We start from the raw sequence: 44,914 nt of genomic DNA, 5'->3' as shown, positions 1-44,914 counted from the left end.
CCTTTGTACAGTCTCTCCTTACTCAGCAAGTGACCATACATGCTGTAATAAACTCGGTGCCTCTCCTCTTGGGTTGTGCGCTGTGTGGGGACAAAATGTTWCTTCTTCATGTTGGTCTATTTCGCTCTGAGGTTTAGCCTTCTAGCTCAATGGCAATTTACTAAAACGGTGTCAGATCTACTCCCTCGTACGGTTTCCAACTCCAGTTTTCTGCTTCCACAGATCACCACGCTGGAAGACCCCGATTATTCGTCAGTTCGTGTACCACTAAAAAAAAACATCTGCTCATCACAGACTTAAAGCTTACTTCCTCCCTTCGCAACACCGATTAGCTTTTGACTAAACGATGCCCCAACAAACGTCATGCTGTTGGTCAGCTCAGTTTTCTCCTCCACACCATTACTGGGTTTCATTGGCTGAGCTTTACTCACTACTACGGATTCATCTGCCACCTCACACCAACACACGCCTTGGCTCACACCTCGAACGCATGCTTCCAATTCAAGACCGGATTGGATGCCAGGCTTCCCCAGTTACTGCACTGACGCCCTGTTAACAATGCCACCCTCAAACACAGCCTAGGTCTGACTGAGTATCGGGCTTTGCGCTATTTTGCACGCTTACCCACCTAAACTGCCGAAGCAGGTTCACTTGCGTTGTGTACTGTTAACTTCCTATCGCTTCCTTCAGACCCTGCCGTTGGCCAGCAACGCCCTTGCGATTCGGATTCTCTTCCCCCCAGTCGGGGTGAGACAGGTTTCTTACAACCTGACGGGTTTGCCAGCTTCGCTGGGCAAACAAAAAATGCCAGTCAGAGAACTGACTGGCATTTTCGTTAGTTGGAAGGCTTAATCGATATAGAGCAAGCCCTACTCCCACTCGATAGTAGCAGGTGGCTTAGAGGATACGTCGTAAGTCACGCGGGAGATGTGTTCGATTTCGTTGATGATACGACCAGACACTTTCTCTAGCAGTTCGTACGGTAAGTGCGCCCAACGTGCTGTCATGAAGTCGATGGTTTCAACAGCACGAAGTGCTACCACGTATTCGTAACGGCGGCCGTCGCCTACTACGCCAACAGATTTAACTGGAAGGAATACCGCGAAAGCTTGGCTTGTTTTCTCGTACCAGCCAGCGTTGCGTAGCTCTTCGATGAAGATAGCATCAGCACGACGTAGGATGTCAGCGTATTCTTTCTTCACTTCGCCAAGGATACGAACACCTAGACCTGGTCCTGGGAAAGGATGACGGTAAACCATGTCATACGGTAGGCCTAGTTCAAGACCTAGCTTACGCACTTCGTCTTTGAACAGTTCACGCAAAGGCTCAACCAGTTTGAATTGCATGTCTTCTGGCAGACCACCTACGTTGTGGTGAGATTTGATAACGTGTGCTTTGCCTGTTTTAGACGCGGCAGATTCAATCACGTCAGGGTAAATAGTGCCTTGTGCAAGGAACTCTACATCCGTCAGTTTAGTCGCTTCTGTGTCGAAAACGTCGATGAAGGTATTACCAATGATCTTACGTTTCTTCTCTGGATCTGCTTCGTTTGCTAATTTGCCAAGGAACAAGTCTTCCGCATCAACACGAATCACTTTTACGCCCATGTTGTCTGCAAACATTTTCATTACTTGATCGCCTTCATTTAGACGAAGCAAGCCGTTGTCGACAAATACACAAGTCAATTGGTCGCCAATCGCTTTATGAAGCAATGCTGCTACAACAGAAGAATCCACGCCACCAGAAAGGGCTAGAAGAACTTTTTTGTCACCTACTTGCTCTTGCATGCGTTCAATCGCATCTTGTGCGATGTTGGCAGGCGTCCACAAAGTGTCACAACCACAAATATCGACGATGAAACGAGATAGGATACGGCCACCTTGTAACGTATGAGTTACTTCTGGGTGGAATTGTACACCGTAGAATTTCTTCGCTTCGTTGGCCATAGCCGCAATTGGGCAGCTGTCCGTTGACGCCATTAAAGTAAAGTCTTCTGGCATGGTGATAACTTTATCGCCATGACTCATCCAAACATCTAACAAGGCAACGCCATTGTTAGCAATGTGGTCTTGAATGTCGTCAAACAGAGCTGGCCCTTCGTGCTTACGGATTTGCGCGTAACCAAACTCACGGATTTCAGAACCTTGAACTTTACCGCCCAATTGCTCTGCCATGGTTTGCATACCGTAACAAATACCAAATACCGGCACACCCAATGTAAATACTGCTTCTGGTGCACGAGGAGAACCTGGCTCTGGAACGGATTCAGGACCGCCAGCAAGGATGATGCCTTTTGGATCAAAGTCGATAACTTCTTGATCTTCCATATCAAAAGCACGAACTTCACAGTAAACGCCGATTTCACGAACACGACGCGCAATCAGCTGAGTGTACTGAGAACCGAAATCAAGAATAAGAATTTTATGAGCGTGGATATCTTGCGACATTATTAGCCATTCCTTTCACTCTACTTAAGCGTTAAGTCTTTTCGTAGAAGTAATCAATAAATAGTAAGAGCAATAAATAAAGATGGGGCGTGTTGTACGCCCCATCTCGGTGTCAATTATCTCGTGATTAACCAACGTGATAATTTGGCGCTTCTTTCGTAATTGTCACATCATGAACGTGACTTTCACGCATACCAGCACCCGTAATCTGGGAAAACTGAGTCTTAGTACGCATAGTTTCAATATCAGGTGATCCAGTGTAGCCCATGGAAGAACGAACACCACCCATCAACTGATGTACAACCGCTGCCATTGGGCCTTTTGACGGCACACGGCCTTCAATACCCTCTGGAACCAATTTTTCAACGCTGCTTGAATCTTGGAAGTAGCGATCACTTGAACCTTGAGACTGAGACATCGCACCTAGCGAGCCCATACCACGGTACGCTTTAAATGAACGACCTTGGAAAAGTACCACTTCACCTGGCGCTTCATCAGTACCCGCCAATAGTCCACCAACCATGATCACACTCGCACCAGCCGCAATGGCTTTCGCAATGTCACCAGAGAAGCGAACACCGCCATCGGCGATCACTGGAATACCACGAGGATTCATTACTTCAGCTACATTCGCTACCGCACTGATTTGTGGAACACCCACACCAGCAACGATACGAGTGGTACAAATAGAGCCTGGGCCGATACCCACTTTCACGCCATCAGCACCCGCGTCTGCTAGAGCAATCGCTGCTTCTGCTGTCGCGATATTACCGCCAATAACTTGAATATGAGGGAAGTTTTCTTTTACCCAACGAACACGATCAATAACGCCTTTAGAGTGACCATGAGCCGTATCAACAACAATGATATCAACACCAGCATCAGACAAAGCTTTCACTCGATCACCAGTATCCGCGCCAGTACCAACAGCGGCACCAACACGCAAACGACCTTGGTCGTCTTTACATGCATTCGGGTAAGTCGTGGCTTTATTAAAATCGGTTACAGTAACCATGCCACGTAATTCAAATTGCTCATTCACAATCAACACTTTCTCAATGCGATTTTCATGTAGCAATTTGCGAATAGAACCAGATGATGCTCCTTCAAGCGCTGTAACAAGGCGATCTTTTGGAGTCATAATGTCAGAGACTTTTTTATCGTAGTCTTTAACAAAGCGCACATCACGGCTTGTTACGATACCAACCAAGTCAGTACCTTGAACAACTGGAACACTTGAAATGCTGTTCGCGGCCGTCAAGTCCATTAGCTCTTGAACGCTGGCTTCAGGATTGATAGTAACAAGATCACGAACGATGCCGCTTTCGAATTTTTTAACACGACGCACTTCGCGAGCTTGCTCTTCAATGGTCAAGTTTTTGTGCACAATGCCTATGCCACCTTCTTGAGCCAGAGCAATCGCCATGCGATGTTCAGTAACGGTATCCATCGCTGAAGACGTAAGTGGAATATTTAACTCAATGTCTTTAGTGATTTTCGTTTTGAGGCTAACATCCTTAGGAAGAACTTCGGAATAGCCGGGGATAAGCAATACGTCGTCAAACGTTAAAGCTTCTTGCACGATTCGTAACATAATGGGGAGTTTCCAATGCCAACAAGGGTGTTAAGATGGCAAGTAATTCTACTCCAATAGTTGCATTCGGTAAATCAAAACCACGAGAGATTGATGAAAAAATTTACAACTTCTGTGTCACAAGAAACGGCTTTTACCGTATCGCAGCTAAATAGACAGATACAACAACTACTTGAAGCCAGTTTACCGTGGATTCTTGTAGAAGGAGAAATATCCAATCTAGCCAAGCCGAGTTCAGGGCATTGGTATTTTTCTCTTAAAGATGACAAGGCACAAATTCGTTGCGCCATGTTTAAAGGTAAGAACGCGGCTGTACGTTTCAAACCTAAAGATGGCGATATGGTTCGTTTGCGTGCTCGCGTCACTTTTTATGGCCCAAGAGGCGACTGCCAACTCAGCGTCGAAGGCATGGAATCCGCAGGAGAAGGCGCATTACAACAAGCATTTGAGCGATTAAAAAACACCTTGCAAGCCGAAGGTCTGTTCGCGCCTGAACACAAAAAACCTCTGCCCACCAAACCTGAGCGTGTTGCCATCATCACCTCCCCCATTGGTGCAGCAGTGCGAGACATGGTTATTGCCTTTCGTCGTCGATTTCCGTTAACCGAACTGACTATTCTGCCCTCTTTAGTACAGGGCCAAGACGCCGCCAAAAACATTCTAAGACAATTACAACGAGCCGATGGTAGTGGACACTTTGACGCTATTATCCTAGGTCGCGGTGGCGGTTCATTGGAAGATTTATGGAGCTTTAACGACGAAACTCTAGCTCGGGCAATTTTTGCCGCCCAAACTCCTATTGTTTCTGCAGTAGGTCATGAAACTGACTTTACCATTGCGGATTTTGTGGCCGACGTGCGCGCCGCCACGCCAACGGCCGCCGCGGAGCTTTTGAGCCCAGATCGCAATCATCTGGTTCGGCAAATTGAGCAGCAAGAAAAACAACTGGCTCGTCGTATGTCACGCATTCTTGAGCAAAGTCAGCAGCAGCTCGACTTTATGATCAAGCGTATTCGTCATCCGAAAGAGCGCATTGAACAGCAGCAAATCCAGCTCGATCAACTCAAGCGCCGCTTACAACAAAGCATGCAGCGCAAAGTAATAGAGCAACAAACCCAAACCGCCAATCTGGCTCATCGACTTGAAAGAAACAGCCCAAGTCGACGTATTGATCAAGATAGGCAAAAACTAAAAGACATGGATGCTCGCCTTGCTCGCGCACTGAGCAACACCCTAACCAACAAGCAAACTACCTTCGCTCGTATTATCGATAAGCTAAACCTCGTTAGCCCACTCAACACTCTGGCCAGAGGGTACGCAATCGCTTCCAAAGACGAACAGGTAATTCGTTCTGTTAAGGACGTAAAAGCAGGCGATTCAATATCGGTGAGAGTGCAAGATGGCGTACTTTCATGTGATGTAACCAAAGCGTAATAATACTTTAGAGATCAAGTCTTTGGCTTTATTCGGCTTGATCTCTTGCTTCCTCCATGTATCTGCCAAAGAGAATATTCTTAGCGAATCTCGAACGAAAACCCGGCCAACATGCAGCCATAAAATTCATTCCAAATTAATTCGCCCCAAAATGGACGCTTTAAGCTTTCTAAAAAAAGCAAAGAAGTCTTAATAAATGAATAATTGTGCAAAATCTCATCATTCCCTAGTATCGATCGGAGAGTTACTAGCAAGATAAAAAATACAACGGAGCCACATTAAATGTCGGACACTTATAAGATGGAGAGCGTTTCAGCCTCCACACAAAAACCTGCGGATAAAAAACTACTCAAACTCATTGTTGCCTCCTCCATTGGCAACGCCTTGGAATGGTTTGACCTCATCGTGTACGCCTTTTTTGCGCGTACTATTTCTAAACTGTTTTTCCCGACCGATAACGAAACGCTGTCACTCATGTTGGCACTTTTTACGTTCGCGATGTCTTATCTTATTCGCCCAATTGGCGCCATGGTGATAGGCAGTTATGCCGACAAAATTGGCCGTAAAGCCGCGATGCTGTTAACGATTTGGCTGATGATGGCCGGAACCTTTTTGATCGCCGTCATGCCAACCTATGAAACCATTGGCTTACTTGCTCCTTTAGGGATACTGCTTGCGCGATTGTTGCAAGGATTTTCTGCCGGTGGTGAGTTTGGTAGCGCAACGGCAATGTTAGTTGAGCATCATCCGGAACGTAAAGGCTTTATCTCTAGCTTCATGTTTGCCAGCCAAGGGCTTAGTGGTCTATTGGGGGCAGGATTTGGCTTGTTGTTGACCACCACATTAACCACAGATCAGTTAGAAAGCTGGGGCTGGCGAATTCCTTTCTTCTTTGGTTTATTGATTGGCCCTGTGGGGTTATACATTCGCAAACACATTGAGGAAGCAGGTGAATTTACCGAATCAAAAGAAGAGAAAGTGCCGCTAATTGAATTGTTTGCCCATAATAAGCTTGGCATCTTTTTCAATATTGGCGCCATGATACTATCTACATCAGTAACTTATGCCATCATCTTCATGCCGACTTACGCCACAAAATACTTGGGCTTAAGCAACTCCATTGGATACGGCGGCACGCTGATCAGCTATACCGTGTTGATGTTCTTAACACCTTTTGTGGGTATTTTGTCTGACCGCATTGGTCGAACTCGATTAATGATTGCCGCTGGTGTGCTGTTCTTTATTACAGTTTGGCCTGCGTTCTTCGTTTTATCTCACCACCCAACATTAATCATGCTTGCCAGCGTTCTATTTTGGTTAAGTGTCTTGAAGTCTATGTACTTTGGTGGACTGCCTGCTCTAATGTCTGAGATGTTCCCAACTCGTGTTCGAGCAACCGGCATGGCGCTGAGCTACAACATCAGCACAACCTTGTTCGGCAGCTTCACGCCCTTCTTACTAGTCTGGACCATCAGCGCCACAGGCGATCAAATGGCACCAAGTTATTACTTGTTGTTGACCAGTTTTATCAGTTTGCTTGCCTTATTTGGTATTCGCAGACACTTCAAAATCAATTAAAGCAAACCCGTGATTGATCATAAAAAAACGCCACTCGGCGTTTTTTTATGTATCGCAACTAGGATGGAATGGCGTCAGACCAGAAAATTCACGCCGACAACAAACAATAATAGAGCGAACAATCGTCTTAACATAAGCGGGTTTAATTTATGTGCCAACAGCGCCCCAAAACGAGCTGAAAACATGCTCATCAAGGCGATACCAGCTAACGCAGGTAAATATACAAAACCGAGGCTTTTAGACGGCAATAGCGTATGATTCCAACCAATCACTATAAAGGATAAAGTACCCGATAGAGCGATAGGCAAGCCGCAAGCCGCAGAGGTCGCCACAGCTTTTTTGATATCCACCCCTTTCCAAGATAAGAATGGCACCATCAAGGAACCGCCACCGATTCCAAATATGGCCGATACCCAGCCAATCACCACGCCAGCCACAGACATAACCGGTTTTGTTAAGCCCTGCCCCTGACCTTTTGGACGCCAATTTAAGGCCATTTGCAGCGACATTAAGAGCGAAAATACACCAATGATTTGCTGTAAATTCGCTCCCGGAATATAAGAAGCCGTCACGCCCCCCAATGAACTACCGAATAAAATCCCCGCCCCAAGCCAGATAACCATTCGCCACTCTACCGCGCCTTTTTTGTGGTGTGCTAATACGGAGTTTATCGAGGTGAAGAAAATAGCACTGAGTGATGTTCCAACCGCAAGGTGGGTTAATACCTCTCCAGAAAAGCCTTGCAAGGTAAAACTAAAAATCAGCACAGGAACAATGATCAAGCCACCGCCAATGCCAAACAATCCCGCTAATAATCCAGAGCAGGCCCCCAGCGCCAAATACAAAAGAAAATCCATCATAGAATTTACCAAAAAAATCAAAACATTATAGAGCAATACAAAGAAAAACGGCGGCCTCACTGGACCACCGTTTCAAACAGAAAAGTGTGTCTTTTATTCAGGCCAATGTTCGCCCAAGTCCCAAAACAAGCCAGCTGCGGCTAAAAGGCCTTGCTCCACTACGTTCTCAAGCAAATGCTCGTTCGGCGCATGTTGTTTGCAAGAAGGATAAGAGTGTGGCATCCACACCGTCGGCAATGCCAACACATCTGCGAAACAGTGATTTGGAATAGTACCACCCAAGTTAGGCAAAACCGTTACCGTTTTCTCTAACGAGGTTTCCATAGAACGCTTAACAAAGCCAACCCAAGGGTGAGTTGGATCCAAACGCGTCGCGCTGTAACCACCTTCAAAGGTCACCTTTACATCACCCAAACCTTTCTCTTCTAAAAAAGCCGATAGGTTCACCACCAAATTTTGCCAATCCGTTCCTGGCACAATCCGCAAATGACATACGGCTTCAGCTACATCTGGAATGGCTCCAATAGGCTTTTCAACATCACCAGCGCCAATGGCAATCACTTCTAGCGTGTTACAACCAAATAAACGCTCACCTACGCTCAGTTCTTTCTCCCCCCATTGATTATTCAAGGTCGGATCACCCGCGTAGCCACCCACCGTTAACTCGCGCATCATCTCAGCGGTCAGACCACTTGGCAAAGGCGCACGCAAACACTCTGCGGTAATGCGTCCATCAGCAGTTGTTAAACTAGCAAGCGCATGCTGCAAGCGTGTAACTGGGTTCGTAATTACACCGCCCCAGTTACCAGAGTGACGCGCCCCATTGCCCGTTTCGCAGCGTAAACGGAATTGACATACACCACGAGAACCCAAGAAAATCGTGGGGGTTTTGGCATTCAATCTAGGGCCATCCGACGCTAAGAAAAGATCCGCTTTTAACGCCTCTTTTTGCTCGAAGCAAAATTGCTCTAAACCTTTAGAACCCACTTCTTCGCTCATTTCAAATAGAATTTTGACGTTGTAGCCCAATTTGCCATCGCGCGCTTTCAATACGGACTCTAGAGCAAATAAGTTAATCGTATGCTGGCCTTTGTTGTCCGCAGTACCACGGCCAAAGATTTTTTCCTCAATCTGAGTCAATTCCCAAGGATGTGTGCCTTCTTGCCACAGCTCAACTTGTCCATTGGTGACATCCCCATGACCATAAGTTAATAAGGTTGGTAGGGATTCATCTTCTATGCGTTGCGCAATTAATAAGGGCGGGCAAGCGGGTATTGGGTTCGCGAAAATCTCACAATCAAAGCCCAACTTCATTAGCGTCGGTTGGATTTCATCGGTTAAATACGTCATCAATTCCGCACTGGCATTTGGGTTTTGACTCTCGCTCGCAATTGCTACGCGACGAGTTAGCGTGTCGATAAATTGACCATTTTTCATGGTTGCAGCAGCGAATTGCAAAGCGGTTTGACGGCCATGTTGGCTCGTTGTTTGGGACATGATCTCTCCAAAATACGCGAAATGATGATGGCAATTAGCTTAAGATGTAATAAGCTTTACAACAATTATCAATTGCACAATCAAACCTTCTATAAAATAGAAAGCTTATGAATGATATCTCGTTAAAATATTTCCATGCAGTTGCGAAAACTGGTTCATTGTCTGCGGCTTCAGAAGAGCTCCATGTAGCAGTGTCGGCGATCAGTCGACAAATCGCCCAATTAGAAGAAAAGCTTCAGCTGACACTGTTTGAACGCAAAGCCAGAGGCATGTTGCTCACTCCAGCTGGGGATATTCTTTATACCTATTCATTGCGTAATGCATTGGAGTTTAAGAACGTGATGTCAGAAATGAAAGGCATCAGCAATATTCAGCAACAATCTATCGCGCTGGCTTGCCCAGAAGGCATGGCTTGGGACTTTCTTCCCCACGTGATTACGACCTTCCGCTTGGAATACCCAAGTGCGCGCTTTTCATTGCAAGTAGTCGACTCAGGTAAAGCGACTCAACTGGTTAGAGAAGGCCGAGTAGATGCTGCATTTACCTTCAATTTACAGCCTGAACAAGGCGTTGAAGTCTCTCTGCAAGTACCCTCTCCGATCGTCGCCTTATTATCCAAAAATCACCCTCTAGCCAGCCAGCAAGACATTAGTATAAGAGACCTAACCGAGTACCCTGTCGCCACATCTGGTTCAGGAACAACGCTGAGTTACTTATTTGATATTGCTTGTCACATTGAAGGGATACAAATTATCCCAGCCTTATCGAGCGATTCGGCCGGTTCCATTTATACCTTTGCGAGCGAAAGTAAAAACGCTATTGCATTGTGTGGAGAGCTAACCGTGGCAAGACGAGCAAAACAAGATGGGTTAGTGATACGCCCGCTGCGCGAGCCATCATTAGCCCAACGCAGTCTTCAGGTGCAAATTATGTCGAGAAGAAAGTTACCTGCGATCGTACGTTACTTTCTCTCTCACCTCACCGCGTCACTCAAAAGCACAAGTTAACCATATTCGATGCAAAAAAAGACCAAGCCTAATGCCTTAGGCTTGGTCGGATCAGTCTTTAGCATTAGGTGACTTTAAACAGCTCGACTTTCTCTTTCAGATGACTCATTTCATCACCAATGGCGTTCGTCGCCGCTCGACTCTGATTGAATAATTCGGCTGTCTGCTCGCTTTGTGCCGCCAACATAGATAAATGTTGGTTAATATCCTCCACAGAAGCATTTTGAATACTGGCCCGCTCGGCGACCTGCTCATTCATATCGAATAATTGCTGCAAGAAGGCATCAAGTGCATTCACTTTTTCAGACACCAGCTTTTGACTGTCTAGGGTCTGAATGCTTTTCTCACAGGCGACATCCATCTGCGAAGTTACTTGAGTCGATGCTTTTCTTAGCTGGGTAATGATATTTTGAATTTCATTGGTGGATTCGCTAGTACGCTGCGAAAGTATGCGCACCTCATCCGACACTACCGCAAAACCACGACCATGTTCACCCGCCCGAGCAGCTTCAATTGCAGCATTAAGAGCAAGTAAATTAGTCTGTTCTGAAATCGAGCTGATCACATCCAAGACAGAGACAATTTTTTCTATATTTTCATTCAACTCAGTCAAGCTGGTTTTGCTTTGCAACATATCAACTTCAAGCGCTTCTAGAAAAGTCAAACTACTCTGAACTTCTTTATTCGCTTGTTGAAGCTCGACATTACTTTGATCGGACAACTCGCCCGCTTTCGTGGCTAAATCTTTTACCTGCCCACTCTGCTCGGTAATGTCTTGGGTAGAGTTAAAAATCTGCTCTACTGATTGTTTCTCAGCCTCAGAGGCCTGGGAAAGCTCATCTACCTGTTGATGCAGGCCAGCAATCGCACCATCGGTTGTCTTAACCGCATCATTCACCGTCAACAGCGAACCTTTCAATGTTAATAACAAAGAATTAACCGCATCGGCTAATGCTCCGATTTCAGCTTTGTCGGAGCTTTTAACTTGATAATTAAGATCAAGATTGTCAGACACATAACGAACGTCTTTGCCAATAGCAACGATAGGACGAGTCAGTGAACCAATCACGAAATGCAGGACCAGCAAAGAGATCGCAATAAAGCCGATGGAATAAAGAAATGCACTTTGCAGCTGAGAATAGATCGGCGCCATGATTTGCTGTTTCGGCACCGCGAGCATTATAAATCTATCTAACACTGGCACCCACAAAGAGCCAAGATAAAAGACTTGTCCATTAATGGTCACATCATCGATAACTACGTCATTCTTATTGTTCAGAAAGCTAGAAATATGGCTTTTATCAACCATATCCATAAATGAAGAATCACCTTTTGCTTGAATCACGCCATCACTAGTTACCAACATGGCACGACCCTGCTGACCGACTTGGAGCTTCTGAACCATATTAATTAGCTTATCGGCCTTAATCCCAAGCCCTGCTACGGAATAGGGTTTATTGGTATTCGGATCAAGATCATCACTACGATAGTTAATAAACAACATCTTGTATTCATATTCTAAATTCAGTTCGTAATCTTGTCCTGTCGCCAAAAAATTCGGATAGAACTCTTTGTATGGATAGTCTGATAGCGGCGTTCTGAAGAAGTTTTTTTCATAGCCAAAATATTCCAAACCATTTTGGCCATTTAACACATAAAAAACCGAATCACTTCCTGCAATGTCTTTTACAGATTTCAACTTAGCTTCAATAAAAGAAAGCTGATTATCCGCCGCCCCTTTTCGCACCCACTCTTCGACAAAGTTATCGTTTGTCATCAAGTGAGAGGCCGTAATTAAAGGCGTAATTTCGGTACTGATTTGCGAGGCTAAATTACTGAGATGGGTTGGTAAAACTTCTTTTTTTAACTGCTCCAGCTCGGTATCCAGAGTGGAAAGAGCTTGAGTACAGACAGATACTGCCGTGCTAACAACGAGCAACAAAGCGAGTACAGAGAACATACGGCTTCTGATAGATAAACTTTGCCACTTCATAATAACATCCTTATTATTCGCTACTTTGTAAAATTATCGTAAGATACTACACCTCAATTCATACCAAAAACAAAACAAATTTCGTACAACAAAGAACAAAATTCCCTATCATCAAAACCATTGATCTATATCAATAAAACAAGCCTAGACTGATAAAACTACGACAATTCATAGCGCTCGATTTTTTTAATCAGCCCTTGTCGAGAAATCCCTAACTGCTTAGCTGCTTGTGTGCGGTTACCTTGATTCTTCTCTAAGGCTTGGGTAATCAAACGAATTTCAAGGTCACGCACCTGCTCATCTAGCGAAGCGTCACTTGTTGGCAAATTAGCCGACGTTAGGCGAATTTTCTCACCTGTTGGATACAAGAGCTGAATCTCGTCCAAAGTGATCCGTCCTTGAGGACAAATAGATGCCACACTTTCCAGCGCATTTTTCAACTCACGGACGTTGCCCGGCCAAGCTTGTTCACGAAACCATTGCATGGCTTCTGGACTAAGCTGAAGCGGTATAGATTGCTGATTTTGCAAACGCTGCAAAAAGGATTGCAGCAACACAGGGACGTCTTCTAGTCGCTCCGACAACGCTTGGGTTTCAATATTGACGCCTTTAATGCGGTAATACAGATCCTCTCGGAAACTGCCTTCTCGAACCTTTTCAACTAAATCGGCATTGGTCGCTGAGATCACTCGAATATCAATGTGCTTTTGCTCTCGTCCTCCCACCGGAAAGAAAGTGCCTTCTTGCAACACCCGCAGCAACTTGACCTGCATGGCTAATGGCATTTCGCCGATTTCATCCAAAAACAAGGTGCCACCATCGGCTAAACTCAATAAACCGACTTTGTCTTTTTCCGCCCCTGTGAACGCGCCTTTCACATAACCAAACAACTCACTTTCCAACAATTCCGCTGGAATCGCACCACAGTGAACAGACACAAACGGCTTGGCCGCGCGGTGGCTCAAGTCATGCAAGGTACGAGAAATGACCTCTTTGCCAGTACCAGATGGCCCAGTCACCAAGACACGTACATCGGTCGGTGCAATCCGCTCCACCAGCGCCCTCACCTTTTGCGAACTCACCGAATGACCAATGTAGGCCGCCGCCCCTTGAGCGGATCCGCTCACTTGTTTTAACTGAGTTAACTCGCGTTCCAAGGTGGTTTTGGTGATGGCCCGACGCACCACCACGGCCAACATATCAGGATCAATCGGCTTGGCAATGAAGTCCCATGCCCCGAGTTCAATGGCTTTTAAGGCCAAGTCTCGATCGGCGTGGCCTGTGATAATAATCACTGGGCGGCCAGCGAATTCATCCATAGCCTCCAAGGTCACTTGTGGATCAAAATGCGGTGGCATAGATAAATCCAATAACACCAAGTCCGCATCAAATTCCGCTAACGCCAATTTGGCTTCGGCTAAACTCGCCGCCGTTTTCACATGGTAATCTTGGTTCGCCAACCAACGGCTTGCCAGTTCACGAAAAGCGGGTTCGTCATCAACCAATAGTATTTTATTTTGTGTCATGGAATTCTCTATTTGAAAGCGCTGCGCCAGAAAAATGGCGCGGTAAAATAAGTTCGAAGGTCACTGGCCAAGCCAAATCAGAGCGATGCCAAATCTTCCCGCCATGGGCGTCAACAATACGGCGTACAATGGCTAAGCCAAGGCCACTACCGCCAGCTCGCTTGGTCACAAAGGGTTGAAACAAGGCTTCACCTTGTAAGCTTGCATCGATTGCGGGCCCATTGTTATGGACGTGAATCACAACCTGTTGGCCCTCTTCTTTGGCTTCAATAAACAACTTGCCATCGGGCGTGGAGCGTAAAAAGGACACGGCATTATCAATCAGGTTGATAAACACTTGCTGCAATCGCTGCGAGTCTGCCTCCAGCTCCAGCGTTTCATCTATATCAAGCTCATAACTCACGCCTTCAAGCTGAGCTTGCGCCAGTATGCTAGCAATCAATGATCGCAATGGCGTGGCAACAATTTGCAATGACAATCCACCCGAATAAACCAACATATCGCTCACTAAACGGTCGGCTCGCTTAAGTTGAGTCTGAATATGCTGGCGTGTATCCACAGGCGCGTCATAAGCGGCCATGGAAATGATATTGAGCGGGTTGCGCAGCTCATGGGCCATTGCCGCGGACAAACTGCCCAGTTCTACCAAATGTTGTTCATCCATGCGTTTTCGTTCCGCCACCGCCAAGGCCAAGGATCTCTCCAACAAACCACAACTGGTGGTAAACAAAGACGCGAACACTTCCGCCGTAAGACGCATGCCAGGACTGGCATCTTCCCAACCGATTAATACAAAGTGCCAATCCGACTCAGACCGAGACACTTGTATAGCCAGCGCGTTATTCTTTTCTTCTACTGGAAAGTCGCCATGTTGCAATTGAATCGCTACGGCTTGTCTTATTTGTCTCGAAAGTAACTGCTCACCAACATTAGTTAATTCTGCCCAGTCCTGAGCCTCTTTCAACTGGGTTGACCAGGTATCTAACACAGCTTCATTTAATAAAGCACCGGGGTAAATAAGCCGAGAAACCAAACGACTTAAAGGCTGATAAATCACCGCCGCCACCACCAAAATCAGCAAGGAATACAACCAGAGTTGCCAACTGGGTACATTGGCCAGCGCTTGCAGGCCGATACGACCAGACACCACGCTGATGACCGCGATCACACAGAGAATCACCAACATCATGGCAACCCAAAGCAAAGCACGATTGGCAAAGGCATTGACCGACAAAATTTGATAGCGAACTACCGCATAAACCAGCAGCAGCAAATAGGTTGGCAGCAAGAGCATGGGGTACGGAAACCAACTAATGCCAAAGGAAGGAAATACAAAACTGGTCGCTAACAATAAGCCCCAAGCACCAACGCCAAACATCGCCAAAATCGAGCGTTTTTTATTGCCGGAATGACGATACCAGCCAAATAACAACACCCCATGCGCCAAGATACCGACCAACACTGTGTAGGCAAGGTTCCACGCCCCTGCCTCGGTGAAGATAAAAAAGGAACGCGTATCCAAGGTACTGATGGCATCACCCGCTCCTATCCACCAGCTTTGTAAAACCACCGCAAAACTGGTCAGATAAAACCAAGGTACTGCTTGATATAAGCGTTCTAACATCGGCTCTTTAACCGAGCCAGAGTTCACAAAACGAATCGCAAAGTGTAAGAAGAAGGTCGGCATCAACGGGTTTGCCAGGATGATATGAATGCCAATTTGCTCGTAGCCCTGAAACAAAACTACATGCCCGAAGCACCAAATCGCCATCATAATGGCAAAACCTGCCAAGGCTTGTAGATCACTTTGTTTTCTTGCTCGCCACAATAACCACACCGCGACCAATACGCCGCACACACTGGTCACCAACATGGCCACTTCAAACATCAGGGAAAGTGTCAAAATCGTAAACCTCGTTTACACCTAAAAGTGAGAAAATCGTAAACCTTTTTTACACCACAAGCAAAGCTAGAAAATTTCCCTTTAAAATCATCAACATAAATTTAACTAATAGTTGGCCTATCCCTTGCTATAGGTAAGACAACCTTGATCTAAATCAAACTATTCTCAAATGACAGGACAAGCATCATGAATACTGGCTTTTTAATGACCGAAATCATCGCACTTTTTAGCATTGTAGGCTTAGCGCTGCTACCTCTGGCTTTACAGCAAATGCGTACTCAACGCATTAAGAACAATTCCTAAGCCCATCTTATTTTAAACGGGAGTTGCCATGGACCTCGATGTCGCCATTTTATCTCGCATACAGTTCGCCTTTACGGTGAGCTTTCATATTATTTTCCCCAGTATCACCATTGGTTTGGCGACGCTGATTACCATTTGGGAAGGCTTATGGCTTAAAACACACAACCCTTATTACTTACAACTGGCTAAGTTTTGGATCAAACCTTTTGCCATTACCTTCGGTATGGGCGTGGTTTCTGGCATCGTTTTGTCCTATGAATTTGGCACCAACTTCTCCAAATTCTCGGAGATTACTGGCGCGGTACTTGGGCCGCTGATGGCTTACGAAGTGCTCACCGCTTTCTTCATGGAAGCCGGTTTCCTTGGCGTAATGCTATTTGGTTGGCAACGAGTTGGTCGCAAACTGCATTTCTTCGCGACGCTCACCGTTATGGTAGGTACTTGGATTTCAGCGTTTTGGATCATTGTGGCGAACTCTTGGATGCAAACACCAACAGGCTACAAGATCATCGATGGCAAGTTTGAAGTGGAAAGCTGGATGGAAGTGATTTTCAACCCATCTATGCCGTATCGCCTTACTCACATGGTAGTTGCGTCATTAATTACGGCAACCTTCGTGGTAGCGGGCATCAGCGCCTATTACTTATTGAAAAAGAAAAACATTCCTTTTGCCAAAAAAGGCTTGTCCATGTGCATGTGGTTTGCCTTGGTGCTAACACCACTGCAAGCATGGATCGGTGATATGCACGGTTTGAACGTAAGAGAACATCAGCCTACTAAATTGGCAGCAATGGAAGGCATTTGGCCTGCCGAAGAAGAAAACGTTCCGCTCTTGCTATTTGCTATGCCAAATATGGAGACCGAATCCAACGATTATCAAGTCGGTATTCCAAACCTAGGTAGCTTGATCTTGACTCACTCTTGGGATGGCGCTGTACAAGGCCTAAAAGCCGTACCACCAGAAGACAGACCAAACGTGCCGTTAGTATTTTGGTCTTTCCGTGTCATGGTTGGTATTGGGTTTGGCATGATGGGCATTGCTACGCTAGCACTCTTGTTACGTCGTAAAGGCCGCTTATATGAAAACAAAGCGTTTCTGTCTCTTGTAACATTATTTACACCTATGGGTGTCATTGCTGTACTAGCAGGTTGGTATGTGGTCGAAATCGGTCGCCAGCCTTGGATTGTCTATAACCTGGTTAGAACATCCGAGATCGTATCGCCACTGCCAGCGGAACGAGTGCTCTTTACCTTGACTATGTTTGTCATCATTTACACCCTGCTGATCGGTGTTTACCTCTACTTCATGCGTAAGTTGATTAAGAAAGGACCACCTTCAATGGAAACACTAGAGCAGCAACTGATTGGCATGAAAGCACCGGGCTATGCATTGGCTTGGGTTAAATCCCTAAAATCAAAAGATCAACCAACAATAGAACAAGGAGATAAATGATGGATTTGGCTCTTTTCTACTTCCTTGTCTTAGGCTTTGCCATCTTTATGTATGTGTTGCTCGATGGCTTCGACCTAGGGATTGGCATTCTCTACCCTTGGTTTAACCAAGAAGGCGAGCGTGACCATTTAATGCGCTCTATTTCACACGTATGGGATGGTAACGAAACTTGGTTAGTCTTTGGTGGTGTGGTGTTGTTTGCGGCGTTTCCAGCCGCTTATGCTGGCATTACTTCAACCTTTTATTTGCCCATCATGCTAATGCTGTTTGCCTTGATCTTTCGTGGCGTGGCGTTTGAGTATCGCTTTAAATCCGATACCTCTCGTCCCTATTGGGATTTCGCCTTTAGCGCAGGATCTGCCATTGCGGCGTTTTGCCAAGGCATGTTACTAGGCTCAATCGTGCAAGGTGTACCAGTTGGGGTAGACAGTTTGTCTAGCTTGCATTGGTTGACGCCGTTTTCCATCTTGACTGGTTTTGCCGTTATGGCAGGTTATGCGCTATTAGCCGCTTGTTATCTGTTTATGAAGAGCCGTGGACGCATTCAAGAACATGCCGCAAAACTCGGCAAACAGCTTTTGTTGATTACCATTTTGGCCATGGTGATCGTCAGCGTATGGACGATAGCAAGCCAAGTTGAAATTCGTCAGCGTTGGTTTTCTGGTGTGAATTTCCTATGGTTATCACCCTTACCTATCATCACCTTGGTGGTCGCGGTTTTGGCCTGGAGAGATCTAAACAGTCACGCTACAGGAACCGTTCATCATGAAGGTCGACCTTTTTGGTATGCCGCCACCCTGTTTTTATTAGGCTTCGCTGGCCTTGTGGTCGGTCTGTTCCCTTATCTGATACCAAGACAATTAACCTTTATGGAAGCAGCATCGCCAGACAGTAGCTTGCTTTTCTTGCTTCCAGGTATATGCATTTTCGTCCCACTTATTTGCACCTACACCTTATGGGGCTACCGTGTTTTTTCTGGCAAGGTGGAAGATTATCAGGAGGGCTACTAATGTCTCTAAAAAAATTAAAAGCCAAAGCCGCCAAGCTCAAATCGTGGCAATGGTTTTTACTCTTGTACGGCGTCGGTTTCATTGCTGTATTAAGCGCGTCTTACGGCATTAAACTATTGATGACTGGACTGCCTTAAAAAACCATAGTTACTAAGAAAATTGATAACATAAAGCGCGCATTTCATTTATCGAAATGTGCGCTTTTTAGTATCGGTTGTTTGATTTTCTAGACTATTATGTTTCAGCCTTCATGCTATTGGGGGTTGATTGAATGCCTGCCCTGAACAGCAATCCAGCAAACAGCACAATACCGATAACACGAGCGCCCAACACAGCAATAGACGTGTCCGTAGCCGCTGCAGGCCAAGCAATTAATACCGCTGCGACCACATAGGCCAAACGAGTAGGCCAAGATAAATTCTCACGTAACCAACCAGAAAAGCCTATGCTCATTGATGCAGTTGCCAAGGTCGCAAACGAGATCGCGGCAATAACACTGGCTGTAGTTCCGATTAACAAAATACCAGGCATAGTGACGAACAAGAACGGCACTAAGAGTTTTACAAAACCCAAACGCATAGACTCAATCGCCGTCTCATTAGGATCTGCTCCGGAAATAGTAGAAGCAGCGTAAGCAGCCAATGCGACAGGAGGAGTAATAGCTGATACCAAACCAAAGTAAAAAATAAACATATGCGCCGACAAGGTTTCCATACCTAACTGTGTCATCGCCGGAGCAACCAATACCGCGAGCAATAAATACGCCGCTGATGTCGGTAACCCCATACCTAAGACAAAAGACGCCAACGCAGTGAGCAACAAGACAGCCCACAAATTGCCATCGCCCAGTTCAATGATCAAACCAGACAACATCAAGCCCATACCGGTTAAATTCAATATCCCGATAATCACGCCTGCCGCCGCCACAGCTGCAACGATTGGTAAGGTTGAAGACAATGTCTCTTTACAAGCAGCTATAATATCTAGCGGATTTATACGAGTGGCTTTTTTCCAAGGACAAACTAACAAACCAGCTAGAATACCCATAACAGCGGCTTGAGTTGGTGACTTGCCTGAAATCATCAGGCCGATCAAAACCACCAATGGAAGCAGAAGATAGCTCTTCGTTCTCAGAGTTCTTAGTAACAACTGTAAGCCAGCTTCTGTGTCCCTTGCTAAGTTAAGACGTCCTGCCTCAAGGCGAACCGAAATCATCAAGGCTAAAATATACAAAAGCGCGGGAACCAAGGCCGCCATTGCCACTTCAGCATAAGGAATCCCAATCATTTCCGCCATCAAGAAAGCAGCTGCACCCATAACTGGCGGCATAATTTGTCCAGCGGAAGACGCGGCGGCTTCAATCGCACCAGCCAATTTTGCGCTGTAACCAACACGTTTCATTAATGGAATGGTAAAGGTACCTGTGGTCACCACGTTTGCGACAGCACTGCCGTTAAGCGAACCAAGCAATGCACTAGACAAAGCGGCAGACAATCCAGGACCACCTTGCACGCGCCCCGTCAAACCACGGGCCAAATCAACAAACACTTCGCCTGTCCCAATCTTAGTTAAGATGGCACCAAACAAACCAAATAGGAAAATATATTCAACGGCGACGCCCATGGGCACACCATAAACTCCTTCAGTTGATAACATCAGGGTTGAGGTAAAACGGCTTATGTCATAACCGCCATGACCATATTTACCGGGGATCAAATAGCCAAAGTACGCGTAAAGGAAAGCGAGGGCCATTAAGGTAATCAATGCCCAGCCTACCGCGATACGAACAAAAACAAACACCACCACAATGAGAGCAATAAAGATCAACCTATCTTGCTCAACCGACATAGCACCACGCATAACAATGTCAATGTAGTAATGCCACAAATAAGGTCCTGGAATTAACGCTAATAAAGCCAATAGATAAAACGCTCCACGACCCACGACACTTTTGTATCTCAGCGCATAAAACAGCATGGCAGCCGCTGCGACTAAAGAGAAAAACGACGATCTCAATAGCAACGCGGTAATGCCGCCATAATACGCGCCATAAAGTACAAGACCGGCGATTCCAGCGGCGATCACACTAAACAATAAAGAGACTGCTAGACGTTCCTTGCCACCAGCGAATTTTGATTCAAGGAGCAAGCTTTGAAAGCCATTGCTGGAACCTGAGTTCAACATAATGACGCTCCTATTTTCCGTTTACTTCGTCATAATATTTTTTCGCACCTGGGTGCAAAGCAATAGGAGTACGTTTCGCCGTTTCTAGCGAAATTGCTTTTGCCTGCGGGTGAATTTGACCTAGTTCATCTAGATGAGAAAAAATAGTTTTGGTGATGTTATAAATTTTGCTCTGATCTTCTTTACCGCTCGTAAACAAAATCGCTGGATCATTAATCATCAAGACTTGTTTGCTCTGATCAGGATAAGTGCCTGCTGGCAAAGAGAAAGCTTGGTAGAAAGGATATTTCTGAATCAAACTATCTAGTTTCTCAATACTGGCAGACAAAAGCTTCATATCGGTCTGTGAATCTAGGTCAATCAAAGAGGAAGTCGGTGCACCAGCCAAAACCACTGTAGCGTCAACTTGACCGTTCACCAGTGCTTTTACACCTTCATTGTATGAAAGAAAACGTGGTGTGATATCGTCAAAGACACCGTATTCTTGCAACAGGCGAGTTGCTAATACAGCAGCATTACTGCCTGGAGGTCCCATGCTGACACGCTTGCCTTTTAACTGTTCAAAAGAGTCAACACCATTTCCGGAAATCGTCGCAACTTGCAATACAGCTGGATATAAATAGGCAATACCGGCAACATCCAATGGCCCACTTACTTTAAATGGGCCTTCGCCATTCTTAGCTTCAAACAGTGTAGAAGATGATGAAAGCCCTAGCGTCATTTGACCCGCTGCAACTCGGTGATTGTTTTCAACGGACGCACCAGTTACTTCAGCTCGTGCTGTGGTGTTATCCATATACTTGTTGAGTGTTTCAGAAATACCCGCGCCAATCACATAAAACAAGCCACCAGTTCCGCCGGTACCAATGGATACGCGCTCAGCAGCTTGTAAAGGGCTATTTACTAAGGTCGCACATAAAGCGCTCGCTATAAGCAGTTTTTTAAACATAGTATTCTCCAACTTATTTTTGTTTTGGTAGTACCTTCAAAAGCACTTAGAACACTTTAGCGAGGAAACCTTTCATGAACCTTTCATGGGGCTTTAACAACCCATAAAAATCAAATCTATGGTATTGACGAAGAATCGTTAGAAATAATAAACATAGCATTATCCCACTCACGATAAATGAGCTGTTTTTTGGCATCATCTGTCTGGATAAGTAATTCAAGTCCTAGAGGAATTGGGCGAAAGATTCCATGCGGTAACTTACTCAACTCATCACGACTATATGGACCTTTTACCTTGGTACTAATTGGCGTAATCCCAGATTGATTCGCAAGAATATGCTGCCCTTCTGGGGACAACAAAAGATCGATAAAACGCTTCGCTAATGTCGGCTGTTGAGCATCACGAGGAATAAACGCCGTGCGCATAATGATTGTCGTATAATCCGTCGGCATGATGGTTTTTATCCATGCATACTTTTTTGACCACTGATATGAATAAGCACCAACAAGATTATAGGCGATAAATATCTGACCTTTTAATAGCGCATTAAGCATCGACGAAGTATCTGTATAAAGCCGAGCTTGATGCGTACCAAAAGCTTCTAACAATCGCCCATAACTGCGAGATTGTTGTCCATCATAAGCCCACGCCAAATAACCTAAACCTGACTGTTGAATATCAAATAAGCCGATTTTATCGTCCAAAAGGTGATTCTTACTACGAATCAAATTCAATAACTGCTCGCGACTCAGCGGCGAAGCCTCTCCCACCAAAATATCGCTATTTAGCGCCGTCACGATAGGTTCGTAGGTAAAACCAAACAGCTCATTTCGCCAATGTGAATCCTTGGGGACATTGCTAAGCTCTGGCGAATCATAAGCCAATGCGTAACCATCGTTCGCCAATTTAAATTGAAGATCCATCGCGGGGCTAAGCATCACATCAGGCCTCATATTAGGCTGCGATATAAATTGCTCGTATAAATGACGAGTATTCGATTCGGTATAATGAATTGCTACATGCGGGTATTTTTCTTGATATGCCTTAAACAAAGGCGAGATCGCCTGATGATTGATAGCGCCATAAATAGCCAGTACATCTTCTTGATACTTTGGCGGTTTATTCAAACTTGGAAAAGTAATATATGTAATTTGTTGCGCCGCATCAGCAAATACCATGCGACTCACCAAGATGAAACAAATTACCAGCACGTAACTAACTTTCATACGACAGCCCTTTTCGTTGGGGAAAAATAACTTCCACAATCAATCCGGTTGGCTGGTTGTCTTTTAAATGGAATCTGGCGTCATGATGCTCTGCGACTTCTTTGGCAATGGATAATCCAATCCCAGAACCAGAGGTAAAGTTTTCTGGACTACGATAAAAATACTCAAAAATATGCTCTTTATCCTGGTCAGGAACGCCAATACCTTGATCTCGAATTTGTAACACAACTGAAGTCTCAGATAGCTCATCAATCACCATTAGCTCAACTTCAACAACGCTGCCCTTTGGGCTGTATTTAATGGCATTTTCGATAATATTTTGTAGCATCTGCTTTAGAGCGAATTCATCACCATTAATAGTAACTTGGATGTCTCCTAAATATTCAATTTCAACCTGTTGCTCTAGTGCCCAAACCACCAGCTCGCGACAAGTCTCTTTGATCACATGATCCAAAGACACCGGACTAAAAGGATGACTCTGATAACGATGAGTCAACGTAGCGCGACTAAGAAGTTGGTTGACTGTGTTGGTCAATACATTACTGCTTTCTAAAATATGCTGTAGTTGCTTTTGACGTAACACTTCATCGGTTTCATCTAGAGCGTTTTGCGCCTGTGAATTCAGACCAGCCAAAGGTGTTCGTATCTGATGGGCGGCTTCTGCAGTGAAGCGTTTTAAACGGCTTAATGTATTATCCAACTGAGCCATAAAATAATTAATGCTCTTTAATAAAGGCGCTATTTCGCTGGGTACATCGGCTTCTAAAGGTGATAACTCTTGGGGTGAACGTTCGGTGATGGCTTGTTTGATAGCTTGTAAAGGCTGTAATACCCGCCAAATAACAAAGAGCAATAGGAGCAAGGTAATAAAGAAAAACAAGGTAACAAACTGCAATGCCATTTGGCTGATTTCAGTCGCGGCTGCGCGTCGTGCGTCCAATGTTTGCCCGACAATAATAAAAACATCGTTCACACTATCCGCTTCTAGCAAGCGTTTTCCCAACGCAACAAAACGCACCGTCTCACCGCGATACATGGCTTCATAATAAATAGGAATAAATTTTTCTTTTTCGCTGGATTGTTGAAGTAACTGGGTAAACGGAATATTGGGGAGATCTTTATAACCTGTCAGCACCCGATATTGACCATTAATAATAGAATAGAAGGCACGATCAGAGGTAGACAATGCCAAGGTTTCAAAAGCGGAAACGGGCAAATCGATAAAAAACTTCGAATCCAAAATATTAATGTTTTCGGCCATCTGTAAAGCTGAACCATATAAAAGTCGGTCATAAGACTCTTTTGCCGCTCTATTCGCGTAGATATGTGCGCTCCAAAGAGCCACTACGTTAATGACGATCAGCACCGTCGCAACCATTAGGATCAATTGCCGACGAATCGACGTGGTCGCCTTAGCCATGATGTTTTTCCAACAAATAACCAAGACCACGAATGGTTCTGATATTGATATCACTGTCTTGCAGGGATTTTCGTAGGCGTGCTACGTAGATTTCAATCACACTTGAGTTTGGATTTTCATTAAAGTTATAAATATGTTCGATCAATGCCTCTTTGCTTAAAACCCGCCCAGTGTGACTGATAAACACCTCTAATAAACGAAACTCTCGTTGTTTTAGGTCAATTAGATTACCGTCAACGGTTACCGAACAGGCTTGAAGATTTAAACTGACATTGCCATATTCTATAGTGTTTTGCGCTTGTCCTTGGCTACGACGCAGTAAGGCACGACAACGAGCCTCAAGCTCTCCAAAGTCCACCGGTTTAGTCATATAGTCATCTGCACCTAAATCCAATAACTCAATGCGATCTTTAATTCCATCACGCGCAGTTAGCACAATCACCGGCGTATTAGAGTGTTTTTTTCGTAGAGTTTGTAAAATTTGATTGCCTGTCATATCCGGCAAATTTAGATCTAGTAGCATGAGATCGTATTCTTGCAAGGCCAACATCTGATTTGCCTGTAAACCGGTCTGAGCAAGATCAAGACCATGCCCCATTCGACTGATTCTTTGGCTAATGGCTTCGCCTAAAATACGGTCATCTTCCACTACTAAAATACGCATGATACTGATGCTCTTGTGACGTCTTTATTGTTATAAGGCAGATTGAATGTGTGTGATATTCAGTTTATTACTCAAAACTTTGTCAATTTAGCCTATATTCCGGCGTGAAAGAATGGGCTATCTCTTCTATCAATACATGAAATGAAAAATGAATACGGAGCCTTTTGCAATTAAAGGGACTATTCCCAGTCTGTGTCCTTCATTCTTTTGTTATCTGTCCATGTGCAAACTTATCGAAAACACGTAAAGTGGTGGGCTTATTTTTTGCCTCACTATTGTACGGTTAAGGACTCAACATGATTCGCAAAGATATGTTTTTGGCGCTGATTATTATCGTCGCGTGGGGCTTTAACTTTATCGTCATGCGCTGGGGCTTGGACGAACTAACACCTATGATGTTGGGTGGCTTACGCTTCCTAGTCATAGGTATGATTGGCTGTTTCTTTTTCTCTCGCCCCAATACACCACTACTTTGGTGTATTGGCTACGCCTTATCATTGAACTTCGGGCAATTTGCGTTTTTATTCAGTGCGATGTCATTTGGTATGCCTGCTGGACTTGCGTCTTTAGTGCTGCAATCTCAGGCGATTTTTACGCTCGTGTTCGCTATTTTATTGTTGAAAGAAACCGTACGCCCTTATCAAGTGCTTGCTATCGGTATTGCGATTGGTGGTTTGGCGGTAATCGGATTAGACAATGAAGACACCACCATGACTGCACTTGGCTTTGGTTTAACCTTAGCCGCCGGCTCAAGCTGGGCAATGGGCAATATTTTTACTAAAGTCATCAGCCGAAAAGGTTACGATGCTAACCTCAACCTTATTGTTTGGTCGAGCTGGGTTCCGCCTGTGCCTTTCTTTCTGTGCGCCTACTTCATTGATGGCGGCGATGTCATGTGGCAAAACATCATTGGACTGAATTTCAAATCCCTTGCATCACTGGCTTATTTGTCAATCTTTGCGACATTCGTCGGCTACGGTTTATGGAGCCATTTATTGTCCCGCTACCCAGCGGCAACGGTTGCACCACTAACTTTAGGCGTGCCTGTTGTTGGCCTAACATCAGCAGAGATTTTGCTGTCTGAAACAGTTAGTACTATGCAATGGGTGGGGATTTTAATCGTGTTGCTAGGCTTGATGCTGAATACATTCGGTGGCCGCTGGTTAAAGAAGGTTAACCAGCAAGCCGTTTAGATCAGCAGGAGTTAGTCTTTTTTATCTTGTTGCGCGTCGATTTTATCCGCAAGGCGCGCCACTTGAGCTTGCAACTCGGCAATTTGAGTCACTAACGCTTGATGGTTGCTCTCTTGGTTTTCGTGTTCTTCTTGTGCCGTTTCACGTGTCATCACATCCAACACCACACCCACCATCATGTTTAAAAACACAAATGCGGTGAGGAAAATAAAGATGATGTAGAAAATCCAGCTAAATGGATAAACGTCCATCGTCTCGTACATCACGTCTGTCCAGTCTTCGAACGTGGCAACCCGGAACAGTGTCAACATTGAGATGGCGATATCACCCCAAAGGGTCTCATTCACCTGATGGAAAAAGATAGAGCCAACCGCAGCGAAGATGTAAAAAATGATAAACATCAGCAAGGCAATGTAGCCCATTTTCGGAATAGCTTTGATCAAGGCATTAATCAAAAAACGTAAGTCAGGAATGATAGAAACCAAACGTAACACGCGGAAAACTCGCAACAAACGAGCCACCAAAATCATTTCTGTATTCGAAATTGGCACCAGGCTACCAATCACAATAACCGTATCAAAAACGTTCCAAGGATCTTTAAAGAAACGACGTTTATCATCACAGGCGATAAAGCGCAGAGATAGCTCGGCTAAGAAGAAAACGGTAATAAAATTGTCTAAGTAATTAATGGCAGTATCAATGCCATAGGGTAAAGAATAGGTTTTTGCACCAACCGTTAATGCGGCAACGATAATGATGCTAATAATAAAACCTTGAAACCACGCACTACGCTCGATACGCTTTATCTTCGCGAACCAATTTTCCGAACGACTCACTTCCATTATTTTTTCTACACCCAATATGCAATCTTGAAAACCTGCATTAAAGACAGGTAGCGCCATATTAAGTTCATATCATGCAGAAGAAAAGCAGAAGCGAGTTAAGTTGTAGCGCCTGATGATTAAGTTCGCTTTACCCGCACCACTTTCATGACTTCTACAGGAATACCGGCTACCATTTCTTGTGTGGGGTAGTAGGTTAAATTAACGCGCGCGCCGCGCAAGGTGCGGTACTTTCCCTGCCTTTTGAAACGAAAAGGCACATCATAGCCTTCGATCATCAGGGTATGTAAAACCCAGTCTTCTTGGGGGCGCTGAGCATGGGACTTTACTTTCAACGCATCGGAATGAATCAGTGCATCGTTGTTTTTTAACAAAGACTCAGGATCGGATTTCACAAGAGATTTCCTTTCTTAAAGATGAAAGCCTCTAAGTATGACACAAATCGATGTAATCTTAAAAAAGTTGATCGTTTTTTGTTCGAATTTTACGAAAGGGGCTTATGATTTTCGACTTTTAACCTTTCCGTAAACTGACTCATTGCCAATGCAGCATCGCGACTATCAAACCGAACAACGGCTTTTTGCAGAATCAGACTGTTTGGATAAGTCACCACATCCCCTGATAATCGATGGATAATCACGTGAAAAGACGATATTTCCATAATCTGCCCTAAGATCTCATCGTCCTTGTCGACAACTTTTATCCAATCTCCTACTCGATATGGAAAGCCAAAAAAGATGATTAAACTCGCGGTTATATTGCTCAAAATAGACCATTGGGCAAAGAGCGCCACACCTACAACAGCGAATACAGAGGAAAAAAAGATCGCCAGCTGACCATAACCTATTCCCAAAACCAAGCAAACCAACATCACAAAAATCGCGGTAAAGCCAAGATTTAGCATTTTTGAAACGTAAGTTATTCTCACTTCATTGGCGAAGCTTTTTTGCCCAAGTAATCTTACTGTCGACTTTAAAATACGAGAGACAATGATGTAAGCCACCACCAACAAGGCGATTAAGCCGATTTGCACCATCATGCTTTTTCTCCTAATACGGATTTATAAAACATAAAACAATACACAAGGAATAATCCCTACACTCATCAAATTACCAATCAACACAATCGACGCCACTTTATGCGGCTCTTGTTGATACAGCTCAGCGACCATGTAATTCAAAACGGCTGGCGGCAAGCAGGCAAAAATCAATAAATAAGCGAAGTTTTCTGACGACATGCCCACCACATAGTACCAAATAGCAGCAATCATCAAGCCGCTTAATGGACACAGGAAGCCGGCAATGACGCCAAGTTTCCACTCGCTAAAGTCGACATTTGTCATGCGTACACCAAGCGCAAACAGCATCAGCGGAATGGCAATTTGTCCCATCATATCTACAGAGACTTTCACCGCTGGCATAACAGTCCAACCTTGCAAACTCCAGATTAAGCCAAGTATCGTCGCGATAATCATTGGCATCTTCAGCACATTAAGCAGGTTGGTTTTAGGGTTAAGTAAATACATGCCCACCGTAAAATGCAGCAAGTTTTCGGTAAGAAATAGAACCACAGCAATAGGCAACGCCGACTCACCAAACGCCAATACAATTAGCGGAATCCCCAAGTTACCACTGTTATTAAACATCATAGGAGGAACTAGCGTCTTAGGGGATATTTTCAACCACTTACACAGCGGCCAAATAAGCAATCCAGAACCTAAAACAACGGCCGTTGCGGCAAAAATCAAATCGATATATTGGGCGATATGAAAGTCTTTTGACGACATAACAGAGAAAATCAGCGCGGGGCAAAACACACTGATATTAATACGGTTTGCCACCGTCATGTCAGTTGGGCGAACCCGTGCATAAAAGAATGCCACCAGCACTATACTGGCCAGTGGAAAAACCGTATTAAAAATTTGTAAGAATATCGTCGAAGTGTCCATTAATAGCCTCTATCCCGAAGGGCAATAGCTTAACGCCCTTGCATTAAAAGACCAAGATGGAATAGCGATTAGTTTTTCTCAATAAGCGTTGAGGGGATCAAAATAAAACGCTGGGCCACCTCTTTCCCCTTCAATAAATCCATACCAATTTCGATGGCTTTTTCTGCCATAGGAATAGGACGCTGAACGGCAGTGGCAATCCAAGGGTTATCTTGCTGCTTGATAATCTCAGTGGCAAACGGCGCACCATCAATTGAAGCTAAGACAAATTCTTTACGGTTTGCTTGTTGTGCGGCTCGCAACGCTCCAAATGCCGTTGGGTCATTAATCGTAAACACCGCATCAATGTGATCGTACTCTTCCATTAAATACGTCATGGCTTCCATACCGCCTTCCACACTGCCGGTCCCGTTCATGCGATCGCTTAGGAGAGTAATATCAGGGTATTTGTTCAGTGCGGATTTACAGCCCGCCACGCGTTCTATAACAGACGAAACCAGCACTCCGTTAATAATCACGAAGTTACCTTGGTAATTGATTTTCTCCGCCAATTTTTCACAGGCAATCGCACCAGCCTGAACATTATCAGTCGTGATAGTGGCATCAGCACCTTGGGCATTGACATCAACCGCAATCACCTTAATACCCGCTCGCTGGGCTTTGGCGACAACCGCCGCCACTTTATATTCATCCGCCGCCGTTAAGACAATCAGATCAACTTTTTGATCAATAAAATCATTAATTTGTCCTATCTGGCGTTGCCAGTCATAGGCATCCGAACGAATCAACATTTTAACAGGTTCGCCCGCTAATTCTTCAGCTTTAACAGAGGCCGTTTCCACCAGCTGAACAAAGTAGGGGTTACCCAAATCAGCAACACTAATACCAATTGACTTGAGTGGTTGAGGTTCTGAAGATTGCGACACCAAAGGGGAAAGTGAAACAGCAATGACCGAAACCGCCAACAGACTAGGCATCACTCGGTACGCCTTCCAAAGCTGTCGTGCTTTATGAAAAAGCGACGTAGATGGTTTACTTGCGCTCATGATATTTCCCCTGATGAAAGGCCGCTATTTTGCCCTACCTGATGGCAGATAAAAATAGCGGTTTCATTTTTATCTTAGGCAGCAGCGTCCTCTGATTCACCGACTTCCATCGCTCCAGTCATAATGGCCACGGCGTCAGACATACTATGAGACTGAGGAGTGACAATTGCCGCTCGCTTACCCAAGCGATGGATATGAATGCGGTCAGCCACTTCAAATACATGAGGCATATTGTGACTGATCAAGATGATAGGCAATCCACGGTCACGTACTTCTTTAATCAGATTCAATACCCGACGAGACTCTTTCACCCCAAGAGCGGCAGTGGGCTCATCCATAATAACCACCTTGCTGCCAAATAAAGCAGAGCGTGCAACCGCCACACCTTGGCGTTGACCACCAGACAAAGACTCGACGGCTTGACTGATATTTTGAATCGTCATTAACCCAAGTTCTGCCATCTTGTCGCGAGCACGGCGCTCCATTTCCTTTTTATCTAGCATACGGAACACCTTGCCAAGAATCCCAGGCTTGAGCAATTCACGGCCTAGGAACAAATTATCAGAGATGTTCAACGCGGGAGAAACAGCCAAATTCTGATAAACCGTTTCAATACCTAATGCACGGGCTTCCATTGGTGACGTAAAATGCACCGGCTTACCGTCTAGCAAGATCTCGCCTTCATCAGGAATCAATGCACCAGACAAGGCTTTGATCAATGAGGACTTACCTGCCCCGTTATCACCAATCACCGCTAAAATTTCACCTGGATACAGTTCGAAATCCGCATGATCGATGGCTGTCACACTGCCATAACGCTTAACCAAGTTCTTGGTTTGTAACACAGGTGTCTTATCGTATTGAGCTACCATTATGCTGTTCCTCTTCGGATCCACTGATCGACACCAACGGCAACAATAATCAAAATACCGACGGTGAACTCTTGCCAAAGCACATCGACACCAGCGAGTGCCAAACCATTACGAAACACGCCAACCACCAAAGCGCCAATCAAGGTGCCATAAATAGACCCGCGACCACCAAACAAACTGCAACCACCGATAACCACAGCGGTAATACTGTCTAAGTTTGTCGTGTAACCTGCCTGTGGACTGATAGAACCAATGCGGCCAATCAATACCCAAGCACCAATAGCACACACCACACCAGCTAAAATATACACAGACAGCAAGATACGGTCGGTACGGATACCAGCCAATTTTGCGGCAGCTGGATCATCACCTGTGGCATAAACGTGACGTCCCCACGGGGTCCAATTTAACGCATACCAAATCACAAAGAAGATCGCCAACATCAACAAAGAACCATAAGTTAATCTGGCACCAAACACGTTGATGGTTTCACCCAACCACTGCAACAAAGGCGCAGCAGCATTAATATCCTGAGAACGAATGGTTTCGCTTTTTGAGTACCACAAGTTCAAAGCAAAAAATACGTTCCATGAACCCAGAGTGGCAATAAATGGCGGCAGTTTCATACGCGTAATCAATAGGCCATTAATAAAGCCAGCCACTGCACCAACGCCAATACCGATTAACAAGGCAAGCCAAGCTTCAAAGCCATAATCCATCGCCATTCGGCCCATTACCACGGACGCCAATACCATAATGGCACCGACGGACAAATCGATTCCCGCCGTTAAAATAATTAAGGTCTGAGCAACACCAATCACACCGATAATAGTGACTTGTTGCAAAATCAAAGACAGGTTAAATGGGTGCAAAAAGCGCCCACCAACTATCATGCTAAAGCCAATAATTGCCAAGATCAAAACAATACTTGGAGCGGCAATGGGATAGTGGTGAAGAAATTTTTGGAAACGCTGCACAAGGGTTTCATTACGCTCGAACTTGGCAACATAGGTACTGGCTTGATCTGCCACTTTATCGTGATCAAGCACCGCTGTAGACGGTTTTGTGTTGGTAGAACTCATAGACTACTCCAGAGAGGGAACATCGTGCTAGACAGAAAAAGTGCCGTTAGCCAAACTCGACTAACGGCAAATAAGGGCGCCTTCACACCCATCTATCACAAGAGATTGCTTAACCCCAACACATGCTCAAACCAGTTTTAGACGAAACCGATTGAACACCTTTTACGGGTTCATCAGTAATTAACTGAACACCTGTGTCAAAGAAATCGAGGCCGTTTGATGCCGAAGGACGTGAGCCAGATTTCGCGAACTCAACAATCGCCGTGACACCTTCAGAGGCCATTTTTAAAGGGAATTGCATAGAAGTAGCGCCGATCACGCCATCTTTGATATTGCGCACACCTGGACAACCGCCATCCACAGAAACAATCAATACGTCTTTTTCTAGGCCGAATGATTTCAATGCTTCATAAGCACCTGCTGCGGCAGGTTCATTAATGGTGTACACCAAGTTAATTTCTGGGTCTTTTTGCAGTAGGTTTTCCATCGCACGACGGCCACCTTCTTCAGATCCTTGCGTCACATCGTTACCTACAATACGTGGATCCGTCTCATCGCCCATGCGATTGGGATTTTGAAGATCGATACCAAAACCTTGCAAGAAACCTTGGTCACGTGCAACGTCTACAGTAATCTGGCTTGTACTCAAATCTAGCAGAGCAATTTTAGCGTCTTTGGCTTTATCGCCCATTTTTGCTTTGGCCCACATACCAATCATTTCGCCGGCTTTAAAGTTGTCCGTTGCGAATGTCATGTCTGCTGCACTAGCAGGGCTAAGGGCGGTGTCTAACGCGATAACAAGCAAACCTGCATCTCGTGCTTTTTGAATAGTTGGAACAATAGCTGCTGTATCACTAGGTGTAATAAGAATACCTTTGGCGCCTGCAGCAATGAGGTTTTCGATTGCCTGAACCTGAGTTTCGTTGTCGCCGTCGTAACGGCCAGCAAACGTACGCAATTCAACACCAAGCTCAGTAGCTTTTTGCTGTGCGCCTTCTTTCATTTTTACGAAAAATGGATTGGTGTTGGTTTTGGTGATTAGACCAATGATTGGGGTTTCGGCCATAGCCACGGTAGACAAGGTGCCAGCCGCCACTAGACAAGCCAATTTTTTATACGGGATACGATGCATGAATTTCATTGTTTTTATAACTCCACTTTTTGTTTTTATTATTGGCAGCGATGCCATTCAAAACAGATCCAGCCCCGACTCTGCTTTGATAAAACACTATGGAGATAAAAAACTAATGAATAATTTCATCATTTAATCTTTTTTTGTAACATTTGTAATAGTTCAATATTCTATCTGAAATATTCCACTTAACTCTTTGATCGTAAAGGGTTTTGAAATGAACAAATCGTCATCTTTTAATTGATATTTTTGTTTCAATTCGTCTCTTGGCAAGCCAGACATCAGTAATATTGGGCCCGTAAAGCCAAACGAATCGGAATTCAGGCTGTGCGCCAGCTCAACACCACTCATAGTTCCTGCTAGGTTTACATCCGACACTATGGCATCAGGAACTATGGCTTTACTCAAGGCATTCATCACGGCTTCGGCACAATCAAAGGTTTGCACCATAAAGCCCATTTTTTCTAATTGTTCACGCATGACACGGCACACTTCCTCGTCGTCTTCCACAAGCCAAACGAGGCTAAATTCTGGCAACAAAATGCTATCTTGTTGGCTCGCTTTTTCATCTGCTACTACTGAACCTTCTATCAGGGGGTCTTGCTGTGTCATTTGCTGAGGCAAAAACAAACAAACACGAGTCCATTTGCCTTTTTCTGAAGTGACTTTGATTTCACCACCACTTTGCTTCACAAAACCATAAATCATACTCAAGCCCAAACCACTGCCCTTGCCAACAGGCTTAGTGGTAAAGAACGGCTCAAAAATGCGCCCAATGACGTCCTCATCAATCCCTTCGCCCGAATCTTCCACTCGAATTCGTATGGCTGGCACATCACTGTCTGGCAAGGTACATAATTTGGTTGAGAAAGATAAACGACCACCGTCCGGCATAGCGCTGGCGCTGTTCAACGATAAATTCAGCAAGGCATTCTCTAACTGCGAGGGGTCGATTAAGCTAACCACATTGGGACATTGCAAATCACTTTCAACAACAATATGCGAACCCACACTGTATTCAACCAAATCCAGCATACCTTCGATCAAATCGTCGATCGCAATCGATACGGGAAAGAGTTGTTGGCGGCGACTAAAGGCCAACAATCTCTGCACCAAATTGCTACTTTTCTCTGACACGACTAAGGCTCGCTCTATGTAACGTGCTTGATCCTCGGTTTGTGGAAAGGAGTCTGACAACATTTGTAGGTTGCCCATAATGGCGGCCAGAAGATTATTAAAGTCATGGGCGACACCACCGGTCAGCTGTCCTAGCATTTCCATTTTTTGCGCTTGTCTAAGCTGACTTTCTACGCTCTTACGTTCCGTTAAATCCGTATACAAGGTAACAAAACCACCTTCAGGCATAGGTTTGGAACGAAATTCGACAATTTTGCCAGAATCAAAATGACGCTCGAAACTTTGAAAACGCAAATGACGAGAGACGTTCACTTCTTCCATATGAACTTGCTGGTTCTCTAGATTTAGGTTTTTGTGCTGCCCTTGGTTAATTAGATTTTGCACTTCATCGATAGGCATGCCCACATGCAAATCATCATCTGATAAATCAAACAACTTCTGATAACCCGAATTCCAAGCAACCAAAGTTCCTTTGGCTGAAAACACACTCAACCCATCGTTCATATTATCAAAGATGGTTTCAAGCAAACGCTTTTGCTCCGACAACTCCGCTGTCACCTCTAAACGCCTTAGGGCATCGCGGCGAAAGACTTCGAAAGTGTCAGCCAAAGTACCTATTTCATCGTTTCGGCGTATTCCAGTATGCTTTGAATCCACACGCCCCAAAGATAGCTGCTCCATATCATTGGTAACCACACCTAAATCTTTCGTCATGCGCTGGCTGTATAAATACAAGCGAGTTAAGCCCAATAACAAAAACACCGAGATACCGATAATCCAATTTTGACCTCGCTCGACAAACGAAGAAACCTCCTGTCTTTGACGGCTTACTTTCTTCTGCAAGCCTCCTACGAAGTCACTAACCTGTTTACTCAACTGTTCAGATTTGGCGCGAATCGAAATCAATAGATAATTTTTGCGCTCTTGAATCTGATTCAAGCGTCGATGCGCCTTCAGCAAATCATCGGCAATGCTCGCCACTTGCTCGCTTTGTTCTGACAGCTTTAAACTTTTCAGCATACTTTCAGGCACCAAACTTGGAGACTCAAGTAACTGCAGCAACCAGACCAGACCTTGCTGGCTATCGACACTGGCTGCATGATCAGTAGGAGCCAATTGTCGAATACGAAATTGCTGAGCCAAGCTGTCCTCACGCAAGTACAACTCTTCTCGCACTAAGGCCACCAGCTCTTCAAGAGTCTTTTGTAAGTCATCTAGCCGCTCGTCAATGTCCCGCTGAAAGACAGAATCCGTTAAGCTGTCCGCCACACCACGCAATTCAAGAATGCGACGATGAATGCGCTCAGATTCGGTCTGTAATTGGAAAGGACGCCCAGAACCCGCGGTATAAGGCGCGATGGCAGCCAACTGGGCCACACCTTCGGCTAAGGTTAGTGAAGTAGAAATTTCGGGTAAGGTTTCAGATTCGAATTCAGATAAGGTAGCTTCACTGACACGCATAGATTGCCAGCCAATACCGACCATAAAAAATGCCACCAGGCTAATCGCTAAAATAGCCAGAGAGGCTTTTTGCCGGATGCTGGTAAAGCGCATTTAATTAGTCCGCACAGGGCCTTGGAAAAAGTAACCAAGTCCGCGTTGGGTTTTAATAAATTCTGGTGTTTTCGGGTTTGATTCTATTTTTCGTCTTAGACGCAAAATCAATACATCAACCGTGCGATCAAAGACTTCCGTCTCTAAACCTCGACTTTGCTCTATTAATTGTTCGCGAGAAAAAATACGATCAGGGTGACGAGCGAGCACTTCCAATAGAGAAAACTCCCCCAAGGTTAAGGTGACCAATTTGCCGTTTGGATCATGCAGCAGACGAGCCGTTAAATCCAACATCCAGCTTCCAAATTTTAAACAGTCATGATCTTGATTAATCGTACTTCCTGTCGTCGGTGGCACTTGATAAGAACGACGCAACAAAGCATGAATTCGCGCCGTGAGCTCGCGTAAATTAAACGGCTTCATCATGTAATCGTCTGCGGCTAACTCTAACCCTAAGATTCGATCTGTTTCATCCCCTTTGCCTGTTAACATCATAATAGGCATCACAAAACGCTCGCGTACTTCACGAGCAAGACTCAAACCATCTTCTTCGCGCAGATATAAATCCATCAGCACTAAATCCACGGGCTCAGCTTCAAGGTGAGACCACATCTGAGTACCATTTTCTGCTTCCAATACTTTGTAACCCTTTTGCGATAAGGCATCACAAAGCAACTGACGAATATCTTGATCGTCATCCACTACCAATAAGGTTTTTTTATGTTGTTCTGTCATTGTCTGGGCTGGAATCCATTATCGTTGTTATTAGGCGCACACCAAGTTAGAGAAGCGGCTATTATTGCGCTATTAATATCATGTTAAAGTTAATAGACAATTAACTAAAGGAAAAGCTTCTTGTGACATCGAAACTCATCCAGCTGACTTTCTTAGATCCTGAGCAATCCATTCAAGCAGAACCTGGAGAAACCATCATGTCGGCTCTTAAATCCGCAGGCATTCCAATCAAGCAAGCCTGTACCAATGGCGTATGTGGCGTTTGTCTCACCCCTTTATTATCTGGTGAAATTGATTACGCTCATCGCCAACCTCACGGTTTAAACGACAAAGAAAAACAAAATGGCTATTTCCTTCCCTGCATTGCGACATGCAAAACCGATATCGCCATCGACCGGCCTAAAGTGAGACTGCGTTAATCACGTAAAACCGTTATCATAAGTCTAGCGAATTAATGAGCCATCTTATGTCTAGCGAACTGCCAATTTATCAACTGATTCCCCAGCTGACCCAACAATTAGAGCATCACCACGAAGCGATTCTAGAAGCCGCTCCCGGCGCAGGTAAAACCACTGTGGTGCCCATTGCTTTGATAGATCAAACTTGGTTGAAAGGCCGTAAAATCATCATGCTAGAACCAAGGCGTTTAGCGGCAAAAGCCGCCGCCAAACGCCTTGCTGATACCTTACAGGAACCTTTAGGAAAACGTATTGGCTATCGTATCCGCCACGAAGGCAAAGAAAGTTTTCAAACCCAAGTATTGGTGGTTACCGAAGGCGTATTAACTCGCATGCTTCACGAAGATCCGAGTTTAGAGAATATTGCGCTCGTTATTTTTGATGAATTTCACGAGCGTAACCTTCACTCAGACTTGGCGTTTGCTTTATGTCTACAGGCACGGGAACTGTATCGCGACGAAGACCCCCTTAAACTTTTAGTGATGTCGGCCACTCTGGACACAGAAACACTGGAAGCACGACTTGGTTGCTCGACACTGACCAGCCAAGGGCGAAGCTTTCCAATCACGACTCATTACAGCAATAAAGCCCTGAAAAGCTTTCAAGTTACCGACGAGGTAGTGCGCATTACTTGCCAAGCTTTCAATGAAGAATCCGGCAGCCTATTGGTGTTCTTGCCCGGTCAAAAAGAAATTCGCCAAGCAGCGACACAGCTACAACAGCGCCTAGGTCATGAAGAACATCTCAGCATTCTACCTCTATATGGCGAACTTAGTTTAAAAGAACAAGAAACGGTTATTGAGCCAGTAATAGCGCCAGCCAGAAAAATCGTTTTGGCAACCAGCATTGCGCAAACCAGTTTAACCATTGAAGGAATCCGAGTTGTTATCGACAGCGGACTCAGCCGCGAGGCTCGCTTTGATGCCAGTACGGCTACGACAAGATTACACACTCGTCGTGCGACACAAGCCGAGACGATTCAACGGATGGGGCGAGCAGGACGCACCGAAGCTGGCGTTTGCTACCGGTGGTGGAGCGAAGAGCAACAACATCAACTTGCCCCTCAAGCCCAACCTCAGATAGAGATCAGTGACCTTGGCAGCCTAGTAATGGATTTGGCGAAATGGGGCGTGCAAGAACGCCTTGAACTGGATTGGATTACGCCACCGCCAAACAGTCATTGGCAACAAGCAATAGGCTTACTTTCTAACCTTCAGGCTCTGGAGCAATCCTCTGGGTCATTGCCCTCTTTGACATTAAGCCATCTTGGCGAGCAAATGAGCGAGCTTGGCATCGAACCTCGCCTCGCTAGACTGTTATTAGACGGCAAACTTATCAATAACAGCGATGCCGCCAGCGCCATCTGCACCATTTTGTCTGAAGGCGATCCACTCTCAAATCATCATAGCGACTTAGCAGACCGCCTCAATTGGTTAACAGGTCATTATCAGGCGCAAAGTAAACGACCAAGACAGAACTACTTAAAAGCACAGCAACAGTGGCAAAAACGCAGTCAGCAAATCAGCATTCAAGAAGTCTCCATTGATGATAAAAATGATCTCGCCTTTTTACTGATTCGAGCCTTTGCAGATCGTATTGCGCAACGCGTTGGGCAAGATCATGATAAGACTCGCTACAAACTCGCTAATGGAAGACTGGCAAGCCTGTCTTCTCTCGACCCTTGTGCACAAAGTGAATGGATTATTGCCTTAGACATCGGCGGACATCACGGTCAAGATGAAGACCGTATTTTCCTTGCCTGCCCCTTTGAGCTCGACTTGCTGCTCGCTAATTTCACCGATTTACTCATCATCAAACATCATCTTGCTTGGTCAAAAAAAGAGGCACGTTTGCTAAGTGAGTCACAACGCTGGATAGGTAAACTTTGCATTGATAAACAGAAGCTTACGACACCATCTGAAGAAGATATAAGCCAAGCTGTTTGCCAGTACATTCGTCAAGAAGGCCTTAGTGTTCTGCCTTGGAATGAATCCAGTAAACAGCTGAAAGCACGTATGCAATTCGCCTTCCTGCATGATCAACAGAACCCATGGCCAGACTGTTCTGATAATGGATTATTGCATGATTTAGAAACATGGCTTGGCCCCTATCTTGGGAAAGTGACCAATCAACAGGCCATAAATAAACTGGAGCTAAATGACATCTTACTAAGTCGGCTTGATTGGAACCAACAGCAACACCTTCATCAGAATGTCCCTGCAAGAATAACGGTGCCATCAGGAGCAAGTCATACCATAGACTACTGCGAGCAACAGCCAACCCTAAGAGTGAAACTGCAGGAAATGTTTGGCTATACAAAAAGCCCAACCGTACTGAATCAGATCATACGTATTGAATTGCTATCGCCAGGGCAAAGGCCACTTGCCGTCTCTCAAGATTTGGCCTTCTTTTGGCGTGAAGCCTATCCAGAAGTACGAAAAGAAATGCGTGGTAGATACCCAAAACACCCTTGGCCAGAAGATCCTCTCAGCGCGTTAGCAACATCGAAAACCAACCGAACATTACGATCATCTTAATTGACTGAGCGCTTGTTCGGTCAACTGCTGACTAAAAGGGGTATTCTTGGGGTGAGTTGGTGACCAACCCATAATAAAGCGATGAAAATCAGCCCAAGCGATAGGAAACAAATATTGCCATTCTTCGAGAACCTCTTGCGCAAAAGCTTGCGACTCCCCTTGCGCCATTAACTCTCGCCCCAATTCTAAGAAATAATGCTCCAGTAGATAATCTATATTTTCAGTCAATTCAGATTCAGGCAATGCACTCCCTAAAAGATACGCTAGATCCTGAACACCAACGCCACCACCGACATATTGAAAGTCCACAGCGGCAACCTGATTATCAAGTGGAGAAAAACAAAAATTAGCCACTTTAGCATCGCCATGCACAATGGTTTTAAAACGAGCATTATCTAAACATTTCGCCAATTCAGACGCGGCAGATTTTAATTCGCCCTCAGCCATGACAGACCATTCTTCATATCGAGTATCAAGGTGCCAATAGGTTCCCTTGCTCCATAAACCATTCGGCCAATTCGCAGGAGGAGTTTGATGAATAAAGCCCGCATGCAACGCCGCTAACCAGTTAATACAAGAGATTAAATAATCACTATTATTGGCATTGTATCGGTCTGAATAACCAGCAGCGTCTAAATCTTCCAATAAGGTTAATCGCTGTCCAGTATGTTTATCATAAAAGTCGCCATAACAAAGTGCGACACGAGCCAATATGTGGCATCGTGATGCCCAATTTCGATACCAATTCTGTTCTACTTCATATGAACGAACTTTACGTTGATGGCCATGATTAGAATGCCAGCCTTTAGGGTGAGATACCTCTAAAGGTATAGAGCAGTGCTTAACGATAACAAAAGAAACCGAATCATTCCCCGTCAATGAATAACGAATCACTTCACCATAACCACTCCATAAAGATTGAAGCACTTCTTCACGCTTAACGGTACAGGCTTTGCATTGCCGTTTAATAAAAATATCCGGAGTCATAAATCTTATTCACAGTAATTAATTACATAAATTAACAAAAAGATAGCATGTTCAGAATTTAGTCACTATTTTCGTAATGTATCTATAACGCCGTCATGATCTAATTTCTAAAAAATCAGCCCATAATAGAGGAAGTCTTTTCTAACCATGGAATCAAACAATAAACTCTCAAATCACAAACTCTTTAATATCGGCGTTAGGCTGGTAAAATTTGCTTGGGTTGTAGAAATACTCGCCGTCAGTATCGGCTTTCTTATTTCCATTATCGTATCATTTTCTGTCTATGCTGAACTTGATAAAATGGATAGAACCCTCAATTTTGGAGACTACAGCAGCATATTAGTTGCGGCGTTACCTTTCGTACTCGTAGCAGTAGTTGAAGCTTCTAAAATTCCTGTGGCTACAGCGATGATGTATGCAAAACATACTTCTTGGCGCATCCTATTCTTTATTGGCCTAGTTCTGCTTGCCTCTATCACCTTTGAAACCATGCTCAATGGCTTTGAACGTAACTTTTCTGGTTTGAATATTGCCATCGACGATAAGAAAAATGCCTCCTTATTATTACAAGGAAAAATCGATGATTTTGATCGCCGTAAAAAAGATATTGATATTATTGACCCTCAGGAGGTAGATAATAATTACCAAAATAGTATTCAGAATGCGAACTCAACATATTATCAGACCTTAGAAAAAGAACGAGAATACATCAATCGTCAAATTACCAAGCTCAGCTCAGATAACGAAACAATTCGAGGCTATCAAACAGAAATTACTGAGCTCAATCAAAAAGAACGTGAAATTTATGACGCTTGGGATGTAGAAAGAAGCGCCTTACAAAAGCGCTTACGTGGCTTATTAAACAGCTATGTTGCAGGCTCAGAAAACGATAAAGAAAAACTACAAAAAGAGCTAGACAAACTTAAAGCAGAAATGCAAAAAGAAATGGACGATGCTAATTTCTTTACACGCCCAACGGTTGAGAAAAAATATCGCCAACTAATCACTGAAAAAGAAAACCGCCTGTACACTGTAGCAGATCGCACCATTGGTGATGATGCACTTGCTAAACAAACAAAAAGTGAACAGCAGCTTCAGGATCAACTACAAGTACTCGGACAAGATTATCAAAAGCGTATCGATTTAGGGCGTCAGCGCATGGCTTATTTAGAAGGCCAAATTTTATCTCAAACAAAAGGCCTTGAAGAAAAGCGCGATAGCTATAGAACCAATTACGATAAAGTTGCTCAGCAAGCTGCTCAAAACCGCAATGGAACAGTTTCACGATCCGCCAGCGAAAAAGAGTCTCAGCTAGCACAGTATGATGAAATTCAAATAGAAGTAAGAGCCATTGATAATCAAATTTATGGTCTTAAACAAGAACAAACCTTACTGAAAAATGATATTAACCGCTTGGTTAACTCAAACCAAATTTATCGTCTTGCAGCTTACGTCAGTAATAAAGAGCAAGCGATTGACGTTCCTAAATCAACTGTCGGATTGGTTGCTTTGGTATGGTTTGCCTCATTGGCCTTTATTAGTGCGGTAACAGGGGTTTTTCTTGCGATTGCAGGTATCTATATGCAGCGCATCTATGCCAAAGATGACGAGTACGAAACGCACTCACATCATAGCGCGTTGAGCACCAGTCAAAAAGAGCAATAACGAGTAGGCAAGTCAACTAATCATTGTTAGATAAAACCAGTGTAGATTCTCTACTCTGGTTTTTTTTGTTTAACAAATAACAAGCCAGATAGGAAAATATCAAAAGTTATGAACAAAATACTTCAATCCAAGCGGCAAATCGCATACTGAATACGTGGATCAAAAATATAGCCTAAAAAAATTGTGCATAACAACCACGCTTATCCCCACAATCATTTAACATATCCGCCACTAGGTATAAAAACAAACATCTCACACACAAACTAAACAAACACTATATCTGCTTTCTAATTGCAGCACTTCTATAACTTTCTCCTGACCTCTTTCTCTCAATAAAAATATTCTGCTTCATAAAAATAGATGAGCAAGTTTATGCGATTAAGAATGATCAAAATAAAAGGTATGAAAAACAGACGTTGCTCATTCGCCCTTGTCTTAAATTCGCGCTGAGCTTAATAACCTCCTCCAACCTCCCCATGAGAAGGAGCAAAAGTGTAGTGGTCTAATAAAACCGGACACCATTTTAGGTGGTAACATTGCCACATTAAGAGAGGTGTTTAATGACAAAACGTCGTGTATTTTCAGCAGAGTTTAAGCATGAAGCCGCCAGCTTAGTACTCGATCAAGGCTACAGTTTTACTGAGGCCTGCCAGTCCCTTGGCATTGGTGAGACAGCTCTACGACGCTGGGTTGGTCAGCTTAAAGATGAACGAGGTGGTGTCACACCAAAAGCGAAAGCTTTGACACCAGAACAGCAGCGCATACAAGAGCTTGAAGCCAAAATTAGTCGATTAGAAAGGGAAAAAGCCATTCTAAAAAAGGCTACAGCTCTCTTGATGTCGGACGACCTAGAACGTATGCGCTAATTGATAAGTTAAGAGAGCAAGAAGCGACAGAGGTACTTTGTGACTTGTTTGGCGTTCCAGGCAGTAGTTACTACGATTACCTCAAGCGTAAGCAGAAGATTGATGTTGAACGGTTAACACTGCGTAGTCTAGTGGTTCAGCATTTCAATGAGAGCCGTGGTGCGGCGGGAAGCCGAACATTACAGAATATGTTGCAGGATGAAGGCTATACACTGGGTCGCTTCAAAGTCAGAAACTTAATGAAGGAAGCTCGCTTATGCAGTAAACAACCAGGAAGGCATCGCTATAAGGATACAGGAGGCGAACAACCAGATATCCCTAATCATCTGAGTCGAGAGTTCAATGTGAGTGCCCCTAATCAAGTTTGGTGTGGCGATATTACTTATATCTGGGCAGAAGGTCGCTGGCACTACTTAGCTGTCATTTTGGATTTATATCGAAGGCGTATTATTGGCTGGGCGTTCTCATCAAATCCCAATGCAGAGCTTGTTATAAAAGCTTTAGATATGGGTTATGAACAGCGTGGTCGACCAAAAGGTGTGATGTTCCATTCGGATCAAGGAAGCCAATACGCGAGTCGAAAATTTAGACAACGGCTATGGCGTTATCGCATGAAGCAAAGTATGAGCCGCCGAGGAAATTGCTGGGACAATGCTCCCATGGAGAGAGTGTTTAGAAGTTTGAAATCCGAGTGGGTTCCAAAGGCAGGATACATGACTCAAAACGAAACAAAACGAGATATCAGTTTTTATCTGATGGATTATTATAACTGGCGCAGGCCGCATCAATATAACAACGGGATGCCACCTGCCAAAGCGGAAGAGCAACCTAATTTACTGTCCGGAATTAGTTGACCACTACAAAAGTACCTAAGCAGTTATCCTGCTTCGTCCCTCCCTTTAGCTATCTTGGCATTGGATTCGCGCTGACGCGTTGAGCTTGCGAAACAGGCGCAAGCGAAGGCAATGACAAGATGGTATTCCTACAGGCAAAAGAATTTTCTGCAGACGAAAAAAAGCCCTGACAGCGTAGCTATCAGGGCCTTCTTAATATAAAGCTTGACGACTGATGCCGACTGTCACATGCGTGTCTTTGATAAAGAGCCCCACACGCATGTGGGAGCAATCCTATTACACCGCCTAAACGAAAAAACCCCGCCCTGCTTAGCAGGACGGGGTTCTTTTCAATATAAAGCTTGACGACGACCTACTCTCACATGGGATCTCCCACACTACCATCGGCGATGGCGCTTTTCACTTCTGAGTTCGGGATGGGATCAGGTGGTTCAACGCCTCTATGATCGTCAAGCAATTCGTTTTGCGTTTGTTTTGAGCTATGCGTTTATTGCATTGTCTTTCGACTTGTCTCAAAACACGCGAATACGTGCTTGGATCTTTAACAATTCATTTTGAAATAGAGATAACCAAGTATCAAACCGATGTTGTTTTCATCGTAATTCTATGTGTCTTTGTCATTTTGATGATCTTGAGCCTTCACTCTTCTCATCCAAAACCACTTTGGTGTTATATGGTCAAGCCTCACGAGCAATTAGTATTGGTTAGCTCAATGCCTCACAGCACTTACACACCCAACCTATCAACGTCCTAGTCTCGAACGGCTCTTCAGGGGACTTATGTCCCAGTGAGATCTTATCTTAAGGGAGGCTTCCCGCTTAGATGCTTTCAGCGGTTATCCCGTCCGAACATAGCTACCCGGCAATGCCACTGGCGTGACAACCGGAACACCAGAGGTTCGTCCACTCCGGTCCTCTCGTACTAGGAGCAGCTCCTCTCAAATCTCAAACGTCCACGG

General features: G+C 44.6%; 35 protein-coding genes and 2 rRNA genes. 11 read left to right on the top strand and 26 right to left on the bottom strand.

Translation table 11 applies throughout. The annotated features are described in order from the left end of the window. Window positions 1-296: 296 nt before the first annotated feature. From B6N13_RS22275 to guaB, 3 genes are all read right to left on the bottom strand, one after another. Window positions 297-500, bottom strand: a complete 204-nt coding sequence (locus B6N13_RS22275) for a hypothetical protein (RefSeq protein ID WP_169459811.1) — start codon at window positions 498-500, stop codon at window positions 297-299. Between the two features lie 369 nt (window positions 501-869). Then, entirely contained in the window at window positions 870-2,447 is a 1,578-nt protein-coding gene (gene guaA / locus B6N13_RS22270; protein WP_169460652.1) for a glutamine-hydrolyzing GMP synthase, read from the bottom strand. A gap of 127 nt (window positions 2,448-2,574) precedes the next feature. Continuing rightward, the gene (gene guaB, locus B6N13_RS22265; protein WP_169460651.1) at window positions 2,575-4,041 is read right to left on the bottom strand and encodes an IMP dehydrogenase; all 1,467 of its coding nucleotides are present in this window, start codon (window positions 4,039-4,041) and stop codon (window positions 2,575-2,577) included. Window positions 4,042-4,134: 93 nt separating this feature from the next. Between guaB and xseA the strand changes: the two genes are divergently transcribed. Beyond that, entirely contained in the window at window positions 4,135-5,475 is a 1,341-nt protein-coding gene (gene xseA, locus B6N13_RS22260) for an exodeoxyribonuclease VII large subunit (RefSeq protein ID WP_169460650.1), read from the top strand. Between the two features lie 282 nt (window positions 5,476-5,757). Next, on the top strand, window positions 5,758-7,053 hold the full coding sequence (locus tag B6N13_RS22255; protein WP_012071811.1) for an MFS transporter: 1,296 nt from the start codon (window positions 5,758-5,760) through the stop codon (window positions 7,051-7,053). A gap of 74 nt (window positions 7,054-7,127) precedes the next feature. Here B6N13_RS22255 and B6N13_RS22250 read toward each other — a convergent pair whose 3' ends face one another. Next, window positions 7,128-7,913, bottom strand: a complete 786-nt coding sequence (locus tag B6N13_RS22250; RefSeq protein WP_348981563.1) for a sulfite exporter TauE/SafE family protein — start codon at window positions 7,911-7,913, stop codon at window positions 7,128-7,130. A 93-nt stretch (window positions 7,914-8,006) separates the two neighbouring features. After that, window positions 8,007-9,410 carry a M20 family metallopeptidase gene (locus B6N13_RS22245; RefSeq protein ID WP_169460649.1) on the bottom strand — a complete coding sequence of 468 codons (1,404 nt, stop codon included), beginning with the start codon at window positions 9,408-9,410 and terminating at the stop codon, window positions 8,007-8,009. Window positions 9,411-9,517: 107 nt separating this feature from the next. Between B6N13_RS22245 and B6N13_RS22240 the strand changes: the two genes are divergently transcribed. Continuing rightward, complete coding sequence (locus B6N13_RS22240) at window positions 9,518-10,417, top strand: LysR family transcriptional regulator (RefSeq protein ID WP_169460648.1); 900 nt, start codon at window positions 9,518-9,520, stop codon at window positions 10,415-10,417. 64 nt (window positions 10,418-10,481) lie between these two features. Here B6N13_RS22240 and B6N13_RS22235 read toward each other — a convergent pair whose 3' ends face one another. From B6N13_RS22235 to B6N13_RS22225, 3 genes are all read right to left on the bottom strand, one after another. Next, window positions 10,482-12,410 carry a methyl-accepting chemotaxis protein gene (locus B6N13_RS22235; protein WP_169460647.1) on the bottom strand — a complete coding sequence of 643 codons (1,929 nt, stop codon included), beginning with the start codon at window positions 12,408-12,410 and terminating at the stop codon, window positions 10,482-10,484. Between the two features lie 158 nt (window positions 12,411-12,568). Further along, window positions 12,569-13,936: a sigma-54 dependent transcriptional regulator gene (locus B6N13_RS22230; protein ID WP_169460646.1), complete on the bottom strand. Its 1,368-nt coding sequence runs from the start codon at window positions 13,934-13,936 to the stop codon at window positions 12,569-12,571. Beyond that, on the bottom strand, window positions 13,923-15,839 hold the full coding sequence (locus tag B6N13_RS22225; protein ID WP_248280414.1) for a sensor histidine kinase: 1,917 nt from the start codon (window positions 15,837-15,839) through the stop codon (window positions 13,923-13,925). The genes B6N13_RS22230 and B6N13_RS22225 overlap by 14 nt, the downstream gene beginning before the upstream one ends. A gap of 331 nt (window positions 15,840-16,170) precedes the next feature. On the opposite strand from B6N13_RS22225, the gene B6N13_RS22220 reads away from it, so the two are divergent. From B6N13_RS22220 to B6N13_RS22210, 3 genes are read left to right on the top strand one after another with little or no spacing between them, the layout of a single operon-like run. After that, on the top strand, window positions 16,171-17,595 hold the full coding sequence (locus tag B6N13_RS22220; protein WP_169460645.1) for a cytochrome ubiquinol oxidase subunit I: 1,425 nt from the start codon (window positions 16,171-16,173) through the stop codon (window positions 17,593-17,595). Continuing rightward, window positions 17,592-18,605, top strand: coding sequence for a cytochrome d ubiquinol oxidase subunit II (gene cydB, locus B6N13_RS22215; RefSeq protein ID WP_248280413.1), 1,014 nt, complete (start codon window positions 17,592-17,594; stop codon window positions 18,603-18,605). The genes B6N13_RS22220 and cydB overlap by 4 nt, the downstream gene beginning before the upstream one ends. Further along, window positions 18,605-18,742, top strand: coding sequence for a hypothetical protein (locus B6N13_RS22210; RefSeq protein ID WP_157036018.1), 138 nt, complete (start codon window positions 18,605-18,607; stop codon window positions 18,740-18,742). The genes cydB and B6N13_RS22210 overlap by 1 nt, the downstream gene beginning before the upstream one ends. 97 nt (window positions 18,743-18,839) lie before the next feature. Here B6N13_RS22210 and B6N13_RS22205 read toward each other — a convergent pair whose 3' ends face one another. The 5 genes from B6N13_RS22205 to B6N13_RS22185 form a co-directional block, all read right to left on the bottom strand. Continuing rightward, complete coding sequence (locus B6N13_RS22205) at window positions 18,840-20,789, bottom strand: TRAP transporter fused permease subunit (RefSeq protein WP_169460644.1); 1,950 nt, start codon at window positions 20,787-20,789, stop codon at window positions 18,840-18,842. 10 nt (window positions 20,790-20,799) lie between these two features. Then, window positions 20,800-21,738: a TAXI family TRAP transporter solute-binding subunit gene (locus B6N13_RS22200; protein WP_169460643.1), complete on the bottom strand. Its 939-nt coding sequence runs from the start codon at window positions 21,736-21,738 to the stop codon at window positions 20,800-20,802. 116 nt (window positions 21,739-21,854) lie between these two features. Further along, the gene (locus B6N13_RS22195) at window positions 21,855-22,964 is read right to left on the bottom strand and encodes an ABC transporter substrate-binding protein (RefSeq protein WP_169460642.1); all 1,110 of its coding nucleotides are present in this window, start codon (window positions 22,962-22,964) and stop codon (window positions 21,855-21,857) included. Next, entirely contained in the window at window positions 22,954-24,384 is a 1,431-nt protein-coding gene (locus B6N13_RS22190) for a sensor histidine kinase (protein ID WP_169460641.1), read from the bottom strand. The genes B6N13_RS22195 and B6N13_RS22190 overlap by 11 nt, the downstream gene beginning before the upstream one ends. Continuing rightward, window positions 24,377-25,048 (bottom strand): response regulator transcription factor, encoded by a 672-nt coding sequence (locus tag B6N13_RS22185; protein ID WP_012071824.1) that lies wholly within the window; start codon window positions 25,046-25,048, stop codon window positions 24,377-24,379. Before B6N13_RS22185 ends, B6N13_RS22190 begins: the two co-directional genes overlap by 8 nt. A 296-nt stretch (window positions 25,049-25,344) precedes the next feature. Here B6N13_RS22185 and B6N13_RS22180 point away from each other — a divergent pair, with 296 nt between their 5' ends. Continuing rightward, window positions 25,345-26,241, top strand: coding sequence for an O-acetylserine/cysteine exporter (locus B6N13_RS22180; RefSeq protein WP_012071825.1), 897 nt, complete (start codon window positions 25,345-25,347; stop codon window positions 26,239-26,241). Window positions 26,242-26,252: 11 nt separating this feature from the next. On the opposite strand, the gene B6N13_RS22175 is transcribed toward B6N13_RS22180, so the two are convergent. From B6N13_RS22175 to B6N13_RS22130, 10 genes are all read right to left on the bottom strand, one after another. After that, on the bottom strand, window positions 26,253-27,143 hold the full coding sequence (locus tag B6N13_RS22175; RefSeq protein ID WP_348981562.1) for an ion transporter: 891 nt from the start codon (window positions 27,141-27,143) through the stop codon (window positions 26,253-26,255). A gap of 59 nt (window positions 27,144-27,202) precedes the next feature. Next, window positions 27,203-27,478 carry a hypothetical protein gene (locus B6N13_RS22170; protein ID WP_012071844.1) on the bottom strand — a complete coding sequence of 92 codons (276 nt, stop codon included), beginning with the start codon at window positions 27,476-27,478 and terminating at the stop codon, window positions 27,203-27,205. An 89-nt stretch (window positions 27,479-27,567) separates the two neighbouring features. Next, entirely contained in the window at window positions 27,568-28,122 is a 555-nt protein-coding gene (locus tag B6N13_RS22165) for a mechanosensitive ion channel family protein (RefSeq protein WP_169460640.1), read from the bottom strand. A 21-nt stretch (window positions 28,123-28,143) separates the two neighbouring features. Further along, a complete protein-coding gene (locus B6N13_RS22160) occupies window positions 28,144-29,031 on the bottom strand; it encodes an AEC family transporter (RefSeq protein WP_169460639.1) in 888 nt (295 codons plus the stop codon). 68 nt (window positions 29,032-29,099) lie between these two features. After that, a complete protein-coding gene (locus tag B6N13_RS22155) occupies window positions 29,100-30,077 on the bottom strand; it encodes a substrate-binding domain-containing protein (RefSeq protein WP_012071847.1) in 978 nt (325 codons plus the stop codon). A gap of 74 nt (window positions 30,078-30,151) precedes the next feature. After that, window positions 30,152-30,949 carry an ATP-binding cassette domain-containing protein gene (locus tag B6N13_RS22150; RefSeq protein WP_169460638.1) on the bottom strand — a complete coding sequence of 266 codons (798 nt, stop codon included), beginning with the start codon at window positions 30,947-30,949 and terminating at the stop codon, window positions 30,152-30,154. Then, window positions 30,949-32,031 carry an ABC transporter permease gene (locus tag B6N13_RS22145; RefSeq protein ID WP_012071849.1) on the bottom strand — a complete coding sequence of 361 codons (1,083 nt, stop codon included), beginning with the start codon at window positions 32,029-32,031 and terminating at the stop codon, window positions 30,949-30,951. The genes B6N13_RS22150 and B6N13_RS22145 overlap by 1 nt, the downstream gene beginning before the upstream one ends. Window positions 32,032-32,140: 109 nt before the next feature. Further along, entirely contained in the window at window positions 32,141-33,172 is a 1,032-nt protein-coding gene (locus B6N13_RS22140; protein WP_012071850.1) for a sugar ABC transporter substrate-binding protein, read from the bottom strand. Window positions 33,173-33,325: 153 nt separating this feature from the next. Continuing rightward, entirely contained in the window at window positions 33,326-35,854 is a 2,529-nt protein-coding gene (locus tag B6N13_RS22135; protein ID WP_169460637.1) for a PAS-domain containing protein, read from the bottom strand. After that, window positions 35,855-36,589: a response regulator transcription factor gene (locus B6N13_RS22130; protein ID WP_169460636.1), complete on the bottom strand. Its 735-nt coding sequence runs from the start codon at window positions 36,587-36,589 to the stop codon at window positions 35,855-35,857. It lies immediately after the preceding gene. A 122-nt stretch (window positions 36,590-36,711) separates the two neighbouring features. Here B6N13_RS22130 and B6N13_RS22125 point away from each other — a divergent pair, with 122 nt between their 5' ends. After that, on the top strand, window positions 36,712-37,008 hold the full coding sequence (locus B6N13_RS22125; RefSeq protein ID WP_169460635.1) for a 2Fe-2S iron-sulfur cluster-binding protein: 297 nt from the start codon (window positions 36,712-36,714) through the stop codon (window positions 37,006-37,008). 47 nt (window positions 37,009-37,055) lie between these two features. Further along, window positions 37,056-39,584 (top strand): ATP-dependent helicase HrpB, encoded by a 2,529-nt coding sequence (gene hrpB, locus B6N13_RS22120; protein WP_169460634.1) that lies wholly within the window; start codon window positions 37,056-37,058, stop codon window positions 39,582-39,584. Here the strand turns inward: hrpB and B6N13_RS22115 are convergent. Further along, window positions 39,576-40,571: a phosphotransferase gene (locus tag B6N13_RS22115; protein ID WP_169460633.1), complete on the bottom strand. Its 996-nt coding sequence runs from the start codon at window positions 40,569-40,571 to the stop codon at window positions 39,576-39,578. The two genes, hrpB and B6N13_RS22115, sit on opposite strands and share 9 nt — an antisense overlap. 147 nt (window positions 40,572-40,718) lie before the next feature. On the opposite strand from B6N13_RS22115, the gene B6N13_RS22110 reads away from it, so the two are divergent. Together B6N13_RS22110 and B6N13_RS22105 are read left to right on the top strand one after the other, a co-directional pair. Next, window positions 40,719-42,236: a hypothetical protein gene (locus tag B6N13_RS22110; protein WP_169460632.1), complete on the top strand. Its 1,518-nt coding sequence runs from the start codon at window positions 40,719-40,721 to the stop codon at window positions 42,234-42,236. A 560-nt stretch (window positions 42,237-42,796) separates the two neighbouring features. Continuing rightward, a protein-coding gene (locus tag B6N13_RS22105) for an IS3 family transposase (RefSeq protein ID WP_169460631.1) occupies window positions 42,797-43,956 on the top strand; the annotation gives its coding sequence in 2 pieces (ribosomal slippage) (window positions 42,797-43,049 and window positions 43,049-43,956; 1,161 coding nt in all). A gap of 339 nt (window positions 43,957-44,295) precedes the next feature. On the opposite strand, the gene rrf is transcribed toward B6N13_RS22105, so the two are convergent. Next, window positions 44,296-44,410 (bottom strand): 5S ribosomal RNA (rrf, locus tag B6N13_RS22100). 219 nt (window positions 44,411-44,629) lie between these two features. After that, window positions 44,630-44,914: ribosomal RNA gene (locus B6N13_RS22095) — 23S ribosomal RNA — on the bottom strand; the annotation flags it as partial.

The organism is Marinomonas sp. UCMA 3892 (assembly GCF_012726345.1).
In the GTDB taxonomy this organism is placed as follows: domain Bacteria; phylum Pseudomonadota; class Gammaproteobacteria; order Pseudomonadales; family Marinomonadaceae; genus Marinomonas.
Note: the sequence above shows the minus strand (reverse complement) of the source record. Positions and strands in the feature narration are given on the sequence as shown.

Bases quoted from the DNA above. Each gene is read 5' to 3' on its own strand.
- guaA (WP_169460652.1), bottom strand. From the start codon at position 2,447: ATGTCGCAAGATATCCACGCTCATAAAATTCTTATTCTTGATTTCGGT.
- guaB (WP_169460651.1), bottom strand. From the start codon at position 4,041: ATGTTACGAATCGTGCAAGAAGCTTTAACGTTTGACGACGTATTGCTT.
- xseA (WP_169460650.1), top strand. From the start codon at position 4,135: ATGAAAAAATTTACAACTTCTGTGTCACAAGAAACGGCTTTTACCGTA.
- B6N13_RS22255 (WP_012071811.1), top strand. From the start codon at position 5,758: ATGTCGGACACTTATAAGATGGAGAGCGTTTCAGCCTCCACACAAAAA.
- B6N13_RS22250 (WP_348981563.1), bottom strand. From the start codon at position 7,913: ATGATGGATTTTCTTTTGTATTTGGCGCTGGGGGCCTGCTCTGGATTA.
- B6N13_RS22245 (WP_169460649.1), bottom strand. From the start codon at position 9,410: ATGTCCCAAACAACGAGCCAACATGGCCGTCAAACCGCTTTGCAATTC.
- B6N13_RS22240 (WP_169460648.1), top strand. From the start codon at position 9,518: ATGAATGATATCTCGTTAAAATATTTCCATGCAGTTGCGAAAACTGGT.
- B6N13_RS22235 (WP_169460647.1), bottom strand. From the start codon at position 12,410: ATGAAGTGGCAAAGTTTATCTATCAGAAGCCGTATGTTCTCTGTACTC.
- B6N13_RS22230 (WP_169460646.1), bottom strand. From the start codon at position 13,936: ATGACACAAAATAAAATACTATTGGTTGATGACGAACCCGCTTTTCGT.
- B6N13_RS22220 (WP_169460645.1), top strand. From the start codon at position 16,171: ATGGACCTCGATGTCGCCATTTTATCTCGCATACAGTTCGCCTTTACG.
- cydB (WP_248280413.1), top strand. From the start codon at position 17,592: ATGATGGATTTGGCTCTTTTCTACTTCCTTGTCTTAGGCTTTGCCATC.
- B6N13_RS22210 (WP_157036018.1), top strand. From the start codon at position 18,605: ATGTCTCTAAAAAAATTAAAAGCCAAAGCCGCCAAGCTCAAATCGTGG.
- B6N13_RS22205 (WP_169460644.1), bottom strand. From the start codon at position 20,789: ATGTTGAACTCAGGTTCCAGCAATGGCTTTCAAAGCTTGCTCCTTGAA.
- B6N13_RS22200 (WP_169460643.1), bottom strand. From the start codon at position 21,738: ATGTTTAAAAAACTGCTTATAGCGAGCGCTTTATGTGCGACCTTAGTA.
- B6N13_RS22195 (WP_169460642.1), bottom strand. From the start codon at position 22,964: ATGAAAGTTAGTTACGTGCTGGTAATTTGTTTCATCTTGGTGAGTCGC.
- B6N13_RS22190 (WP_169460641.1), bottom strand. From the start codon at position 24,384: ATGGCTAAGGCGACCACGTCGATTCGTCGGCAATTGATCCTAATGGTT.
- B6N13_RS22185 (WP_012071824.1), bottom strand. From the start codon at position 25,048: ATGCGTATTTTAGTAGTGGAAGATGACCGTATTTTAGGCGAAGCCATT.
- B6N13_RS22180 (WP_012071825.1), top strand. From the start codon at position 25,345: ATGATTCGCAAAGATATGTTTTTGGCGCTGATTATTATCGTCGCGTGG.
- B6N13_RS22175 (WP_348981562.1), bottom strand. From the start codon at position 27,143: ATGGCGCTACCTGTCTTTAATGCAGGTTTTCAAGATTGCATATTGGGT.
- B6N13_RS22165 (WP_169460640.1), bottom strand. From the start codon at position 28,122: ATGATGGTGCAAATCGGCTTAATCGCCTTGTTGGTGGTGGCTTACATC.
- B6N13_RS22160 (WP_169460639.1), bottom strand. From the start codon at position 29,031: ATGGACACTTCGACGATATTCTTACAAATTTTTAATACGGTTTTTCCA.
- B6N13_RS22155 (WP_012071847.1), bottom strand. From the start codon at position 30,077: ATGAGCGCAAGTAAACCATCTACGTCGCTTTTTCATAAAGCACGACAG.
- B6N13_RS22150 (WP_169460638.1), bottom strand. From the start codon at position 30,949: ATGGTAGCTCAATACGATAAGACACCTGTGTTACAAACCAAGAACTTG.
- B6N13_RS22145 (WP_012071849.1), bottom strand. From the start codon at position 32,031: ATGAGTTCTACCAACACAAAACCGTCTACAGCGGTGCTTGATCACGAT.
- B6N13_RS22140 (WP_012071850.1), bottom strand. From the start codon at position 33,172: ATGAAATTCATGCATCGTATCCCGTATAAAAAATTGGCTTGTCTAGTG.
- B6N13_RS22135 (WP_169460637.1), bottom strand. From the start codon at position 35,854: ATGCGCTTTACCAGCATCCGGCAAAAAGCCTCTCTGGCTATTTTAGCG.
- B6N13_RS22130 (WP_169460636.1), bottom strand. From the start codon at position 36,589: ATGACAGAACAACATAAAAAAACCTTATTGGTAGTGGATGACGATCAA.
- hrpB (WP_169460634.1), top strand. From the start codon at position 37,056: ATGTCTAGCGAACTGCCAATTTATCAACTGATTCCCCAGCTGACCCAA.
- B6N13_RS22115 (WP_169460633.1), bottom strand. From the start codon at position 40,571: ATGACTCCGGATATTTTTATTAAACGGCAATGCAAAGCCTGTACCGTT.
- B6N13_RS22110 (WP_169460632.1), top strand. From the start codon at position 40,719: ATGGAATCAAACAATAAACTCTCAAATCACAAACTCTTTAATATCGGC.